The organism is Streptomyces sp. NPDC005141, assembly GCF_053599975.1.
On the sequence record NZ_JBSFYW010000019.1, the window covers coordinates 55383 to 111431 of the forward strand.

Here is a 56049-nt window from a genome sequence, read left to right on the forward strand (position 1 = left end):
GACAGCGCGCTGATCACCTGCTCGTCCGCGGGCTCCTGGAGCTCTTCGAGGCGCTCCAGATCGGCGGCGGAGACCAGGGCGACGAGGGGCTTCCCGTGCCGCGTCACGACGACGCGCTCACCGCCGTACACGACGCGATTGATCAGTTCGGCGAGCTCAGCCCTGGCTTGCGTCACCGGAATCTCGTAGGCCATGACGTCCAGCTTAGACCGGGCCCGGCGGCACCACGGGGTGCACAGGATCCAGCCGGCAGGCGGGACAGGGCACCCCTGGACCGCCTCCCGGTCCGGCGCGCCGCCGTTTCGCTCTCAGCATGGCCCTCTTCCACAGAGACGTACGTCCTGTACATTTTTTACATACGTCGAACCAGAGGAGGCGCTCGACATGACCAGCCCGTCCGCCCGCCATGTCCTGCCCGAGTTCACCGAACGCACCGGCACGGGACACCGGACGCAGGATCCCTACTCGAAGCTGCTCAGCGAGCGGATCGTGTTCCTCGGGACGCCGATCGACGACATCTCGGCGAACGATGTGACGGCCCAGTTCATGTACCTCGAACACCAGGCGCCCGAGCAGGACATCTCGCTCTACATCAACTCCCCGGGCGGCTCCTTCAGCGCGATGACCGCGATCTACGACACGATGCAGTTCGTGACCTGCGACGTCGAGACGGTCTGCCTCGGCCGGGCGGCGTCGGCCGCTGCCGTTCTGCTGGCCGGCGGAACTCCGGGCAAGCGGCTCGCCCTGCCGGGAGCCCGCGTCGTCATCCACCAGCCGTCGGTCCCGGAGCCGATCCAGGGGCAGGCGAGCGATCTGGCTCTTCAGGCCGACGAGTTGGCACGCACCCGCGAGACGCTGGAGGAGATGCTCGTACGGCACACGGGACAGAGCCCGGAACGGGTCGCGGCGGACATCCAGCGGGACAAGATCCTCGACGCGCCGGCGGCGCTGGCCTACGGGCTGATCGACCGGATCGTCCCGAGCCGCAAGGCCTCGCGCGAAGCCCCCGGCGCGAGGTGAGCGGCCGATGATCCCGGACCTCCCCCCGCTGCCCGCGCTGACCCGCGCCGAGGCCGAGCTGATCGACCGCTACCTCGACGTGGTCGACCTGCTCGGCCGGATCAACCCGGCCCGCCCCGGAGACACCTATCGCGGCCTGAGGGCGGCTCAGGCACTGGTCGGCAAGGCGACGGCCCTGCGGGACGCCCTCGCGCTGATGCACCAGCGGGGCGAGAGCGAGGTGCACGCCCCGACCCTGGCTCAGGCCCTGCGGGTTCTCGACGGAGAGCGGCGGGCGGCCCGGGTCACCGTGCCGCCCGAGTCGGGCAGTTGACGCACCCACACCCCGGAGCCGATCCACGCCGAGACTCCGCGCCGTCCGGCCCGGGACACAAACGGACCGGATGGTGTACCCCCTGATGGCGTAGCGAACGATCCTTTCTGCGACCCGTTCAAGTTGCGCAACACGCGGAGCAGAAAGGCGGGATGAGCCCTTCGTCGCAGGTGCGGGCATGGCCGGTGTCCCCAACACCCGCTCGAACGGAGGGGTGTCCACCCGAACGGGTGAGTGGTGAGTAAGCCCACAAAACACCGGTTCCGCTCGGTTTTCCCGACACTCATGAGTGAAGATCCCTCCGACGACAAGCCCCCGCCACAGCGGCGGGGCGGTCCGGGCGGACGCCGAGTCCTGCCGCCGCCCGGATGACCGGTCGACAGATGTGCATCGGCAGGAGTGGAGGACCCAGCACGACGGGCCGCCGGAGCAATCCGGGCGGTCCTTGGGGTGAAGCCGCAGCAGCGGCCGGGCAACTTCGCCAGCCCGAATCCGACAGGTCATCCTTCACAGGCGGCTGACGAAGGGTTGCGCATGACTGCGCTCAATCGTGTCCCGTCGCTGTGGACCCGGGCCGGTACGGCCTCGGCGCTCACCATCGCCGCCGTGGGCGGCAGCCTCGTGGTCCCTGGCGTCGCTCCGGACGCCCAGGCGGCCACACCTGCGACGAAGGCACTCCAGGTCGCGGCGTCCAAGCACGGCGCCCCGTACAAGTGGGGCGCCACGGGACCGCACCGCTTCGACTGCTCCGGGCTCACGCTCTACTCGTACAAGAAGGCAGGCAAGAAGCTGCCTCGTACGGCCGCGGCGCAGTACAACAAGACGCACCATGTCTCCGCCTCGCACCGCAAGGCCGGTGACCTCGTGTTCTTCCACTCGGGCCGGAACGTGTACCACGTCGGCATCTACGCCGGGAAGGGAAAGATCTGGCACTCCCCGAAGACCGGGGACGTGGTGAAGCTCCAGAAGATCTGGACGAGAAGCGTCTGGTACGGCAGGGTCAGCTGACTCTGTCCCAGGGGCGGCGGCCCACGCCGCCGCCCCTGGGGCCACCTGGCTCGCGAACGTGGGCGACCCGGCCCTGACCGGTCTCTGATTCCCCCTGACCGCCGGTCCGGCCCGCACGCCCGCCTCGTGACGAGACGTCCGGTTCAGCTCCGCAGCGGCTCCAGCACCAGGACGAGGCCCAGAACGGTGAGGGCGCCCCCGGTGACCCCCTCCACGGCGCGTGCGGCCCGCGGCCCGCGCAGCCACCGTCCGAGCCTGTCCACCAGCAGCGCGACCGCCGGGAACCACAGCAGGGCCAGAACGACCACGATGAGCGCCAGCAGCAGCGTCCGCGGCATCGCCGGGCTGCCCGCCGGAACGAACTGCGGCAGCAGGCTGAGGAAGGTGATGGGCGCCTTCGGATTCAGTGCGTTGGTGACGAAGCCCTGCCGCAGCGGGCGCGCACCCGCGAACGCCGCACCCGCCACCGCCTCTCCCGGACGCGGGCCCACCCCGTCGGACACCACCCCGCGCGGACGCCCCAGTGAGCGCAGCGTGCGCAGGCCCAGGTACAGCACATAGGCACCGCCGAGCAGCTGGAGCGTCCGGAACAGCGCCGGTACGGCGGTGAGGACCGCGGCGACCCCGGCGACGGCGAGCGCGGTGTGGAGCAGCAGCCCGCCCGCGATGCCGAGGGCGCAGGCGACTCCGGCCCGGCGCGAGACGAGGGCGTTGCGTACGACGACGGTGAAGTCCGCGCCCGGCATGGCGACCATGCCCGCGGCGACGCCCGTGAAGGCGACCAGCTGTGCGTCCATGCCCCCAGGTTGCCCGGCCCGGGCCTTCAGCAGGTATGTCGAATATCCTGGGCGGGCCTTAAGCAATCGTTTAGACCTGGCGGTCCTTTGCGTCCGGCGCGGTGCCGCCGGACCCGGGAGGGCTCCATGTACGACCCGACGCGGCTCGCGGCGCTGGTGGCGGTCGCCGAGGCGGGTTCGATCACCCGGGCCGCCGAACGCCTCGGGTACACCCCGCCGGCACTGTCCCAGCAGGTGGCGAAGCTGGAGCGGGAGGCGGGGGCGACGCTGCTGGTGCGCTCCCATCGGGGGACGCGGCTCACCGGGGCGGGTGAACTGCTGGTGGCACGGGCCCGCCGGGTCCTCGACGAGATGGAGCTGGCCCGGCACGAACTGGCCCGTCTGGCGGGACTGTCGGGCGGCACTCTGCGGCTCGGCACCTTCCAGACGGCGGGCATCCATCTGCTGCCGCCCGTACTCAGCGCCTTCCGCCGGGCCCACCCCGACGTGGAACTCGCGGTCGCCGACTACGAACCTCCGCACGGGATCGCGGCGGTGGCCGCCGGCGAGGTGGATCTGGCCCTCACACACACCTACCAGCCCGCCGCACCGGTCCCGCTGCCGTCGTCCGTGGGCATCGAGCCGGTCCTGGTCGAGGAGCTGGTGCTGGTGACCGCTCCCGGGCACATCCTCGCGGGCGGTTCGGCGCGGCTGCCGCTCGCCGAGCTCGCCGGGCAGCCGCTGATCAGCATGGCCCCGGACCACCCGCCCCGGCAGGGTGTGGAGGCCGCGCTCGCCCGGGCGGGGGCGACGCCGGCGGTGCTCGTCGAGACTCCGGGGTACGCGCTGGTGTGCGCGCTGGTCAGCGCCGGGCTCGGGATCGCGGTCGTGCCGGAGATGGTGGCGGCGACCGCGGCGACGCCGGTGGGGACACGCTCGCTGGAGCCGGGAGATCTGCGCCGAACGATCTCGGTCGTCCACCGGACGGATGTGACAGCCCCCGCGGCCGACGCGTTCCGTGCCCTGCTGCGCGGCGCGTTCGGGCGGGCCGGACAGCACCGGCCCGGCAGTCGGGCGGACGGCTAGGCCCTGTCCGGACGGCCGGCCTGAAAGGACTTGTCCGAACGGCCTGAACGGACTTGTCCGAACGGCCAGCCCGAAGAGCCTCTTCGAACGGCTTTTCCGAACGCAGGCGTCATGGCTCTTGGCCCCCGGCCGTCACAGGCTGGACCGGTGCCGGCCACGGGAGTTCGATGGAGACCGTCTTGCCGCCCTCCCGGGTCGGCCGGACGGTGAGTCTGCCGCCGCATTCGGCGGCCAGCCAGCGGATGATCACCATGCCGCGGCCGTTGTCCTGCTGAACGGCCGCGGGCAGCCGCTTCGGAAAGCGCGGATGGCTGTCGGTGACTCCGATGCGCAGGTGCTCCTCCCGGTCGAGACATACGTCGACCGTGAAGGTGGGCGACTGCCCGAGCGTGTGCTGGACGGCGTTGGTGGCCAGTTCGGACACGATCAGCCGTACTGTTTCGGCGACTTCGGAGTCGCACGGCAGGCCCCATTCGGCCAACACCTCGGCGACGAATTTACGGGCCGTGGAAACCGAGACGGGTTCGCTCCGCAGCGTGACGGATGCTTCCTGGTGATCTGCCATGGCGACGTCGTCCCTTTCCCACGGGACCGGAGCCCGACACCGAGCGGACGGTTCGAGTACGGTCCCGGACTGGTGCTTGCGCCAGACTGCCATTACCGGGCGGGTCACGGGTGCGATCCACCGAGTAATGCATATATCTGTCGCTCGATGCGGTGAACTCTGCGTCGGCAGAGCGTATTCGGGCGACTTGGAGGGGGTAAGGAGAACAGCCATGCAGCACGGTCCCGCGGTGCGCCGCCGCAAGCTCGGTGCCGAACTGCGCGCGCTGCGCGCGGGCTCAGGCCTCACGAGCGGTGAGGCGGCCCGCCTGCTCGGCTGGCACCAGTCGAAGGTGAGCCGCATCGAGACCGGCACCAGCGGGGTGAAACCGGCCGATGTGGAACGCCTGTTGGACGCGTACGGCGTCGAGGATCCAGAACTGCGCCAGCTCCTCGTCGTGTTGGCGGGGTCCGAGGGCAACGGCCGTCATCACTGGTGGCACGCGTATCGCGGGGTGCTCCCGCCCGCGTACCGCGACTTCATCAGCCTGGAGTCCGGGGCCAGCGGCATGCGCACCCTGGAGACCTCCGTCGTACCCGGGCTGCTGCAGACGCCGGACTACGCCCGCGCGGTGACGCGGGCCGCCGTGGACGGGCTGGAGGACAGCAAGCTCGACGCCCTGGTCGAGGTGCGTCTGGCCCGGCAGGACGTGCTGCGTTCGAACCCGCCGCTGAAGCTGTCCGCGGTCCTGGACGAAGCGGTGTTACGACGGGAGGTCGGCGGGCCCGACGTCATGGCACGCCAGCTGTGCCGGTTGCGGGAGGCCGCGGCCCTGCCTCAAGTACGGCTCCAGGTCCTGCCGTTCGCCGCCGGGGCCCACATCGGAGTCACCGGGCCTTTCGTTATTTTCTCATTTCCGAACACAACCGATCTGGATGTGGTTGTTCTCGACCACTTGACGAGTAGCCTCTATCTCGAGCGGAAAGAAGACCTCCAGGCCTACACCGAGGCCTTCAACGCCCTTCAGTTCCACGCCCTTTCGCCCGAGGACTCGTTGGACTACATCGCCGGGATAGCTGACGGCGCGTAAGGAGGCACCCTCATGTCTGCAATGCCTCGGTACGTACCCTCCAGTACTTCACTGCACGGCGTGCGATGGCTGCGCAGCAGCCGCAGCACGGGAATGAACAACTGCGTCGAGACGGCGCGGCCTGGCTCCGGGCTCTGGTCCGGAATGGTCGCGGTTCGCGATTCCAAGAACCCGGCCGGCCCCGCCCTGCTGTTCGCCCCTGGCGTCTGGGAGGGGTTCGTCACCGGTCTGAGCTGACCCGCACGGCACACCGGCTCACCGCTTCATGAATTCACCGGTTCCGGCTGATCACGTCCACCGCGTGCTCGATCTGCTTCTCGGTGAGGTCCGCGCGGGCCGTCAGCCGCAGCCGCGAAATACCGTCGGGCACCGACGGGGGACGGAAACAGCCGACGGCGAGGCCCGCCTCGCGGCAGTCGGCCGCCCATCGCACCGCTCGTTCGGGGGACGGTGCCCGCACGGAGACGACGGCGGCGTCCGGTCGAACCGCGGCGAGACCCTCAGCCGTCAGACGGGTGTGCAGGGCCGTGGCCACCTCTCGCGCCCGTGCCGCCCGCCCCGGTTCACGGCGCAGCAACCGGAGCGCCGCGAGGGCCGCGCCCGCCGCGGCCGGCGCCAGACCGGTGTCGAAGATGAAGGTGCGCGCCGCGTTGATCAGGTGGTCGATGACCGCCGCCGGGCCGAGGACGGCTCCGCCCTGGCTGCCGAGCGACTTGGAGAGCGTTACGGTCACGACGACGTCCGGGTCCCCCGCGAGCCCCGCCGCGTGCGCGGCGCCCCTGCCGCCGTCGCCCAGGACACCGAGTCCGTGCGCGTCGTCGACGACCAGCCCGGCGCCGTACTCCCGGCATGCGAGGGCGAGTTCGGCGAGTGGTGCCGCGTCGCCGTCCACCGAGAAGACCGTGTCGGAGACGGTGACGGCGGGTCCCTCGTGGGTGCCCAGCGCCTTGCGTACGCCGTCGGGGTCGGCGTGACCCACGACCTGTGTGGTGCCGCGGGCCAGCCGGCAGCCGTCGATCAGTGAGGCGTGGTTGCCCGCGTCCGAGACGACCAGCGAGCCGTGCGGCGCGAGCGCGGTGACGGCGGCGAGGTTGGCCGCGTATCCGGAGGAGAAGACGAGCGCGGATTCGAAGCCGCAGAAGTCGGCCAGCTCGCGTTCCAGCTCACCGTGCAGTTCGGTGGTGCCGGTGACGAGGCGGGAGCCCGTCGCGCCGCCGCCCCACGTGCGCGCGGCCCGGGCCGCGCCCTCGGTGACCTCCGGATGGCGGGCGAGCCCGAGGTAGTCGTTGCTCGCGAGATCGAGGAGCGGCGAGTCGGCGGGGCGCGGGCGCAACGTACGCACGAGTCCGGCCCGGCGGCGCGCCTCGGCCTGCTCGTCGATCCAGCCGAACGCCATGTGTCCTCCGGGGCTCGTGGCCAGTGCGGTGGCGGGTGTTTTGTAGGCAGTGCACAGACCCTAGCGGTCGCTCCGTCGGCCCAGGATGTGGCAATACCCACACGTCGAACCATCTCTGTTGTGCAAACTCTCCTTGGCCGAGAGCGGTCGCATGGTCCAGGATCGGACCTCATGGACCTGCTGAACACGCTGGTGGACAAGGGGCTTCGGCGCGAGCTGCCGACCCGCGACGAGGCGCTGGCCGTACTGGCCACCTCCGACGACGACGTACTCGACGTGGTGGCCGCGGCCGGCAAGGTACGCCGGCACTGGTTCGGCCGACGGGTGAAACTGAACTATCTCGTCAACCTCAAATCGGGCCTGTGCCCGGAGGACTGCTCGTACTGCTCGCAGCGCCTCGGCTCCAAGGCGGGCATTCTCAAATACACCTGGCTCAAGCCCGACGAGGCCTCCCGGGCCGCGGCGGCCGGGCTCGCCGGGGGCGCCAAGCGGGTCTGCCTGGTGGCCAGCGGGCGCGGTCCGACGGACCGTGACGTGGACCGGGTCTCCGACACCATCAAGGCGATCAAGGACCAGAACGAGAGCGTCGAGGTCTGTGCCTGCCTCGGTCTGCTCTCCGACGGCCAGGCCGAACGGTTGCGCGAGGCGGGCGCGGACGCCTACAACCACAACCTGAACACGTCCGAGGGGACGTACGGGGAGATCACGACCACCCACACGTACGCCGACCGGGTCGACACGGTCCAGAAGGCGCACGCGGCGGGGCTGTCCGCCTGCTCGGGTCTGATCGCGGGCATGGGCGAGTCGGACGAGGACCTCGTGGACGTCGTGTACGCGCTGCGCGAGCTCGACCCTGACTCCGTTCCGGTGAACTTCCTGATTCCCTTCGAGGGCACCCCGCTCGCCAAGGAGTGGAACCTCACCCCGCAGCGCTGTCTGCGCATCCTCGCCATGGTCCGGTTCGTCTGCCCGGACGTCGAGGTCCGTATCGCCGGCGGCCGCGAGGTCCATCTGCGCACTCTCCAGCCACTCGCCCTGAACCTCGCCAACTCGATCTTCCTCGGTGACTACCTCACCAGCGAGGGCCAGGCGGGCAAGGCCGACCTGGAGATGATCGCGGACGCGGGCTTCGAGGTGGAGAACGCCGGCGAGGTGACGCTGCCGGAGCACCGGGTGTCGGTGGCCGGCGGCTGCGGATCGCACGCGGAAGCCGGATGCGGATCGCACGACAGCGCCGGGTGCGGGTCGCAGGCGGAGGCCGGATGCGGGTCCCACGCGGACGGCGGGGTGTGCGGTTCCGCGGCTGCGGCTCCGGCGGCGGCCGTGGCGCCCGCCGAGGCCCGCACGGACCTCGTCTCCGTGCGCCGCCGCGGTGCGGGGACGGACCTCGCGCCCAATGCCTGAGCTGTCCGTACGGGAACTGCTCGACCTCGACCGGCGCCACGTCTGGCATCCGTACGGGCCGATGCCCGGCCGCCAGGAGCCGCTGGTCGTGGAGTCGGCGAGCGGGGTCCGGCTGCGCCTGGCCGGCGGTACCGGCGAGCTGATCGACGGCATGTCGTCCTGGTGGTCGGCGATCCACGGCTACAACCACCCGGTCCTGAACGACGCGGCTCGCGGCCAACTGGAGCGCATGAGCCACGTGATGTTCGGCGGGCTCACCCACGAGCCCGCCGTCCGGCTGGCGAAGCTGCTGGTCGACATCTCGCCCGAGGGGCTGGAGCACGTCTTCCTCGCCGACTCCGGCTCGGTCTCCGTCGAGGTCGCCGTCAAGATGTGCCTCCAGCACTGGCGCTCGCTCGGCCGCCCGGGCAAGCAGCGGCTGCTGACCTGGCGGGGCGGCTATCACGGGGACACCTGGCAGCCCATGTCGGTGTGCGACCCCGAGGGCGGGATGCACGAGCTGTGGCAGGGCGTGCTCCAGCGTCAGGTGTTCGCCGAGGCGCCGCCCGCCGCCTACGAGGAGTCTTACGCCGACCGGCTGCGCGAGCTGATCGGGCGGCACGCGGACGAGCTCGCCGCCGTCATCGTGGAGCCGGTGGTGCAGGGTGCGGGCGGGATGCGTTTCCACTCCCCCGCGTATCTGCGGGTGCTGCGCGAGGCGTGCGACGAGCACGACGTGCTGCTGGTCTTCGACGAGATCGCCACCGGCTTCGGCCGTACGGGTGAACTGTTCGCGGCGGACCACGCGGGCGTCACCCCGGACGTGATGTGTGTCGGCAAGGCGTTGACCGGCGGCTATCTGACGATGGCGGCGACGCTGTGCACCTCGCGGGTGGCCGACGGCATCTCGCGCGGTGAGGTCCCGGTGCTCGCGCACGGCCCGACCTTCATGGGCAATCCGCTCGCCGCGGCGGTGGCGTGCGCGTCCGTCGACCTGCTGCTCGGCCAGGACTGGCGGACCGAGGTCAAGCGGATCGAGACGGGTCTGCGGGACGGCCTCGCGGAGGCGGCGACCCTGCCGGGCGTCCGGGACGTACGGGTGCTCGGCGCGATCGGGGTCGTCCAGCTCGACCACGAGGTGGACATGAAGGCGGCGACGGCGGCCGCGGTGCGCGAGGGCGTGTGGCTGCGGCCGTTCCGCGACCTCGTCTACACGATGCCGCCGTACGTCACGGGCGACACGGATCTGGCACGGATTGCCCGCGCGGTGTGCGCGGTGGCGCGGGAGGGTTGAGATGCCGGTACTGGTGATCACGGGGACGGGCACGGAGGTCGGCAAGACGGTCGTCACGGCCGCTGTCGCCGCCACGGCTCTCGCGGCCGGGCGGTCCGTGGCCGTCCTGAAGCCCGCGCAGACCGGTGTAGGTCCGCACGAGCGCGGCGACGCCGACGAGGTGGCCCGGCTCGCGGGTGCCGTCACGACGCTCGAACTGGGCCGTTATCCGGAGCCGTTGGCGCCCGCGACGGCCGCCCGGCGGGCCGGCCTCGCGCCGGTGTCTCCGCAGGAGGCCGCGGAGGCCGCGGCCAAACTGGCCACCGAGCACGATCTGGTGCTGGTCGAGGGCGCGGGCGGTCTGCTCGTCCGGTTCGACGACGAGGACGGGACGCTGGCGGACGCGGCCCGGCTGCTCGACGCACCCGTACTGGTCGTCGCTTCCGCGGGACTGGGCACGCTCAACACCACGGAGCTGACGGCTCGTGAACTACGGCGCCGGGAGCTGGACTTCGCGGGCGTGGTGATCGGCAGCTGGCCGAACTCCCCCGATCTGGCGATGCGGTGCAATCTCGCGGACCTCCCCGCGGTGTCCGGAGCACCCCTGCTGGGCGCGGTACCGGCGGGCGCGGGGACCCATGCGCCCGCCGGCTTCCGTGCGGGGGCGCCGAGTTGGCTGGACCACCGGTTGGGCGGACGCTGGAACGCCGACGCCTTCGCCGCGTCGTACAGGATCTGACGGGCACCTCGCTCCCGGGACCCGGCGGGAGCGAGGAGCTTCGCCTCCGCACCCCGGCGTACCCGGCCATGGACACCAGGACGCCGCGCCCTCAGCCGTCCGCGCGGACATCGGCGTCGGTGCCCCTCGCCGCAACCCCTTCGTGCGGACGGGCGCCCGCACGCCCGGCGCGTGCGCCGGACCTCACGGGGGGAGAATCCCGGTAGGCCCCGTCCTCCCAGGAGGTCCGTCATGCCGTTCATGTCGCTCCGGCCGGCCCGCTCCGGCAAGGTCGCTCCGGAGGCCGTGCACCATCCGGTGTTCGCCCGCTGCTACGCCCGCGCCAGCGTCGGCGCCGAGACCCGGATGGGGATGGGCCGCGTGCGCGACCGGCTGCTCACCGGGCTGTCGGGGCGGGTCATCGAGATCGGCGCGGGCAACGGCCTGAACTTCGCGCACTATCCGGGCGCCGTCTCGGAAGTCGTCGCCATCGAACCCGAACGGCTGCTCCGGCAGTTGGCGGTGGAGGCGGCGCTGCGCTGCGAGGTACCGGTCGATGTGGCGCCGGGTGCCGCGGAGGCCCTGCCGGTCAAGAGCGAGGCGTACGACGCCGCCGTACTGTCCCTGGTGCTGTGCAGTGTGCGGGACGTGCCGAGGGCGCTCGCCGAGGTGCGGCGGGTGCTGCGCCCCGGCGGCACGGTGCGGTTCTTCGAGCACGGCAGGGGTGGGGGACGAGTGATGGCGTCCGCCCAGCGGGGCCTGGACCGCACGGTGTGGCCGCGGCTGAGCGGCGGCTGCCATCTGTCCCGCGACCCGATCGCCGCCCTGCGTGCGGCGGGCTTCGAACTGGGCCCCTACCGGCGGCTGCTGATGCCCGAGAAGGGGCCGCGCCTGCCCACGTCGTACTGCGTCCTGGGCACCGCCCGCCGACCGCTCGGCTAGGTGGTGACCTCCGGATCGTCCCGGGCGGCGTCACAGGCTCCAGCGGCGCAGTTCGTTCGTGATGTCGTGCACCGTGGCCTCGCCGCTCTTCACCAGGCGGGCCAGGTCCCGTACCTGTTCGGGCGAGGTGACGACCTTCAGGCCGCTGGCGACGAGATAGGCGTACGCGACGGCCGAGGCGAACATCGCGTTGGAGCGTTCGAGCGCCGGGACGTGCAGCAGGAGCTGGAGCAGCGCGGCGGCGCGGGCGTGCGGGCTGTCGTAGACGGGAATGCCGAAGATCTCCGCCTCGTGCCGGCTGACCGCGGCGACGAGGGCTCCCCAGTCGGTGACCTGGGGATCTCCGGGCGTTTTCCGTTCGGCGATGATGAGGAGCCAGGCAAGATCGACTCTGAGACTGCTCAAGGGATCAGCGACGACCTTCGCGGGTGCCTTCACGGTCCGCGCCGAATTCCTCGGCGAAGACGGACTCGTACTGCTTCATGAAATCCGCGGCGGCCTCCACGAAGGTGTGGCCCACTTCCCCGGTGTCCTGCCGGACGAGCTCCTCGATGTAGCGGTTCACGCTCATCCCCCGTTCCAGGGCTCGCTCCCGGGCGGCCCGTGCTGTGCCCTCGTCCACCCGGACGTTCAGCTGAGTCTTCGCCATCCTTCGAAGCTAGCGCGGAACCACTAGCACCCGCAAGAGGGGCCGCCCGGCCCCGGGGGTGGAGAACTCCGATGGAGCGTGCCCCTTACATCGATATCAGGGCCACACCCTGGGGCGGAGACCATCCGGCACTCAGGGGGGATACCGAGTGTGCCTCCGATCACACTACGCTCGGGCCGGACGAGGAGTCCTGACATCCATCACAGAGGAGGCGGTCTTGTCCACAGCTGCTGCCGAGCATCTTCCCGGCCGCGCGGAGGGGGACGGGATCGCCGCCCGCGCCCGTGGCCTGACCAAGGCGTACGGTTCCGGCGAGACCGCGGTCCTGGCCCTCGACTCGGTCGACGTGGACATCGCGCGCGGCCGGTTCACCGCCGTCATGGGCCCCTCGGGCTCCGGGAAGTCGACCCTCATGCACTGTCTGGCGGGCCTCGACACCGTCTCGGCCGGCCAGGTGTGGCTGGGCGACACCGAGATCACCGGCCTGAAGGACCGCGAACTGACCCGGCTGCGACGGGACCGGATCGGCTTCATGTTCCAGTCGTTCAACCTGATCCCCACACTGAACGCGGCGGAGAACATCACGCTGCCCATGGACATCGCGGGCCAGAAGCCCGACCAGCAGTGGCTGGACCAGGTCATCGACACCCTCGGGCTGCGCGACCGGCTGAAGCACCGGCCCGCCCAGTTGTCCGGGGGGCAGCAGCAGCGCGTCGCCTGCGCGCGGGCGCTCGCCTCCCGGCCCGAGCTGATCTTCGCGGACGAGCCGACCGGCAACCTGGACTCCCGCGCGGGTCTCGAAGTCCTCGGCTTCCTGCGCGAGGCCGTCGACGAGCTGGGCCAGACCGTCGTCATGGTCACGCACGATCCCGGCGCGGCCGCCCACTCAGACCTGGTGCTCTTCCTCGCGGACGGGCGCATCGTGGACGAGATGGAGCGCCCCACGGCGGAGGCCGTGCTGGAGCGGATGAAGCGTTTCGACACGATCCGGGTGACCTACGACGGCGGGCGCGGCGGGACCGGTGACCCCACGGTCGCCGGGGGCTCCGACGGCAGCGCCCGCGCCGGCGGCACGGGTGACACGTCTCCCGTCGCCGGCACGGGCGACACCGCACCCGGCAGCGCCGGCGAGGCCGCTCCCGACAGCGGCTCCGGCGACGTAACCCTCGACAAGGACTGAGGCGGTCGTGCTCAAGGCGACACTGCGAAGCTTTCTCGCGCACAAGGGCCGGCTGCTGCTCTCGGCACTGGCCATCGTGCTGTCCGTGGCCTTCGTCGCGGGCAGTCTCATCTTCTCGGACACGGTGACCCGCACGTTCGACCGGCTCTTCGCCTCCACCTCGGCCGATGTGACCGTGGAACCGAAGAACGACCTGAACTCGCAGCTTCCGACCGGCGCCACCGAGACGGTGCCGGCCTCGCTCGCGGACCGGATCGCCAAGGTCGACGGAGTCGCCGCCACCCACGTGGACGCGTCCGTGGAGAACGCCCCGGTCGTCGACAGCGAGAACAAGTCGGTCGGACCGACGACAGGCGCTCCCACCATCGTCACCAACTGGGAGATCACGGAACGCAGTCCGGTGAAGCTGACCTCCGGACACGAGCCGAAGGGCGACGGGGAGGCACTGCTCGACGCCGACACCGCCGACAAGAAGCACCTCGGCATCGGTGACACCCTGACGGTGCAGGCACAGCCCGGTTCGTTCCAGGTGCGGATCGTCGGGATCGCCACCTTCACCACCACCAACCCCGGTGCCGCGCTGATCTTCCTGGACACCCCGACCGCGCAGACCAAGCTGCTCGGCGGCCCCGACGTCGCCACGAGCATCTCCGTGGACGCGGCGCCGGGCGTCGGTGACGATCGGCTCAAGCAGCGCATCGCCACCGAACTCGACACCAAGAAGTACGACTTGAAGACCGCCGATGAGCAGGCGGAGTCGGCCGCCGCCCAGCTCGGCGGATTCCTCGACGTCATCAAGTACGTGATGCTCGGCTTCGCGGGCATCGCCGTGCTCGTCGGGATCTTCCTCATCGTCAACACCTTCTCCATGCTGATCGCCCAGCGCACCCGGGAACTCGGCCTGTTGCGCGCGCTCGGCGCCGACCGCCGTCAGGTGCGCCGGTCGGTGCTCACCGAGGCGCTGCTCCTCGGCCTGGTCGGTTCGACCCTCGGCCTCGCGGCGGGGATCGGGCTGGCGATCGGGCTGATCAAGCTGATGACCGCGTTCGGCATGAACCTCAAGTCCACCGAGATGGTGATCGGCTGGGGAACTCCCGTGGCGGCGTACGTCGTCGGGGTCGGCGTCACCTACATCGCGGCGTATCTCCCGGCCAGGCGCGCGGCGGGCGTCTCCCCCATGGCGGCCCTCGCGGACGCCGAGGTCGCGGGTGTGGGCAGGTCGTTGCGGGTACGGGCCGTGGTGGGCGGTGTCGTCGGGGCGGCCGGGGCCGCGGCTCTCGCGGGATGCGCGGCCTCGACGAAGACATCGACGTCCGCCTCCCTGCTGGGACTCGGTGTCGTCCTGACGCTGATCGCGACAGTGATCGCGGGACCCCTGCTCGTCCGTCCGGTGATCCGGGTACTGGGGGGTGCCTTCCCGGCCATCTTCGGCCCGGTGGGCCGGATGAGTCAGCGCAACGCGCTGCGCAATCCGCGGCGCACGGGCGCCACCGCGGCCGCGCTCATGGTGGGACTCGCCCTGGTCGGCGGTATGTCCGTGGCCAGCGCGTCCATGAGCAAGTCCTTCGACAAGCAGATCGACAACACGCTCGGCGCCGACTTCGTGCTCCAGAACGACAACTTCGTGCCGTTCTCCAAGGAGCTCACGGACAAGGTGCGCGCCACCGAGGGCGTGGGGCTCGTCGTCCGCCAGCGGTTCACACCGGTCGCGGTGCGGCTGCCGGACGGCAAGAGGATCGAGACGGCCGCCTCCGCCTACGACGCGCGGCTCGACGACGTCGCCCACATCACGTACGCGCAGGGCGACACCGCGGCGGCGCTGGGCGACGGTCGCATCGCCATGGACGCGAAGTTCGCGAAGGACCACGACGTGCGGATCGGCAGCACGATTCCCGTCGAGTTCCCCGCCGGCCGCAAGACCACCCTGACGGTGGGCGCACTCACCGACCAGGACGGCAGCGGTGGGTTCGGCATGCAGGGCGGGCTCGTCATCGGCTTCGGCACGATCGAGAAGTTCGTGCCCGGCGGGCAGGACTCCGCGCTCTACGTGAACGCGGCCCCGGGCACCGCCCCGGACCGGCTGCGCCCCCGCCTGGAGAAGACCCTCGAGCCCTATCCGCAGGTGCAGGTCCGCGACCAGGCCGACTACAAGAAGCTCATCCACGACCAGATCGCCGTGCTGCTCTACCTCGTGTACGCGCTGCTCGGGCTGGCGATCGTCATCGCGGTGCTCGGCGTGGTCAACACCCTCGCGCTGTCCGTCGTGGAGCGCACCCGCGAGATCGGACTGCTGCGCGCCATCGGGCTCGGGCGGCGCCAGCTGCGCCGGATGATCCGGCTGGAGTCGGTGGTGATCGCCGTGTTCGGTGCCGTCCTCGGACTGGCGCTGGGAATCATCTGGGGCGTCTGTGTCCAGCAGGTGCTCGCGCTGCAGGGCATGAAGGCGCTCGCGATCCCCTGGACGACGATCGTCGCGGTCGTGGTCGGTTCGGCCGTCGTCGGCATCGTCGCGGCGCTGCTTCCCGCGCTGCGCGCCTCGCGCATGAACGTGCTCGAGGCCATCGCGCACGAGTGACGGCTCGCCCCGGTCCGCAGGGACCGGGGCAAGTCCCCGCCAGGGAGGGAGAGTTCATGTCGCGCCCGTTCCGCTTCGGCGTCAGCCTGCTCACTCCGGCGCCCGCCGCCGAGTGGCGCGCCAAGTGCCGTCGCGCCGAGGAGCTCGGCTACGACGTGATCACCGTGGCGGACCACCTGGGGATGCCCGCCCCGTTCCCCTCGCTGGTCGCCGCCGCCGAGGCGACCGAGCGGCCGCGGCTGGGCACGTTCGTGCTCAACGCGGGCTTCTGGAACCCCGCGCTGCTGGCCCGCGAGGTGACCACCACGAACGCGCTGACGGGCGGCCGTCTCGAACTCGGCCTCGGCACCGGTTACGTACCGGCGGAGCACGAGTCGGCTGGTCTGCCCTGGGGCACCGCGGGCGAGCGCGTCGACCATCTCCGGCGCACGGTCGAGGAGTTGGAGCGGATCCTCGGCCCGGGGGAACCTCCCCACCCGCCACCGCGGCCCGGCGGGGAGGCCTCCGGGCCGCCGACCGCACCGGAGCCGCGGGTCCCGCTGCTGATCGGAGCCAACGGCGACCGGATGCTCCGTATCGCCGCGGAGTACGCCGACATCGCGGCGTTCACGGGCGCGCGCACCCGGCAGGACGGCACTCTGGAGCCGATCACGGCCACCGAACTCGACGAACGCGTCGCGCTCTACCGGGAGGCTGCCGCCGCGCGCGAGGAACCCGCCGAACTCAACCTGCTGATCCAGATCGTCACCGTCGCCGACGACCGCGCCGCCGCCGTCCGGCCGTGGCTTCCCCGGATCCCGCATCTGACCGAGCGGCAGGTCCTGGATCTGCCGATCGTCCTGGTGGGCACGGTCGAGCAGATCGTCGAGCAGGTGCGGGACCAGCGCGAGCGTTTCGGATTCTCGTATCTGACCGTGCTGGAGCCGAACCTCGAGGCCTTCGCTCCCGTGGTCCGTGAGCTGCGCGGCCGGTGACCGTCCGCATGATGGAATGCGGGGCCCGCGCCCGGCCCGCGTGATGGGATCGGTCCATGAGCGACTTGCGGATACGGGCCGGGCGGCCCGAGGACCTCGATGCCGTGCTCGCCTTCTGGAAGATGGCCGCCGAGGGCACGAGCATCAGTGACGACCGGAGCGGCGTGGAGCGGCTGATCGCCCGCGACCCCGAGGCCCTGCTGCTGGCGGAGCGCGACGGCGAGCTGGTCGGCACCGTGATCGCCGGCTTCGACGGCTGGCGCTGCCATCTGTACCGGCTGGCCGTCCATCCCGGACGGCGTCGCCTCGGCATCGGCTCCGCTCTGCTCGCCGCCGCGGAGGAGCGTTTCGTCCTGCTCGGAGGGCGGCGCGGCGACGCCATGGTGCTGCGCCGGAACGAGACCGCCCACCATGCCTGGCGTGCCGCCGGGTATGCGCCCGAGGAGAACTGGCGGCGCTGGGTGAAGCCGCTCACCGATTAGAGGCTCCGCCGTGCGGCGGAGGCCGCCAAGGAGGCTCCTTTGCCCGTCCTTTACCATTGGTGGACCATCGGTCCTCCAACGAAAGGTGTGAGCGTCCGCCCATGGGCGAGCCTCCCAGTACCCGGAGCCGTGATCCCCACGGCTGCCCCGGACATCGCGCGATCCCTCCGTCCCTGGCCGATCATGGAACGGAGGTGACCCGATGACGGAAGTGTTCCTGCTCCTGGTGGCGGTTCTGCTGTCGCTGGCCTGCGGCGGCTTCGTGGCGGCGGAGTTCTCGCTGACCACGGTCGAGCGCAGTGAGCTCGAGCGTGCCGTGGAACGCGGCGAGCGGGGCGCCTCTGGCGCCCTCAAGGCCGCACGGAACCTCACCTTCCAGCTGTCCGGCGCCCAGCTGGGCATCACCGTGACGAACCTGGTCGTCGGCATGCTCTCCGAGTCCTCGATCGCCAAGCTGATCGCCGGCCCCCTGGAGTCGATCGGCGTTCCGGCCTCCGCGTCGCGCTCGGTGGCCCTGGTCATCGGTACGGCGCTCTCGACGATCTTCCTGATGGTCGTCGGTGAACTGGTGCCCAAGAACTGGGCGATCTCCTCACCGCTGGCCGTGGCCAAGCGGGTGGCCACTCCGCAGCGCTGGTTCAGCGCCGCGTTCCGGCCGTTCATCGCGCATCTCAACAACACGGCGAACCACGTCGTACGCCGCTTCGGCCTCGAACCCGCCGAGGAGCTGGCCTCCGCCCGCGGTCCCCAGGAACTGGTGGCACTCGCCCGGCACTCCGCCAAGGAGGGCGCGCTGGAGGCGGACACCGCCGAGCTGTTCGTGCGCACCCTGAACCTCGCCGACCTGACCGCGGAGAACGTGATGACGCCCCGCGTCCAGGTCATCGCGCTGGAGGTCCAGGCGACCTGCGAGGACGTGGCGAACGCGACCCGGGCGACGGGTCTGTCCCGTTTCCCCGTCTACCACGGCAGTCTCGACGAGGTCGTCGGCGTCGCGCACATCAAGGACGTGCTGACCGTGGGTGCCGACAGCAGGACACAGACCGCCGTCTCGCAGATCATGCGTGAGCCGCTGCTCGTACCGGAATCACTGACCGTCGACCGGCTGCTGGACCGGCTCGTCGGCAAGCGCACGATGGCCGTCGTCATCGACGAGTACGGCGGTACGGCAGGCGTCGCCACATTGGAGGACATCGTCGAAGAGGTCGTCGGCGAGGTACGAGACGAGCACGACCCGCACGAAACACCCGACCTCGCCCCGGTCGGCACGGACGACGAGGGCAGGGCGCTGTACTCGGCGGACGGCTCCGCCCGCACCGACCAGCTCGCCCGCGTCGGACTGCGCGTGCCCGACGGGCCGTACGAGACGCTGGCCGGTTTCGTCGCGTCCGAGCTCGGCCGCATCCCCGCCGAGGGAGACACCGTCGAGGTCGCCGGCTGGCGGCTCGACGTGGTGGACGCCTCGGGACGGCGGGCCGCACGCGTGCTGCTGCACGCGCCGCACGACGCCGAGGAGGGCGCGCGATGACCGCCGTACAACTGCTGATCGGGCTCGCGACGCTCGTCGTGAACGCCTTCTTCGTGAGTGCCGAGTTCGCGCTGATCTCGGTGCGCCGCAGCCAGATCGAGCCGCACGCCGAGCGGGGCGACCGGCGGGCGCGGAGTGTGATCTGGGGCCTCGAACACGTCTCGGCGCTGCTCGCGACCGCACAGCTGGGCATCACGCTGTGCACCCTGGTGCTCGGCATCGTGGCCGAGCCCGCGATCGCGCACCTGCTGGAGCCGGTGTTCCACGCGATGGGCGTCCCCTCCGGTGCGGGCCACGCGGTCTCCTTCGTCATCGCGCTCGCCCTGGCGACGTATCTGCACATGCTGCTCGGCGAGATGGTTCCGAAGAACATCTCACTCGCCGAACCCGTGCGTACGGCGCTGGTGCTGGGGCCGCCGCTCGTCGCGCTCTCGCGCGCGCTGCGCCCGGTGATCTTCACGGTCAACGCCTTCGCCAACGGGCTGCTGAAGCTGTTGCGGGTCGAGACGAAGGACGAGGTCACGGCGACCTTCTCCGACGACGAACTGGCGCGCCTCGTCCAGGACTCCAGTGCCGCCGGGCTCATCGACCATCGCGCGCAGGAGCGGCTGCACGACGCGCTGGAGCTGGGGCGCCGCCCGGTGCACGACGTGGTGCTCCCGGTGGAACGCGTCGTCTACGCACACGTGGGCGTCACTCCGGAGGAACTGGAGCGGCTGTCGGCCGAGTCGGGCTTCTCCCGCTTCCCGGTCGTCGACGACGGTCGCCGCATCGTCGGCTATCTGCACGTCAAGGACGCGCTGGACGCCGTTCCGCGCGAGCTGCCGTTCCGTGTGGAGGACATGCGCCCCATCGCTCGCGTCCGGGAGAGCACCCCGCTGGACGACGTCCTGACGGCGATGCGCCGCAGCCGTACGCATCTCGCGGCGGTCATGGGCAGCGACGGACGGCTCACGGGTCTGGTGACGATGGAGGACGTCCTGCGGGAACTGTTCGGGCAGCCGGCGTAGGAACCCGTCGGCCGACGATCCCGGTCCGGGGCGTACCGGCCGGGGACGATCCGGGCCCTGGGCGATTCCGGCCGGGCGACCGCCGCCGGGTCGGGGGTCGCCCGGCCGGAGGTCGCCGGGCCGAGGTCGTCCAGGCGGGGTTGCCGGGCCGAGGTCGTAGAGGCGGAGGTCGCCCGAACCCGGTCGTCCCGGCGGAGGTCGCCCCGACGGGAGTGCGTTCGTCGCTGTCGCCAGACAAGGCTGCCCGAACGACCCGCGGGGCCGACCGGTCCATGAGCCCGACCGACCGATGAGTATGTGTTCGGGTTACCATCTTTTCCGCCATGCAGACGAATGCCACCTACACCAGCCTTGTCGCGGTCGGCGACTCCTTCACCGAGGGCATGTCGGACCTCTTGCCCGACGGCTCCTACCGAGGATGGGCCGACCTCCTCGCCGGCCGGATGGCCGCCCGGGCGCCCGGTTTCCGCTACGCCAACCTCGCGGTGCGCGGCAAACTGATCGGCCAGATCGTCGCCGAGCAGGTGGACGTGGCCGCCGCCATGCGGCCCGACGTGATCACGTTGGTCGGCGGCCTCAACGACACCCTGCGGCCCAAGGTCGACATGGGACGTGTCCGCGGTCTCCTGGAGGAGGCCGTGGAACGGCTCGCCCCCGCCTGCGAGCAGCTCGTCCTGATGCGCAGCCCCGGCCGCGACGGTCCGGTTCTCGAACGCTTCCGGCCCCGCATGGAGGAGCTCTTCACCATCGTCGACGATCTCGCGAAGCGGCACGACGCGCTGGTCGTCGACCTCTACGGAGCGCCCTCGCTCGCCGACCCGCGCCTGTGGGACGTGGACCGGCTGCACCTGTCCGCCGAGGGACACCACCGGGTCGCGGAGGCCGTGTGGCAGACCCTCGGGTACGAGGCGGAGGATCCGGAGTGGCGCACCCCGCCGGCGCACACGGCACCGCCCGGCTGGGGCGCCCGCCGCAGTGCCGACGCCCGCTTCGCCCGGCAGCATCTGCTGCCCTGGATCGGGCGACGGCTGACGGGGCGCTCGTCCGGCGACGGCCTTCCGGCGAAACGGCCGGAGCTGCTTCCCTTCGAGGGTCCGGTCACGGGCGCGCACGGCGGCTGAGTCCGTGATCCACCGAGGTGACTCCAGGAAGCCCGGGCCACGTCCGGGTGCCGGGGAGGCTGATCACGGTGGCCACCAGGGCTGAAGGGAGCGCCGATCCGGCGGCTTCCGCCGTGCCCCTCTCTCGAGCGACACGGCGGCCCATGCTCCGCATGAAGGGGACGCTACCGGTTGGCCCCTCGGCCGCCACAGGGCGCACAGGGGGCGCTTGACAGCGCGGGAGTGCCGCTGATGCGCTCACCCACGCCCCGGAACTACGGCCGGGCCCGGCGCTGCGCGCCGGACCCGGCCGACGGCCCCTCCAGCTTTGCGGAGCATGGAGAGGAGCCGTCTCGCCACCCTGGAGCGGATGGCAAGTAACAGGCCAGCCGGGAAATCCAGCCGGATTCAACATCCAAGCACTCATGCGTGGGCCTGAGAAGTACGCCCCTGAGCACCGCCGGAGGAACTCCCGCTGACGGCTCGCGGGCGTGGCCGGGGCAAAAGCGGGTGCGTACCTTTTGGCACCGTCACGCCATCGGTGGACGGATCAGGGCCGATGTGCCCCATCGGCGCCGTCACGGCGAGCCACCGGGAGGGTGGGAAACCAGCCATGTCGAGCGACGGCGCCTACTACTGATCAGGGATGTTCTGGGCCAGGTGCAGTACACGTCCCCGGAACCACCGTGGACGCTTGGCCCTGGGTCGCCTGATGCAGAGGTGAGGGTCGCCACGGGTGAGAAACAGCCAGCCGAAGCGGTGGCCCCCGGCGGTTGTCACGCGATGTCCCCGGCCGATCCGTCGGAGGGGAGTTCGGAGGGGGGTGGGGTGGCCGTGAGCGGGCCGTGCGCCATGACGATCGACGCCAGCGGATACGGGGGACCGTCCGTGCCGCGCAGGATCAGCAGGGGCATCCCGCGCTCGTCCTGCCGCCGGCCGAGGGACAGCCAGATGCGGTCGGCCCGGTCGACCTGCCCCATTCCGAGGTCGTAGATCCGTCCCCAGAGGTAGAAGGGGTCGGCGGCGGCGTCGCTCGCTTCCTGGAGGAGTTCGGGGACGCCGTGCGCGGTGAGGTGGACAGCCACTCCGTCCAGCGTTCCCGCGGCCACCTGCGCGTGCCCCGCCGTCCTGGTCCGGACGTTGCGGGGAGCCCCGATCGCGTCGAGCCAGTACTCCCAGTCGGCCAGGCAGGTGGCCTTGATGGCCACCGTGACACGCTCGCCGTCCGCGCTGATCTGCATGGCTTCCAGGCGCGCGAGGTGGTCGGCCTGCAGGGCCGCGGCGACGGAGACCGCGCGGGCGGAGGCGCTGCCCCATCCGACGACGCGCGTCCGCGCGGAGGCCGGCCGCACCCGTGGGACCTGGCCGTCGACGCGTCGGGGCACCGGCGCCGCCCCGTGCTCCACCATGGACCGTCCGGCGCCGCGGTCGGCGAGGTGCAGCACGATCGCGCCGCGCGCGGGCGGCACGAGCGGCGAGGACGCGGGGGCACGGTCGTGCCGCGGCTCGGGGTCCTCGGTGACGGGCGCGAGCCCCTTGCCGTCCGGCGAGGAGCCGGGGGCTCGCGCGCTCTCGGGGTGGGGCTCGGGCGTGGGCTCGGACGTGGGCGCGGGATCTGGATCGGGCGCGATGTCCTCGCCGCCGGGGATCAGCCCCTTGCGGTTCAGCGCGGTGGCGATCCTCATCGCGACCTCGCTCGGGTAGCCGCAGTCCTCGACGATCGTGTCGACGGTCGCGTGGTAGGCCTCCGGGCAGTTCTGCCATGTCTCGACCTGCGTCCGCAGCCGTTCGAGGACACCGGCACCGCCCACCTCGACCAGGCGTCCCTGCGCTTCCAGTTCGGCGACGAATTCCCGGGCAAATGTGCCGAGTTGCTCGGCGAGGTGCGCCTCGACGGCCGTACGGATCCCGGGCACGGTGGTCATGCCGCCACCCCCAGGTACTCGCTGCGCAGCTTGGCCAGAGCCCGGAACTGCAAGGTCTTCACGGCGCCCTCGGTCCGCTCCATCTGGCGCGCCGTCTCGAGCACCGAGAGCTCCATCAGGAAGCGACGGGTGAGGACTTCGCGTTGTGGCGGCCGCAACTGTTCCAGTGCCTGACGCAGCAACTCCTCGTCCAGACCGATCAGTACGGTGTCCTCGGTGCTGACGGTGAGGTCCTCGTCGAAGCCGAGCATGTCCTCGACGACGAACTCACGGCGCTGCGCGCTCTTGCAATGGTCGATGACCTTGTTCCGGGCGATGGTGATCAGCCAGCCGGCGAAGCCGACGCCGCGATAGGTAAAAGTGCCGCGTTTCATCCAGGCGTTGAGAAAAGTCTCTCCGGTGATGTCCTCGGCTACCTGCCGATTGCGTACACGGCGCTGTACGTAGGCCAGCACCGCGGGGTGGTGCAGAGCGTAGAGCTCCCCGAACGCGTCCCGGTCGCCCGCGAGCGCGCGAGCGATAAGGGCCGGTTCTCTCGTGTCGAACCGCGGTGTTGCGGCGTTAGCCTCGGCGATCAAGGCCTACTCCGTTCATGAGTGGATGAACTGTGGTGGGCAGGTGCTGCGACGGTCCGCTCCGGCCATGGCCGGCCTCGGGCGCCGGATGACCGGGTCGTCGTATCCAAAGGTTTCGAGGCGTCCCCCGCAGATGCCTCACAGCTCCGGAGCGTGGGCGAGCTGATGCCGAGGCGGTGCAAATAGGGTCCCCTCAAAGGGACTTGCATACGTGCGACTAACTCACAGTCATGCAACATATGCAACTTGCGTACACGTACGCAAGTTGCTTCGCCGGTATGACGACGGGACTTTTTGTTGGGAACTGGAGTGCGATCCGTCCCTCTTGGCCTGGCATGACGCCCAAACGGCCATTGACCTGCGAAGATGCACGCATGCAAGTCGCGTGCAAGTTGCATACATGCGCGCTACTCTCCGGGCATGCGGAGCATGGAAGAGTCCCCCCACGAGTCCCGCGGTGAGCGACAAGCTCTCGCAAGGAGGGTTGGCGAGTACCTCACGAGTGCCGCGACTGCGGCCGGGTACGACGTCCGCCCACGAGCCGGTGGCCGGGCTCAGCTGGCCATCGCGATTGGAGTGAGCCTCACGACGATCAGCAGAACACTGGAAGGCAAGACCCTCCCCCTCCCCTCGCAGCTGACGACATGGGCGTCAGTGCTTGGTCTCGACCAGCGGGAGATGTTGGTCAACAGCGGCATGCTTCCCCCGGAACACGGGCCTCAGCCGACGGTACGGAGGGTAGCCTCGGCATCACTCACCCCGGAGGAGGCCATGGACGCATGGGGAATCACTGATCTCAGAATCCGCACAATGCTCAGCGGGAACATCGTCCAAGCGATCGAGCTCCAGAAGGACCTCGATGCCGACGACAACCGGGGGGCTACTGCAAGGGGGTAAAGAGACGTGGCGTACAGACTGGCATTCGCGTCCACCGCCAGCTGCACAGCCGGCTGGACATTCGTGGGCGAAGGCGTCTGGCACCATACATGGGAATCAGCGGCAGTCGGGGTCGGCCTGTTGACCATGGGAGTAGCAGGGGTGCTGGCAGCCCTGCTCCGCCACACGGTCAACCAGGCCGACATCCGTACACGGCATGATCTCAGCGTCCTGGCGGAACACCGAAGACGCCTCGAGCTGGACATGCACAAGCGCGAGCTGGAGCTGTCCCAGCGCGAGAAGGCCATGGCCCGCAGGGCCACCATCACCGCCATCAGGCTCGGCAGCCATGCCAGAGCCCTCGACGAAGCGCGGAACGCGAACACGGCACTGCGCGCCAAGAACTCCCTGCTCATGCGGGAGATCGAGGAAGTCAACGACGAGCGCAACCAGCTGATCACGGCCGAGCTCACCCTCGCTCACGATCGGTTCACCTCAAAAACGTACGGGGGTCTGCGCGCCGTGGTCGGCAGCGAGCAGTCCCGCCCCGACCCCCACGCGCAGGCGGGCTACGGAAGCCGCCCCCCGCGTTCGGGGTCCTGAGCAAGGCTCTGCGAAAACGATCCGCCAAGTCATCTCTCTACCAAATACGATGAACAACTCTCTTTTACTCAAGGGAAGTTGAGCGTCACTCCGCCGGGACCACCGGCGGACGGCAGGAGCGACGACGTGATCTGTGGTGCCCGCCCGCGCGGCACCTCCGTCCCGTCCCCGCACCTCTCACGCACACCCCGGTCCGCCGGGGGGTGCCGCTCCGCCCCGACCTGCGCATTCAGGACGCGGCGTACGTAACAGGACCCGCGCTGGACAGCCGGTATGCTCCATGCACGTGACTGCCGCGCCTGCAAAGCCCCGTATCCCCAACGTTCTCGCCGGACGCTACGCCTCCGCCGAGCTCGCCACACTCTGGTCCCCCGAGCAGAAGGTGAAACTGGAGCGTCAGCTCTGGCTCGCCGTGCTGCGCGCCCAGAAGGACCTCGGGATCGAGGTGCCGGACGCCGCCATCACCGACTACGAGCGCGTCCTCGACCAAGTCGACCTCGCCTCCATCGCCGAACGCGAGAAGGTCACCCGGCACGACGTGAAGGCGCGGATCGAGGAGTTCAACGACCTCGCCGGGCACGAGCACGTGCACAAGGGCATGACGTCCCGCGACCTCACCGAGAACGTCGAGCAGCTGCAGATCCGCCTCTCGCTGGAACTGATGCGCGACCGCACGGTGGCGGTCCTCGCCCGGCTGGGCAAGCTCGCCGGCGAGTACGCCCAGCTGGTCATGGCGGGCCGCTCGCACAACGTCGCCGCACAGGCCACCACCCTGGGCAAGCGCTTCGCGACCGCCGCCGACGAGCTGCTCGTCGCGTACGGCCGCCTCGAGGAGCTGCTCGACCGCTACCCGCTGCGCGGCATCAAGGGCCCGGTCGGCACGGCACAGGACATGCTCGACCTGCTGGGCGGGGACGCGGCCAAGCTCGCGGACCTGGAGCAGCGGATCGCCGGGCACCTCGGCTTCTCGCAGGCCTTCACCTCCGTCGGCCAGGTATACCCGCGCTCCCTGGACTACGACGTCGTGACCGCCCTGGTGCAGCTGGCGGCCGCCCCGTCCTCGACGGCCAAGACGATCCGGCTGATGGCCGGGCACGAGCTGGTCACCGAGGGCTTCAAGCCCGGCCAGGTCGGTTCGTCCGCGATGCCGCACAAGATGAACACCCGCTCCTGCGAGCGCGTCAACGGTCTGATGGTCATCCTGCGCGGCTACGCGTCGATGACCGGCGAGCTGGCCGGCGACCAGTGGAACGAGGGCGACGTGTCGTGCTCGGTCGTGCGCCGTGTCGCACTGCCGGACGCGTTCTTCGCGCTGGACGGTCTCCTGGAGACCTTCCTGACCGTCCTCGACGAGTTCGGTGCCTTCCCGGCCGTCGTCGCCCGCGAGCTGGACCGCTACCTGCCGTTCCTCGCGACGACCAAGGTCCTGATGGGCGCGGTGCGCGCCGGTGTCGGCCGCGAGGTCGCCCACGAGGCGATCAAGGAGAACGCCGTCGCCTCCGCCCTCGCCATGCGTGAGCAGGGCGCCGAGCGCAACGAGCTGCTGGACAAGCTCGCCGCGGACGAGCGGATCCCGCTGGACCGCGCGCAGCTCGACGAGCTGATGGCCGACAAGCTGTCCTTCACGGGGGCCGCGGCCGACCAGGTGGCAGTCGTCGTCGGTCGCATCGAGGAGATCGTGAAGCAGCACCCGGAGGCCGCCGGCTACACGCCCGGGGCGATCCTCTGACCCGGCTCACTTCAGCGGACCTGGAGGCCGCCCGCGACCGGCTCGTGCCGGATGTCGTCGCGGACGGCCTCTCGGTGCTTTTCTGCGGCATCAATCCGGGCCTGATGACGGCGGCCACCGGCCATCACTTCGCCCGCCCGGGCAATCGGTTCTGGCCGGTGCTGCACCTGTCCGGGTTCACGCCCCGGCTCATGAAGCCCTCCGAGCAGGACGAGTTGCTCTCCTGCGGACTCGGCATCACCAACGTGGTGGCCCGGGCGACCGCGCGGGCCGACGAGCTGAGCGCCGATGAGTATCGCGAGGGCGGACGGCTGCTCGTCGCGAAGGTCGAGCGGCTGCGCCCGAAGTGGCTGGCGGTGGTGGGGGTGACCGCGTACCGATCGGCCTTCGACGACCGGAGGGCCCGCATCGGCCCTCAGGAGCGGACGATCGGCTCGAGCCGGGTGTGGGTCCTGCCCAACCCCAGCGGGCTCAACGCACAATGGACGGCGGCGACGATGGCCGAGGAGTTCGGCCGCCTGCGGGAGGCGGCGCGGACTCCGTGACTCATGGAGGGTCGATCTCCGTGACCACGGCCAGCAGCTGGAACGGCAGTTCGCTGTCCCACTGCGAGACACCGAGAGCAACCCAGCGGTCCTGCCCGCCCGGCTTCCACAGATGCACGTCGGGCACGTGCGAACTCAGGGCGCCCCAGGGCTCGGGCATGTCCTCGCCGTCCGTCGCCCGGTCGAAGACGCTCGACAGGCTCAGGACGTCCGGACGCCCCCAGCGGCGGGTGAGCAGCTCCGAGAGAGCGTCCCGGTCGGCTTCGTACTGCTCTTCCGTCTCCTCGCGTGCCGCGCCGTCGGTTTCCCAGAAGTCCTCGCTCGTCACTAACTCGGCTATGTGGTAACCGGGTCCACCGGTGCCCGCGTCCGACCGAACCGGCTCCGGCGGAAAGTCCTCGGAGCACAGCCGGTCGATCGTGGCGAGATGCTGCGCGATGGTCATGACGTCCAGTAAAGCGGCCGGCACTGACAATTGGTGAGGCGTCAGGAGGCCGTCGAGGTCAAGCGTCCCGGCGCCGGACGCTCCAGGCGCCCGCCCCCAGTGCCGCGACGGTCCACAGAGCGGTGACGGCCAGCCCGCTCCAGGGGCCGAGGGCACCGTCCGACGTCTCGTGCAGAACGGCCTGACCCGCCTTGTCCGGCAGGAAGTCCGCGATGCTCCCCGACGCTCCCCCGACGACGAAGGACACGATCAGGAGGAAGGGGATCAGGATGCTCAACGTGGCGACCCCACTACGCAGGACGGCTGCCAGGCCCGCCGCGAGCAGGGCCATCAGGGTCAGGTAGATCGCGCAGCCGACGACTCCGCGCAGCTCTTCCGCCCAGGTCAGCCCGTCCGCCCTGGACCCAAGTACGGACGTCCCCACGACCAGGCCCGCCACTCCGGTGACCAGACCGGTGATGAGAGCCGGTCCGCCGATCGCCACCGTCTTCGCCAGGAACCAGCGCCCCCGGTGGGGAACCGCCGCCAGCGAGACGCCCAGGGCGCCGCCCTGGTACTCGGCCGAGACCGCCTGCGCCCCGAAGGTGATCGCCGCGATCTGGCCGAAACTGACACCGAAGAAGGTCGAGAAGAGCGGGTCGAAGTCCCCCTCACCGGAGTCGTCGAGTCCGGCGAGCGCCGAGAACGCGACCGTGGCCGCGAGGACGGCGAGCAGGCCCCACACGAGCGAGCGCAGCGTTCGGATCTTGATCCATTCCGCGCGGAGAGCGGGTGCGAAGGACATGGTCAGGCCTCCTGAGGCTGCGTCGGGATGGCGGCGAACTCGGTCTCGGTGGCCGTCAGATCCAGATAAGCCTGCTCCAACGTGCCCTCCTCCGAGGAGAGTTCGAGGATCGGAAGGCAGGCGGCCGATGTGAGCCGCCCGATGTCCTCCATCCGCACGTCGAGGGCGGTCCAGCGGCCGCCCTCCCCCTCGACGGCCTCGACGCCGTGCTGTGCGAGCAGACTCCCCAACGCGTCGCCGTCCGTGCTGCGTACCCGGACGCGGGGCTGCACGCGTGCGTGGATGAAGTCACGCATGGGCATGTCGGCGAGGAGCCGGCCCCGGCCGAGGACGACGAGCTGGTCGGCGAAGGACGCGGTCTCGTTCATGAGATGGCTGGAGACGAGGACGGTGCGTCCTTCGCGGGCCAGCCGGCGCAGCAGTTCCCGGATCCAGAGATCCCCTCCGGGTCGAGCCCGTTCGACGGTTCGTCGAGGAGCACCACGGCCGGGTCGCCGAGGAGCGCGGCGGCGATGCCCAGACGCTGACGCATGCCCAGGGAGTACGTCTTCACCCGGCGCCGGGCCACCGAGGCGAGCCCGGCTTCCTCCAGCACCTCGTCCACCCGGCGTTCGGGGATGCGGTTGGTGGCGGCGAGCGCCCGCAGATGGTCCCGGGCGGTCCGCGAACCGTGCGCGGCACCGGCGTCGAGCAGGGCGCCCACCTCCCGGAGCGGCTCGTCGAGGGTGGCGTAGGCGCGGCCCCCGACGGTCGCGGTGCCGGACGTGGGGCGGTCGAGGCCCAGCACGAGTCGCATCGTGGTGGACTTCCCGGCGCCGTTGGGGCCGAGGAATCCGGTGACACGGCCCGGGAGAACGCTGAAGGTCAGATGGTCCACGGCGCGCCTGCTGCCGTACGCCTTGGTCAGGTCTTGGACGTCGATGCCGGTCATGGGCCCAGCGTGGCCGTCACCGACCGGTCCTCGCCTCCCCCACCGGTGGGGATCCTCTCCCCCGCCCGGGGGAGGTCCATTGTCAGTGCCGGCTGGAACGATGACGCAATGGCCCGCTTTCTGCGCCCGCTGCTGTGGGGGACGACGTACACGCGTTTGCTGCACCTGTGGGTGCCGATGCTGTTCACCAGCGTGTGGCTGTTCATCGACATGGCGAAGCCGTGGGTGCCCGCGCTGCTGGTGGTTCCACTGGGGCTGATTCCGGCCGTGCGGCGGGGCGAGGGCGTGCAGGCGCGGTTCATGCTGGCCCCGGATGAGCGAAGTGGCGAGGACCAGGTGTTCTCGGTCGCTCGTTCGGTCGCCTGGCGGGACAGGTGGCGGACCGTGCTCTGGCTGGAGGCGCGCATCCTGCTGGGATGGGCGGCCTGCGGCGTCACCGTCTGGATGCCCCTGCTCGCCGTCGATCTCGGCAGAGCGGCCACCGGGTACCGGCCGACCGACGACCCCGTGGTGATGCTCCTGGACCCGCACTGGAGCTGCGCGCTGCTCGTCCCGCTGCCCCTGCTCGCCCTGTACGGCGGGGTGGTCGGCCTCGGTGAACTGATCACGGCACTCGCGCGCCGGCTCCTCGGTCCTTCCCCCGCCGAGCGGCTGGCCGCCCTGGAGGAGCGCACCGAGCAGCTCCTGGAACGCAACCGCATCGCCCGTGAGCTCCACGATTCCATCGGCCACGCGCTCACGGTCGCGGTGGTGCAGGCCGGCGCCGCGCGGGCGGCCGCCGACCCGGCGTTCACCGACCGCGCCCTGATCGCCATCGAGGACACCGGCCGAGCCGCGCTGGAGGACCTGGAGCGGGTGCTGGGTGTACTGCGCGAGGCGGAGCGTCCCGCGAGCAGCCGCCCGACGCTGACCGACGCCGACCGGCTGCTGGAGTCGGCGCGCACGTCGGGAGCCAAGGTGGACGCCGAGGTGACGGGCCCGTTGGAGACCGTACCCGGTCCGGTGTCCAGGGAGGGCTACCGCATCCTCCAGGAGTCGCTCACCAATGTGCTGCGGCACGCCGGGAGCGTCCCGGTGCGGATCCGCATCGAGGTCGGCGACGGCACGCTGGCCCTGGAGGTCCGCAATCCCCTGCCGGCCGGCATCACGGGGCCCGGACGGGGCAGCGGCCTGCGCGGCATACGGGAGCGGGCCGCCCTGCTCGGCGGCCGCGCGCGGACGGGCCCGGACGAGGGTGACTGGCAGGTGCACGCAGAATTGCCGCTGCGCTGATCTAGGCTGGCCGGATGCCGGTCAGCGTTCTCCTCGTCGACGACGAACCCCTCGTCCGCGCGGGGTTGCGCGCCGTTCTGGAGGCCCAGCCCGACATCGAGGTCGTCGGGGAGGCGGCCGACGGTGCCGCGGTGATCCCGCTGGTCCGGCGGCTGCGGCCGGACGTGGTCGCCATGGATGTCCGGATGCCCCTGATGGACGGCATCGAGGCCACACGCGCGGTGCTGCGGACCGTCACCGATCCGCCGAGGATCCTCGTGGTCACGACGTTCGAGAACGACGAATACGTCTACGAGGCGCTGCGCGCGGGGGCCGATGGATTCCTGCTGAAACGGGCGCGGCCTGCCGAGATCGTGCACGCGGTGCGGCTGGTCGCTGAGGGTGAGTCCCTGCTGTTCCCCGCATCCGTACGGCAGTTGGCGGCCGAGTACGGGGCCGCCGGCGGGAATCCGGCGGCGCGGGCGGCCATGGATCGGGCAGCGCTGACCGAGCGCGAGGCGGACGTGCTGCGGCTGATGGCCCGGGGGATGTCGAACGCCGAGATCGCCGCACGGCTGGTGGTCGGGACGGAGACGGTCAAGTCGCACGTCAGCGCCGTACTGGCGAAGCTGGGTGCGCGGGACCGTACTCAGGCGGTCATCGCGGCCTACGAGTCGGGGTTCGTGGCACCGGGCTGACGGCGCCCGGGGGACCGGCCCGGCGGTGCCCCGAGAAGGGCAAAGGGTCCCCGGCCCTCGCCGGTGTCCCCCGCGCCGAGTACGATCCGGCCAACACGCGTACGAGCTGGGAGGACGGACGTTGGGGCAGTTGACCGGCGGGGATCCCTCTCTGCTGCGACGGATCAATTCCGCGGTGGTGTTGCACGCCTTGCGTGCCACGGACTGCGCGACCCTCACCGAGATCACCCGGGTGACCGGATTGTCGCGGCCGACGGTCGAGGGCGTCGTCGAGGGGCTGATCGAGAACGGGCTCGTCGTCGAGAAGGCGGCCGAGGAGGGTGCCACGCGGCGCCAGGGGCGTCCGGCGCGCAGGTTCCGGTTCCGGGCCGAGGCGGGGCATCTGCTGGGCCTGGAGATCGGCCCGCACCGTGTCGCGGCGCTTCTCGCCGACCTGGACGGGCGCGTGATGGGCGCGATGGCCAAGGACGTGGACGAGACGGCGTCCGCCGACGAGCGGCTGGAACGGCTGCGGGTGGCGGTCGCCGAACTGCTGCGCAGGGCCGGTGTCGCCCGCAGCTCCCTGCGGGCCGTGGGGGTGGGAAGCCCCGGCATCGTGGAGGCGGACGGCACGGTGCGCCTGGGCACGGCGCTGCCGGAGTGGACGGGTCTGCCCCTGGGCGAGCGGCTGAGCCGCTCCTTCAAGTGCCCGGTGCTCGTGGAGAACGACGCCAACGCGGCGGCGGTCGCCGAGCACTGGAAGGGGTCGGCGACCGAGTCCGACGACGTCGTGTTCGTCCTGGCGGGCCTGAGCCCGGGCGCCGGCTCGCTGATCGGCGGGCGGCTGCACCGGGGGTACGGCGGGGCGGCCGGCGAGATCGGCGCGCTGCACCTGCTGGGCCGTGACGTCACCCCCGAGACGCTGCTGTCGACCACGGACGAGCCATTGCACCCGCTCGACGAGCAGGCCGTCGCCAAGGTGTTCGCGCTGGCCAAGGGCGGCGACCAGCGGGCGCGTGCGGCGGTCGACCGCTTCATCCAGCGGCTGGTGCACGACGTGGCGGCGCTGGTCCTCGCCCTCGACCCGGAGCTGGTCGTCATCGGCGGCTGGGCGGCCGGCCTGGACGGCGTACTGGAGCCGCTGCGGCGGGAGTTGGCGCGCTACTGCCTGCGCCCGCCCAAGGTGGCCCTCTCCATGCTGGGCGAGGCGGCCGTGGCGACCGGGGCGCTGCGGCTGGCCCTCGACCATGTGGAGGAACAGCTGTTCGCGGTGGAGGGGACCGTGACGGCTCGCCGCTGAGGCGACGGCAGTGCGACCGACGGCGGGCCTGGCCATGGCAGCACGGCTGTGGCGACACGGCGATGACGGAAGAGCGGCGCGCCCCGGAGTGTTTCCGGGGCGCGGCGGGTGTGATCCGGGCGCGGCTCGAAGACCGCGACGGGTCCGGGCTGGGCGGCTCAGGAAGCGCGACGCTCGGGGTCGTGGTGGATCTCCACGCCGCCGGCGTCGCCGAATGTGAGCCGGCAGGTGTCCGCACGGTACGTGGCCACGGATACCGCGGCCGTGCGCCCCTCGGTGAAGAAACGGGTCGTGACGACGAGAACGGGCGCCCCGGGAAGGCGGTCGAGCTCCTTGGCGTCGTCCGCGCGGGCCGAACCGAGCTCGACGGCGCTGTCCTGGCTCTCCAGCTCCATCCGCTGAAGCTCCCGCAGCACCGCACGCGCGCGTGCGGCACCCGAGGGCGCGTCGATCGCCGACAGGTCCGGCACCGAGGACACCGGGACGTAGAGGAGTTCGGCCGCGACGGGCTGACCGTGTGTCACCCGGGAGCGGCGCACCACGTGCACCTGCTCGCCGGTGGCTGTCTCCAGGACGGCGGCCACGGACGCGGGCGGTGCCGCCAGGGTGCAGTCCGCGGGGTGCCAGGCGTCGCCGACCGCCCCGGGCCACACGTTCTGTTCGGTTCCCACGGCCACACCCACGCGCGGTGGGGCGACGGTGGTGCCCACGCCACGGCGGCGCTGCAGTCGGCCTTCCAGTTCGAGCTGTTCGAGCGCCTGGCGCAGGGTGGCCCGGGCGACACCGAAACGGGCCGCCAGATCACGTTCGTTGGGCAGGATCTCGCCCACGGTGAACTCGGAGTCCAGTGCCTCGCTGAGCACGGTCCTGAGATGCCAGTACTTCGGTTCCGGCACCGATTCCAACTGCGTGGTCCCCACCCTGTCCTCCGCAATCGCCGTGGCCCGGCGGCGTTTTAACGCCCTTGTTTATTAAAGGTTCCTGCACTATCCCTGCGACGATAGGGCCGCCCCCACCCTTGGTCAAGACCAATCCTCGATCCCTTACGGTTTGCACAGGTGCCCGGCCGCGGAGCGTTCACGGGGTGTTCTCACTGGGCGATGTTCGCGTCACAACGCCGAAAGCCCCCGTCTGTGAGACGGGGGCTTTCGCGGTGCTTCCGCCACTCCGGCGGAGCCCTTCGGGCGGAGTGCCGGGCGGGACTAGTCCGCGGAAAGGGCCACCAGCTTCTCCGGGTTGCGCACGATGTAGACGCACTGGATGCGACCGTCCGCGACGTCCAGCTGGATGATGCTGTCCGGCTTGCCGGCGGACAGCGCGAGCACCGCGAAACCGCCGTTGACCTCGAGGAAGCGGAACGACAGGGCGGGTACGCCCTTCCTGGTGACGCCGATGACGAAGCGGCCGACCTTGTCGGCGGAGTCGAGGACCCGCAGGGGCGCCTGGGCCAGGCCTCCGCTGTCGCCGATCAGTCGCGCGTCCGGCGCCAGCAGGGACATGAGTCCCGCCAGATCGCCCTCGCCCGCCGCGGCGAGGAACCGCTCGGTGAGGTCGCGGCGTTCGGCGGGATCGACCTCGTAGCGCGGCCGCCGTTCCTCGACGTGCTTGCGTGCCCGCCCGGCGAGCTGACGCACCGCCGGTTCGCCCCGGTCGAGAACGGCCGCGATGTCGGCGTACGGATAGCCGAACGCCTCCCTCAGGACGAACACCGCGCGCTCCAGCGGTGACAGGGACTCCAGGACGACGAGAACGGCGAGGGAGACGGAGTCGGCGAGGACCGCTCGTTCGGCGGTGTCCGGGACGCTGTCGCCGAAGTCGGTGACGTACGGCTCCGGGAGCCACGGTCCGACGTACGCCTCATGGCGCGACTGGAGCTGGCGCAGCCGGTCGATGGCGAGCCGGGTGGTGACGCGGACCAGATAGCCGCGCGGTTCCCGCACGTCCGACCGGTCGTCGGCCGACCAGCGCAGCCACGCTTCCTGGACGACGTCCTCCGCGTCGGCCACCCTTCCGAGCATGCGGTACGCCACGCCCATCAGTACGGGGCGATGTTGTTCGAAGACGTCGGTCGCGGTGTCGGTGGCCACCGCACCATCCCACCCGACACATTCCTCCGTGTCCAGGCGAAACCGCCGCTCCCGGAGCACAATGACCGCGGGCCGCCGGTGGCCCGCGGGTCGAAACTGGAGGAACGACGATGCGGTACGCGGTTCTGGGCACGGGCGACGTGGGGCGCACGCTGGCCGGAAAGCTGGTCGAGCTGGGGCACGAGGTGTCGCTGGGTTCGCGCACGAAGGACAACGCGGCGGCAGTCGAGTGGGCGGACAGCTCGGGTCCGGGGGCGTTGCACGGCACGTTCGCGGAGGCGGCGGCGTTCGGCGAGGTGATCGTGAACGCCGTGGGCGGGCGGGTGGCTCTCGGGGTGCTGCGGGCGGCCGGCGAGGAACACCTGGACGGCAAGGTGCTGCTCGACGTCTCCAACCCCATGGAGTTCGAGGAGGGCGAGCTGCGGCTCTCGCCCGTCGAGTCGGACAGTGTGGGCGAGCAGATCCAGCGCGCGTTCCCGCGGGCGCGCGTGGTGAAGAGCCTCAACACCGTCAACTGTCTTGTGATGGTGGACCCCGCCAGGGTGCCGGGCGAGCACCAGATCTTCGTCTCCGGCGACGACGCGAGCGCCAAGGAGCAGGTGACCGCGCTGCTGGGCGAGTTCGGCTGGCCCGCACACCGCGTGCTCGATCTCGGGGGCATCCGCACGGCGCGGGCCGTGGAGATGTACCTGCCGCTGTGGCTGCACCTGTTCCAGGGCGTCGGGCACCCGGACTTCAACGTGGAGGTGCGCAGGGCGCGCTAGCGCCGGACGCGAGGAGACGGGAGCGCGCCGGCGCGGGACTCGTAGGACAGCGGCGGGGCATGGGCATCCGGCTCTCGGTGGCCCGGCCCCGCGTCGTACGGTTCATGACGGCCCGGGGCTACCCGTCGGTAGTAATTGCTGACAAGCTGTCTACAAGATGGTTCGTCCCGGCGTCCCAGACGAGGAGCAGTCCCATGTCCGACACGGTCTCCGTCACTCTTCCCTCCTCGCGCGGCCCGAGGGCGGTCACCCTGTCCTACGCACGCGTGGGCGCTGGTGAGCCGCTGCTCCTGCTGCACGGGATCGGCCACCACCGGCAGGCCTGGGACCCGGTCATCCCGATCCTCGCGGCCGAGCGCGACGTCATCGCCGTCGACCTCCCCGGTTTCGGCGAATCCCCGGCGCTGCCCGAGGGGCTCACCCATGACCTGGCGACGGTGGTCCCCGTGCTGGGCGCGCTGTGCGAGGCGCTGGAGATCGAGCGGCCGCATGTCGCCGGCAACTCGCTGGGCGGGCTGCTGGCCCTGGCGCTGGGCCGCGAGAAGCTCGTACGGTCCGTCACCGCGCTGTCGCCCGCCGGTTTCTGGTCACCGGTGGAACGCCGTTACGCCTTCGGTGTGCTGCTCGCCATGCGACAGGCCGCCCGGCGCATGCCGCTGCCCGTCGTCGAACGGCTCTCCCGCTCGACGGCCGGGCGGACCGTGCTGACCAGCACCATCTACGCCCGGCCCGGCCGCCGTTCACCTGATGCCGTCGTCGCCGAGACACTCGCCCTGGCCCACGCCGAGGGTTTCACCGAGACCCTCCGGGCGGGCACGACCGTCCAGTTCACGGACGACATCCCGACGCTTCCCGTCACCGTGGCCTGGGGCACCCGTGACCGGCTGCTGGTGCGCCGCCAGGGCATCCGGGCCAAGCAGATCATTCCGCGGGCCCGGCTGGTGCGGCTGCCCGGCTGCGGCCACGTCCCGATGAACGACGACCCGGCGCTCGTGGCCCGTGTCATCCTCGACGGCAGCAGCTGAGCGGCGGCGCGCCGCCCCGGCGAAGCCCACGCCTGCGCCGCGCCGCCCGCCGCCCTCGGCGACCGCCTTCGAGCCCCGACCAGCGTCCCTCTCGGCCACAGCCCGCGAGCCGCGCCCCAGGACGAGACTCAACGCGCCTGACCCGAGGGCGACTCCGGCGCCCACGAGGGCACTTCCCGCAGCCTGCGGGACCCCGTAGGCACCCGTACCCACGAGCGGCGCGGTACAGGCGGCGGCGACGGGGATGAGGCCGGAGAAGAGCGTGGCGCGCTCCGCGCCGATGCGCTGCATGCCCATGTACCAGCAGACGAAGCCGACGACCGTGACCACCGCCGCCTGCCACAGCAGCGCGGTCGCCTCGGTGGCGTCCGGTATGCGCAGCCACGCTCCGCGGCCGGTGATCACCCCGGCCACCGCCGACTCGGCCGCGGCGATCCCGCACACGGTGGCCGACAGCAGCCGTGGCCCGAGGGGGCGCAGTACGGGGACGGCCAGCACGGCGAAGCCGACCTCGCCCGCCAGCGCGCCCACGGAGTACGCGATCCCGGTCCCGTCCGTACGGCCCCACCCCTGAACGGCGAAAGCGCCCAGGGCGACGAGCAACGCCCCGTGCAGGACACGGCGTTGTGGCCGACGGCCCTCCTGGAGAGGCACGAGAACCGCCACGAGGACCGGGGCGCAGCCCACGAAGACGCCCGGGACCGCCGGTTCGGCCGTGCGCTCGGCGGCGATCACAGCGAGGTTGAAGCCGACCATGCCGACGGCCGCGAGCAGCGCGAGGCGCCCCCACTGGCGGGCCGCCATCCGCCGCAGCGGGGCGGAGCCGCCCCGGCCGACCAGGGGCAGCAGAAGGACACAGGCGAGGCCGTAGCGCAGGAACTGGCCGCCCGCGTACGGATAGTGGCCGAGGACGCTGTTGGCGGTGAAGGAACCTCCGACGAGGACACAGGCGAGGGCGGCGAGCAGGGAGCCCCGAAGGGGGGTGGCGTTCATGACCGTGACGCTATGAAGGTATGTGGTCCGGTTTAAGGTCCACTTCCATGACGTCATCGGGGACCAATCGCGGCGGGCCGCCGAACCACGCTCCACCCGGCGCGGCACCCTGGTCGGCCACCTGGGAGCTGCTCCTGCCGGCCGCGGCGGCTCCGGCACGCGCGCGCGGCCGCACACTGCAGGCCGCGCTGCGCGAGGCGGTCCGCTCCGGGCGGCTCGCACCCGGCACCCGGCTGCCGTCCAGCCGTGAGCTGGCCGGTGATCTCGGCGTGTCGCGGGGACTGGTCACGGAGGCGTACGAGCAGTTGACGGCGGAAGGCTACCTGCGGAGCGACCGCGGTGCCGGTACCTGGGTCGGCGGCGCGGTCAGTGCGGTGGGTCCACGCGCGCGTGATCACGCGCCGCGGCCGGCCGGGGTGCGGGCCGACTTCGTCGCGGGAACCCCCGACCTGTCGCTCTTTCCGCGCGCCGCGTGGGCCGCGGCACACCGCGGAGTGCTGGCCGAACTGCCCCACCAGGCACTGGGATACCCGGATCCGCGCGGTCTGCCGAGGCTGCGGACCACCCTCGCGGAACTGCTCGTTCGCCGCCGGGGCGTGGTCGCGGACCCGGAGCGCGTGATGGTGGTCTCCGGGGTCGCGCAGGCGATGACGCTGCTCGGATTCATGCTCCACGCGCGCGGGGCGACCGGCGTGGGTGTCGAGAGTCCGGGCAGTCCGGAACACGGCTCCCTGTTCGGCTCGGCCGGCGTCGGCACCGTACCGCTGCCCCTGGACGGCGAAGGCCTCGCCATCGCTCCGCTCGAGGCGTCCGGCGTACGCGCCGTGGTGACGACGCCCGCCCACCAGTTCCCCACGGGCATCGCGTACTCGGCGCGGCGCCGCACGGAACTCCTCGACTGGGCCCGTTCCGTGGACGGGCTGGTCATCGAGGACGACTACGACGGTGACTTCCGCTACGACCGTGCCCCGGTGGGCGCCCTGCAGGGGCTCGACCCCGAGCATGTCGCGTACACGGGCTCGGTCAGCAAATCGCTCGCCCCGGGGCTGCGGCTCGGCTGGCTCCTCGTCCCCGCGGCCCACGTCGAAGAGGTCGTCGAGCGCAAACGCACCATGGACCTCGGCAACCCCGTCCTCGACCAGGCGCTCCTGGCCCGTTTCATCGAGCGGGGCGACTACGACCGGCAGTTGCGCCGCTGCCGGCGTGCCTACCGGGAGCGGCGTGATGCCCTGGTGGCGGCCCTGGAGGAGCACTTTCCCGGCGCGGAGGTGTCCGGGATCGCGGCGGGCCTGCACGTCGTCGCCACACTGCCCGACCGGTACGGACCGCAGGACCGCTTCCGGGAACGGGCCGCGGCGGCCGGAGCGGTGGTCCGGCTCTCGGCACACTACGGAGAGACGGCCGTGGACGGCGTACAACTGGTGCTGGGGTACGCGCATCTGCCGCCCGCGCGGATACGCGAGGGTGTGCGGCTGATGGCGGACGCCCTGCGGGGCGGGGGTGCTGATGAGGGGCCCGGGCCGACCTGAGTGAAGCCCATGACGACTCCGGAGAGGCCCCTGCCGGGTCCTGGCACCTGAGGTGGCATCAGGACGGAGACTTCCGGGGATCCATCAGTGACTGCAGCGGCCGCCACCGGCGCCCCGCGCCCTCCCCGCCGCAGGCCCGAACCGCGGCGCGTCGTCCGACTTCGCCCGCGAGGTCTCGGAATCGTGCGGCAATTCCCCGCCCTCCAGGGTCAGTTGTTCACCTACGGTTTCCGTGTGCGCTGCGGCGCACCAGTAGTTGTGGCACTGCACACTGGCCGAATCCGTTCCCGGAGGCGCATTCATGTCGCACCGTCCGCCCAGCTCCCTCCCAGGCCGCCGCAGCGTGCTGCGCGGCTCCCTCGCCGCGTCGGCGGCACTGGCTCTGCCCACCGCGCTCGGCTCGGCACCCGCGTTCGCCCTGTCCGGCCGGCCGAAGGCGGGCTGGGGCGTCCAGGCCGGCGACGTGACCGGCGACTCCGGTCTGATCTGGGTCAGGTCCGACCGCCCGGCCCGGATGATCGTCGAGACCTCGGCGACCGAGTCGTTCCGCAACCCGCGCAGATGGCGCGGTCCGCTGCTCGGCGCGGGCACGGACTTCACGGGGACCACCCGGCTGCGCGGACTGCCCTCCGGCGAACAGATCCACTACCGCGTCCTGCTCGCCGACCCGGACGACCCCCGGCGCACCGGAGAGCCGGTGAGCGGGACATTCCGCACGGCTCCGCACGGGCGGCGCGGCGGCGTGCGCTTCCTGTGGTCGGGTGACCTGGCGGGGCAGGGCTGGGGCATCAACCCGGACATCGGCGGCTACCGCATCTACGACGCGATGGCCCGGCTCGACCCGGACTTCTTCCTGTGCAGCGGCGACAACATCTACGCGGACGGCCCGATCGCCGCGACCGCCGCACTCCCCGACGGCAGCACATGGCGCAACATCACGACCGAGGAGAAGTCCAAGGTCGCCGAGTCGCTGGCGGAGTTCCGCGGCAACTTCCGCTACAACCTGCTCGACGGGAACCTCAAGCGGTTCAACGCCCAGGTGCCCTCCATCGTCCAGTGGGACGACCACGAGGTGCGCAACAACTGGTACCCGGGCGAGGTGATCGCGACCACGGACACGCGGTACACCGAGAAGAGCGTCGACGTACTGGCTGCCCGGGCCCGGCGCGCGTTCAGCGAATACTTCCCCATCTCGACCCTGCGGCCCGGCGCCCGGGAGGGTCGCGTGCACCGCGTCGTGCGGCACGGTCTGCTCCTGGACGTCTTCGTCCTCGACATGCGCACCTACCGCAACGCCAACTCGCCGGACAGGCAGACCACGGATCCGCAGGGCATCCTCGGCGCCGAACAGCTGGACTGGCTGAAACGCGAGCTGTCCCGCTCGCGTGCCGTGTGGAAGGTGATCGCCGCGGACATGCCGATCGGCCTCGTCGTGCCGGACACGACCGAAGGGAAGCCGAACATCGAGGCCGTGGCGCAGGGCGATCCGGGCGCGCCGCTCGGACGTGAGCTGCAGATCGCCGAGCTGCTGCGGTTCATCAAGCACCGGAGGATCACGGGCACCGTGTGGCTCACCGCCGATGTGCACCACACCTCGGCACAGCACTATCAGCCGTCGCGGGCCGCCTTCCCCGACTTCGAGCCGTTCTGGGAGTTCGTCTCCGGTCCGCTCAACGCCGGTGCCTTCCCGGCGAGCGCGCTGGACAACACGTTCGGTCCGGAGCGGGTGTTCGTGAAGGCGCCGGTCGCCTCGAACGTCTCGCCCGCCGGCGGCTATCAGTTCTTCGGCGAGGTCGACATCGACGGCGACAGTGGCGAGTTGACGGTTCGGCTCCGGGAACAGGACGGGTCCGTGCTGTTCACCCAGGTGCTCCGGCCTGGGCTCGTCGGGCAGTAGCCGGAAACGCCTCCGGCGTCGACGCGGAGGGCGGAGGCAGAGGGCGGAAGGCTGAGAGCGGCAGGCGGCAGGCTCGTATGTGGCCGGCGCGCGTAAGCGGAGGGCGGACGGCCGTCGCACGGCGCCCGGTCGGCCGTGCGGCGCGTCCGGCTCCCGTACCCTCGAACCGTGCGCCGCGCACCGGAGTCATCCCCCGGTGCGCGGCATCGCGTGCCCGCCGCCGAAGTCCGCCGAGGACAAGTCGTCGCAGGTCAGAGCCGATTGTCAGTGGCTGCCTCTACGGTTTTTCCATGACGCGATCTCTGCAGGCCGTGGCCTACACCCGACCCTCCGCGCTGGAGTCCGCGCCGGGTGGACGGCGCCTGGAACTTGAGACCTCGCGGGGCGCGACGCCCAGCGGGATCGAGGACCATCCGCGGTTCTTCGCGGGCTTTCTGAGGTCGCCTCAGGTGGCGGCCGCCGGGCTTCTGGCGGTGGCCGACGTCGCGGCGGCGCGCTACTACCAACGGCAGCTGCGCGCCTCCCTGGACCCGGTGGTCACGGGCAACGGCGACCGGCTGCGGTTCGAGTCCTTCTCCGGCTGCGGCGGGGTGTACGCGCGTCTGGACGTACTGACGGCGGGCCTCGACGGCGGCGAGATCGGGCACGGGACGACCAATGTCGACGTCAACAACCCCCTGCGCGAAGCCCTTTCACGTATCGGCACGGACGATCCGCTGCACCTTCGGGTCGGCCCCGACGAGATGGCCGTGACGACGGTGGGCGGGCCGGTGGTGGAGAAGAAGGTGCCGCTGCCCGACCGCTGGCTGCGGGGATTCGCCGAGGCCCAGGTGACAGCGGCCGGGTTCGATCTGCGGGCCGAGCTGCCCGCGGCGGAGGCCGTGCGGTTCCTGCGCTCGCTCCCGCGCGGCACCACACGCGGGGCGTCGGGCGGTGCGCGGTGGGTGGTGCCGGCGGGCCGGGGGCTGCGTCCGACGACCCGACCGGTGCCGGGGGCCGTATGTCTGCCCGGCCCCGAACGGCTGATCGCGCTGCAGCGGGTGCTGCGCCATGCGACGGCCCTGCGAGTGTACGGCCCACCGGTCACCGGCGACACCGTCGCGGCCGGCGCCTGGGAAGCCGTCCTGCCCGGCATGCGGCTCACGCTCACCCTGTCGCCGGACGCCTCCCGCGGCTTCTCCGGGGAGGGCGGGGTACTGGACGCCCTCTCCACCGACGAGGCCGCCGAGGACGCGGAGTTGATCGCGGTGCTGCTGACCTGGGAGCCGCGCGTCGACGTGGGTGACCTCGCCGCGGCCTCCGGTCTGCCGGCCGAGCGGGTGAGGGCCGCCCTGGTCCGGCTGGGCACCTCGGGGCGCGTGGGATACGACACCGCGGAGGCGGCGTACTACCATCGCGAACTGCCCTATGACGCGGGCCGGGTCGAGCGGCACAATCCGCGCCTGCGATCGGCCCGTGCCCTGGTCGCGGCGGGGGCGGTCGCCCTGGACGGTGCCATCGGCACGGTGACCGCCGACGACGGGCATGTGCACCGGGTCCGCGACGACAGGGGAGCGCTGAGCTGCTCCTGTCTGTGGTGGGCGAAGTACCGGGGCGGGCGCGGGCCCTGCAAGCATGCCCTCGCGGTGCGGATGGTGCGACGGGGCGCACGGGCCGAGCACGGGGCCGCTCCGGCTTCGGCTCCGGCTCCTGCTCCTGCTCCTGCTCCTGCTCCTGCTCCTGCTCCTGCTCCTGTAGACGGGCGACGCAAAGATGATCCGGAAGTTCCGGTCGACGGGGGCGATGTGTGATGAGCGGCGAAGCACTGTTGAAGGCGGTACGGGCGGGGCACACGGTCGAGGCCGCCGGTCTCCTGGACGGGATGACCGACAGCGAACGCCGTGCCTGTCTGCCCGGCTTGAAGGAACTGCGCAAGGAGTTGCGGACCGCGCCGTGGAACGCGGGATCCCGGGTGGCCCATCCCGCGCTGCACGCGGCGGGAGCCGCCTGCCACACCGGCGCCGCCGGTGCGGCGACCTGGATCGCCGCGGCCGACATGCGCTGGTCCCAGGCCTCCCCCGGTGTCCTCCTCCACGTGCTCGGCGACCGCGAGACCGACTGGCTCGCCGACCTGACGCACCGGCTCGCCGCTCGGCCGGCCACTTCCCGGATCCCGTTCGCCCTGCTGTCGGGGCTCGTGGGCCTGTCCGGCTGCGAGGTCCCGACGACCGACGCCTATGTGCAGGGCTGGTTCGAGCACATCGGTGCTTCGTGGCACGGCGGAGGCACCGTGGCACAGCGACTGCGCCAGGAGCCGCACCTGCCCCGGATGATCGCCGCGCTCTTCGAGTCACTGGACGTCACGGGGCAGATCGCCTGGCTCTTCGGTGACGGGCCGGGCAGCTGGTACAACGCCCTCGCCGAACTGGCCGAGGAAGGCACTCTCGACCGCGAGGTCCTGGTGGACGGCTGCGTGGCCCGGCTGCTGCGCGGCGGTGCCCCCGCCGACCAGCGGGTGTTCCTGCGCCTGCTGTCGTGCCTCGCCCCGACACGTGACGAGGAACGCGAGCGCTCGGCCGACTGGACGGCACTCGCCCGCGAGGCCGTGCCGGTCGTCGCCTGGCACGCGCAGTCGGTGCTCGCCTCTCTCGCCCTGGAGGGTGAGTTGACGCCCCGGCAGCTGGCCGAGATGTCCTCGGGCGTGCTCTTCCGTACGGAGAAGAAGCTGGTCCGGGCTCAGCTCGTCCTGCTGGGCAAGGTCCTCAAGCGTGATCCGTCCACGGCCGATGTCCTGCTGCCCGCGGTGGCGCAGGCCTTCGGGCACGAGGACACGGAGGTGCAGGAGCGTGCGCTGAAGCTGGTGGAGCGCCATGTCACCGCACTCGGCGACTCGAGTGACGCCCGGAATCGACTCGGTGGATTCGCCGCCGAGTTGAGCCCGGGGCTGCGGATCCGGGCACGGCGAAGCCTCGGCCTCGAGGTCCTCGACTCCGAATCGGCCATTCATGAAGAGGTGCTGCCACCCGTTCCGGAGCGGGCACGGCTGGCGGAGGCACCGGATTCGGCGGCCGAACTGGCCGAGGAAGTCAGCGCGTTACTGGCCTCCGATGGTGGCGTTGCCGCGTTCGAGCGCACCCTGGACGGCCTGGTCCGTCACGCCCACCGCGATCGGGGCGGTCTGGTGGAGGCCCTTGGACCCGTGGTCGCGCGCTGCTGGTGGAAGGATCTCGATCCGCGGTACTCGACCGCGGGCGGGCGCTTCCGAGAGGCGCCGCACGGTCTCGAAGTCGTCCTGGCATCCCTGTTCGAGCAGGTCGGCATGGACACGCTGCATGCGGCGGTGCAGCAGGGCACGACGAGCGGGAACTGCCGGCACAGCGCCCTGTCGCGCGCTGTGGACGCGCGCCTGTGGGAGGTGGCCCACCGGCTCCGCAGCGAGCCGATGCCGTTCCTGCTGGCCACTCCCACCTGGGCCACCGGATCGCTGGAGCCTGACGAGCTGGTGGCACGCCTCGCCGAGTACCGGCGGCTCGACGCCCGTCCGGGAACCGCCGACTTCGCCCAGGCGCTCCTGCGGGTACGGCGCGACGACCGTGCGACAGCGGAGGCAGCGGCGGCGCGGGCCCGAGCCCTCGGAAGTCCCGAGGGGTACCGGCTGGCCCAGTGGCTCGCCGCCGAAACGCCGGTGCTGCCCGTGAGCCGCCGACGGACGGCAGGCGTCCGCGTCCTGCTGGAACTCGGTGAACTCGAAGAGATACAGGGCTCGTTCCCCCCGGAGTTCCGGCTCCTGGGACGTCCCTTCACCGTGTTCAAGGACGGCTGGTACTGCCGGCACCGGGGCCTTGCCGACAGACAGCACTGGCCGGCGGTCGTACCGGGACGGCGGGAGCTGGTGGCGGCGCGTCTGCTGCGCGACATCAGCATGGTCGCGGTCGACGACAGTCGCGCGGACGCCGCGATTCTGCCGCTCCTCGCGGAGGCCGACGGCACGGCGGGCGAAGCACTCCACCTGTGCCTGGCGTACGGGCTCGGAGCGCGGCATCCCGAGGACCGGCTCGCCGCGGTGGACGCCCTGTTGATCCTGGCCGCGCGAGGGCAGCTCGATGCCGGGCGGCTCGGCGCGGATGCCGGGGAGCTGACGCGCCGGGGAGCGGTGAAGCCGTCCCGGCTGGCCGAGTCGATACGCACGGCGGCGGCCACGGGTGCGTACGCCACCGTCTGGTCGGTACTGCGCGATCTGCTGCCGGCCCTGCTCGCCGACCTCATGGCGGACGGGGCGAGCGCCGGCCCGGTACGGGGGCTGGGCGAGTTGCTGACCGTCGCCGCCGACTGCGCCGAGCGGTCCGGGGCGCGCGGTGATCTCGCACACCTCGCCGGGGCCGCCGGACGGCGTGGCTCGTCCAAGGTGGCCGTGCAGGCCCGCCGGCTACGGACGGCGCTGACACAGGAGGCCGCCGCCTGACGTAGGGCCTCCACATCTCCGGGCGCGGCGACCCGAGCCGCGCGGGCGTGACCAGGCGGGTGGACCGATCGCGCGCTGGAGGCAAAAGGCCCGTAAAAAGAACTGCAAAATGGACAGAACGACACTTAACCGATCAGTCACAAGCCGTTCGTGATCACGCAACACCATTCCTTCACAGTGGCTGTATGACTCCAGACATGTCTGATGTGACGCGTGCGAAGCACGGACGCCCCGTACACCACTGGCGGCGCGATGTCATCGAACTCGCCGCGCTGTTCACGGCCGTGGCGGTCGCGGACGGTGTGGCCAATCTGATCGGGCACGGGCCGGACGGCGCCGCGCTGCTGGTGACGTCCGCCGTGATCCTGGTCGCCACGGCCGGGTTCCACACATGGTGGGCACGGCGCCACGGTCACGCGCCGCCGACGAGCGATACCGGCGCCCCGCCGCTCGCGAACGAGCGAGCGGCCGGACCGTCCGGGGAAGAGGGAGGCACCTCCACGCCGGTGACCGCGGAGACGACCGTGCTGTGGCGGATGCGCACGACGGTCAAGGACGCCCCGGGTTCGCTGGCCGCGCTGTGCCTGGCGCTGGCGCAGCGCCAGGTCGACATCCTGAGCCTCCAGACGCACCCGCTGGCGGAGGGGACCGTCGACGAGTTCCTGCTGCGCGCCCCCGCGGAGCTGGCCACCGCCGAGATCACCCGGAACGTGGCGCAGGCGGGCGGCACGGAGACCTGGATCGAGCGGGCCGACGCCCACGATCTGGTGGACGCGCCGACCCGGGTGCTGGGCCTGGCCACCCGTACGGCGCTCGATGCGTCCGAACTGCCGCTCGCACTGCGGCAGTTGCTCGGCCGGTGCACCATCCGCTCGCTGCCCGCCAAGTCCCCCGTCTCCGGTCGGGCGGCGGAGGGGGCTCCCGTGGAGGGGGCACTCGAGGACACGGTGATGCGGCTGCGGGCGCCGGAAGGCGGGGTGATCACGGTGGAGCGGCCGTATCTGCCGTTCACACCGACCGAGTTCGCACGGGCCCGTGCCCTGGTCGAGCTGGACGCACGGCTCGGTCCGCGCATTCCGCGCGGACAGGACCTGCTGACGCTGCCCGAGGGCAACGCGATCACGGTACGGCGTGCCGACGTCTCCGACCTCGAGGCCGCCAAGGCGATGCACGAGCGCTGCTCTCCGCGCACGCTGAGCATGAGGTACCACGGCCCCGTCGGGGACGCGGACCGCTACCTCAGCCACCTGCTCAGCCCCAGTTTCGGACGCACCCTGGCCGTGCAGACCGCATCCGGCAGGATCGTCGGGCTCGGTCATCTCCTCTGGGACGGCGACGAGACGGAGGTGGCGCTGCTCGTCGAGGACGACTGGCAGCGGCGCGGAATCGGCGGCGAACTGATCGGCCGCCTGGTGACGATGGCCGTCGAGGCCGGCTGCGAGAGCGTGTACGCCGTCACGCAGGCGTCCAACACCGGCATGGTGGCCGCCATGCGCGGCCTCGGCCTCCCCCTCGACTACCAGATCGAGGAGGGCACCCTGGTCATCACCGCCCGCCTGGAGGCGACACCGGTGCCCGCAGGGCTGCCGTACTCCCATGTCCAGGCGCATGCGCAGCCCGGGACCGGCACGCGGGCCGGGCGGGACTAGCCCCGAGATCGGGCCCGCCGACCCGCCCGCTCCAGCCGCCGCCGACCCATCGGCCCGGCCGCCACCGGTCCATCGGCCCGCCGGAGGACGCCGGGCAGGGGTCGGCCGTCAACCGTCCCGCCCGGCGGGGACCGAACGCCGGGTGCTGGATGTGCGGCGGCGGTTGGCCGCTTCAGCCGCCACGGACTCACCGGCCCACAGGCCGCCAGACCGCCAGGCCGCTGCTCAGCCCGTCAGCCGCTCCACGGCCACCCGACGGGCGGTCCTCCTTCGGGCTGCGGGCGGCGCCCCTTCGGACGGCATCCGCGCCGGTGCGGCATCCGGTGGCTCACCGGTACGGTCCCTGCGGCGCGTGACCGGTGCCCTCGGCCACCCGGCGGAGGGCGGTCCACGGTCGGACGATGTCCCCCGGCCCACCGGGCACCCGGGGCAGCACCGGTCGGCCGCCTGCGACGCAGCCCGCGCGTGACCGGTGCCCTCCGCCATCCAGCGGAGGGCGGTCCACGGCCGGACGATGTCCCCCGGCCCACCGGGCACCCGGGGCAGCACCGGGCGGCCGCCTGCGACGCAGCCCGCTCCCCGACCCGGCCCCCGGCTCTTCCCCCGGCTCCTCTTCCCCCGGCTCCTCAGCTCTCGCTCGTGAACCCCAGTGCGCCGTCAAGGTCGGCCCACAGGTCGTCCACGTCTTCCAGGCCCACCGAGAGGCGCAGCAGGCGGTCGCTGACGCCCGCGTCGCGGCGGTCCTCCGTGGGGACTATGCGGTGGCTTATGGAGGCCGGGTGCTGGATGAGGCTGTCGACGCTGCCGAGGCTCACGGCGGGGGTGATCAGCCGGACTCCGGCGATGACGTCGTGCGGGTCGCCGTGGACCTCGAAGGCGATCATGGCGCCGCCGATGCGCGGATAGTGGACGCGGGCGACGCGCGGATCGGCGGCGAGCCGGCGGGCGAGTTCCGCGGCGTTCGAGGACGCGGCCCGCACCCGGACCGGCAGGGTCGACAGGCCGCGCAGCAGCAGATAGCCGGCCAGCGGATGCAGGACACCTCCCGTCGCGAACCGCACCTGGCGCAGCTTCCGGGCGAACTCCTCGTCGCACGCGACCACTCCGGCCATCACGTCCCCGTGTCCGCCCAGGTACTTGGTGGCGCTGTGCAGGATCAGGCGCGCGCCCTGTTCGGCGGGGCGTTGCAGCACGGGTGTGGCGAAGGTGTTGTCGGCGAGGAGGGGGACGGAACCGCAGGAGTGCGCCACGGCCCGGAGGTCGAGCTCGGCGAGTGTCGGGTTGGCCGGCGACTCGACCATCACGAGACCCGTGTCGGGACGCAGCGCGTCGGCGATGCCGGCCGGGTCGACCCAGGTGACCTCGCTGCCGAGCAGCCCGGCCGTGAGGAGGTGGTCGCTGCAGCCGTACAGGGGACGTACGGCGACGACGTGACGCAGCCCCATCGCGTTCCGTACGAGGAGGACGGCGCTCAGCGCGGCCATGCCGCTCGCGAAGGCGACCGCGCTCTCGGTGCCTTCGAGGCGCGCGAGGGCGGTCTCGAAGCGGGCGACGGTCGGATTCCCGAGGCGGGCGTAGACGGGCGGGCCCTCGGGTTCGGCACCGTCGGCCGCGAAGGCGTCGATCCGGGCGGCCTCGCCCCGGCTGTCGTACGAGGGGTAGGTGGTGGACAGGTCGATCGGGGCCGCGTGCAGTCCCAGAGCCGCCAGGTCCTCCCGGCCGGCGTGCACGGCTTCGGTGGCGAGTGCCCGGGCCGTGGGACCGGCGAAGACCTGGCCGTTGCCGTTCAGGTCGTCCTGCGCGTCGTACGCGCCGTGGGTGTCGTACACAACGGAGTCCATGCGCGGAAGCCTGAACACCGGGCGGGGTTCGGGCGCCACATCCCGTGTTACGTTCGCGCCATGGCCGATTCTGTCGTACTCGATCCGGTGGATCTTCATCTGTTGCGGCTCTTGCAGAACGACGCACGGACGACGTACCGCGACCTCGCGGCGCAGGTCGGGGTCGCGCCCTCGACCTGCCTGGACCGGGTGACCAGGCTGCGGCGGGCGGGGGTGATTCTCGGCCACCAGCTGCGGCTGGACCCGGCGAAGCTGGGACGGGGTCTCGAGGCGCTGCTGTCCGTGCAGGTCCGGCCGCACCGCCGGGAACTGGTGGGGCCCTTCGTGGACCGGATCAGGGTGCTGCCGGAGTCCCGTACCGTCTTCCACCTCACCGGCCCCGACGACTACCTCGTCCATGTGGCGGTCGCTGACATGGCGGATCTGCAGCGGCTGGTGCTCGACGAGTTCACCTCGCAGCGTGAAGTGGCGCGGGTCGAGACGCGGTTGATCTTCCAGCAGTGGGACTGCGGTCCCCTGCTGCCGCCCTCCGCGCCGGGCGCTTCGCCTCCGGCGAAATCCGGCTGATGCGGGGAAAGGCCCGGTAGACCGGGCTGACGTGGCGCCCGTCCCCGTATGAGGATGTGCGCATGCCACAGACGAAGAACCCGTTGCCCCGCGAGGTCGCCGACACCTATGTCGACGAGCTCATCGCCCTCGACCCGGTTCTCGGTACCTATCTCGGCGTGAAGGAGAGTCACGGCAGGCTCCCCGACACTTCGCCCGCCGGCCAGGAGGCCGTAGCCGAGCTGGCGCGGGTCACGCTCGCGCGGCTGGACGAGGCGCAGCGCCGGCCCGGCGCGGACCGTGACATCGAGCGCCGTTGTGCCCGGCTGCTGCGTGAGCGGCTCACCGCCGCACTCGCGGTCCACGACGCGGGTGAGGGCCTGCGGTCGGTCGGCAATCTGCACACGGCGGCGCACGGTGTGCGGGAGGTCTTCACCCTGACGCCGACGGAGACCGATGAGGACTGGGCCACGGTCGCCGAGCGGTTGCGCGCGGTACCGGCCGCGCTCGCGGGCTACCGCGAATCCCTGGCGCTCGGGCTGGACCGCAAGCTTTACGCGGGCCCGCGCCCGACCGCGACGTTCATCGAGCAGCTCACCGAATGGTCGGACACGGACGGGCAGGGCCGTGGCTGGTTCGAGGACTTCGTCTCGGCGGGCCCCGACTCCGCTCGTCAGGAGCTGGACACGGCGGCCCGTGCCGCCACGGAGGCCCTGGTCGCCCTGCGGGACTGGATGCGTGAGGTGTACGCGCCCACGATCGAGGGCGCGCCGAACACGGTGGGCCACGAGCGGTACGCCCGCTTGGCGCGCTACTTCAACGGTACGGATCTCGACCTCGACGAGGCGTACGCGTACGGCTGGGCCGAGTACCACCGTCTCCTCGCCGAGATGAGGACCGAGGCCGAGAAGATCCTGCCCGGCGCCGCGACTCCCTGGGTCGCGCTCGCCCACCTCGACGAGCACGGCCGGCACATCGAGGGCGTCGAGGAAGTCCGCACGTGGCTCCAGGAGCTGATGGACGAGGCGATCGCGGCCCTGGACGGCACGCACTTCGAACTCGCCGAGCCGGTACGGAAGGTGGAGTCCCGCATCGCCCCGCCCGGCGGCGCCGCGGCCCCCTACTACACCGCCCCCTCGCAGGACTTCTCCCGTCCGGGTCGCACCTGGCTGCCCACGATGGGGCAGACCCGCTTCCCCGTCTACGACCTCGTCTCGACCTGGTACCACGAGGGTGTGCCGGGCCATCACCTCCAGCTCGCGCAGTGGGTGTACGTCGTCGACGACCTGTCCCGCTACCAGGCCACCGTCGGCCAGGTCAGCGCCAACTGCGAGGGCTGGGCGCTGTACGCGGAGCGGCTGATGGACGAGCTGGGCTTCCTCTCGGACGCGGAGCAGCGGCTCGGCTACCTCGACGCGCAGATGATGCGGGCCGCCCGGGTCATCGTCGACATCGGCATGCACCTGGAGCTGGAGATCCCGGCCGACTCGCCGTTCCACCCGGGCGAGTGCTGGACCCCGGAGCTGGCGCAGGAGTTCTTCGGCTCGCACTCCAGCCGCCCGGCCGACTTCGTGGAGAGCGAGCTGACCCGCTATCTCACGATCCCCGGCCAGGCCATCGGGTACAAGCTCGGCGAGCGTGCCTGGCTGCTGGGCCGCGAGAACGCGAGGAAGCGCCACGGTGACGCCTTCGACGCCAAGGCCTGGCACATGGCGGCCCTGTCCCAGGGCTCCCTGGGCCTGGACGACCTGGTGGACGAGCTGTCCCGGCTCTGACGGCCCCACGCGGCGGCCGGGTCCGGCCGCCGCGCTCGCCGTCAGCGAGTCAGGGCGTCAGGGCGTCAGGGCGTCAGCCGACGCAGTTGTACGAGGCCCACCCATGTCTCGGGTCCCGGTTCCACACGGGCCGCGCGCACCCCGTACCGGCCAGGTTCGAGGGCAACCCTCACGTGGTCCGTGCGCTCGGAGGCGGTTCCCGGCCAGGCCGCGTCGAACAGGACGACGGGGCCTGGCACGTTCCACTGCACCTCGGGTTCCCACGCGGCCGCTGCCAGCGCCGCCGGGACGACGGCGAGCAGTTCGCGCTCGGATTCGGCGGCGCACCAGCGTACGAAGGCGCCGTGCTCGGGAAGGTAGGCGGTCGAGGCGGGTTCGTCGCCGAGGACCAGGGCCCTGGCGTCGCCGACGGGCAGGAGCCCGACGAACCCGTCGACGTCACATGCCCGGTCGTAGTCGCAGGACATGTCGTCGCCTTCGGCCCCCGCCCAGAACGGGAGCACCACTTCCGGGATCGCTATGAGCGGCCCGCCGCCCGACTCCACCCACTGGACCGCACCGGGGTCCGCGTATCTGGCCATGCGCAGAAGTTACACGGCTGGGATTCACCCCGGTAGCGCGTGCGCCCACAGAAAGCCGCCGTCGGACATCGGTGGGAGACGCGGGTGTCGAACCCGACGGGAGCAGGGCCCCTCCCGGAGTCAGCAGCCGCAGTCCTCCGCGTCCACGGGCGCCGTCAGCGGGTCCGCGGCACGGCGCTCACGACCCTCCCAGGTCTCGAACTCGAAGCCCTCGCGCGCCCAGTACTCGAAGCCGCCGAGCATCTCCTTGACCTGGAAGCCGAGTTCGGCGAGGGCGAGGGCCGAGCGGGTCGCGCCGTTGCAGCCGGGGCCCCAGCAATAGGTGACGACCGGCACCGACTTGTCCAGGAGCTGCTCGGCCTGCTCGGCGATGAGAGCGGTGGGCAGATGGACCGCGCCGGGAACGTGTCCCTGGTCCCACGACTCGGTGGAGCGGGAGTCGAGGACGACGAATCCGGGATCGCCATCGGCGGCGAGGGCGGAGGCCACGTCGGACACGTCCGCGTGGAACGCGAGGCTCGCGCCGAAGTAGGCGGCCGCAGCGGCCGGCGAGGCGGGCGCCACCCGCAGAACGGGGTTCACCGCCGTCACGGTCGCGGGCCCCGCGGAACCGGTCACCGTACCCTCCGTGGCGGTGGTCGGCGCGGAAACGGTCACCGTGCCGGTCGCGGTGGCGTCGGCATTCGCAGTCATGGTCTGGCCTTTCTCCCGAGCCCCGCCGAACCGGTGCCGCCTTCGCCACCCCGGTGCCTTGTCCGCACCGACCTCGCGGGACTTCCTGGCCAGAAATCTACGTCCGTCGATCTCCGTCCTGAAGTGACGATCCACGGCATCACGGTTGATCGGCCGGGGATTCACCTGGTATCCATCACGGATGACCGCGTATTCCCCGGACGCCACCGACTGGCGCATCCTCGATGTCCTCCAGCGCGAGGGCCGGTCCAGCTTCGCCGAGCTGGCCCGTGCCGTCTCCATGTCCGCGAGCGCGGTCACGGAACGGGTGCGCCGTCTGGAAGAGGCCGGCGTCATACAGGGGTACGCGGCCGTCGTCGACCCCGAGAGCCTGGGACTGCCGATCCTGGCGTTCGTACGGCTCAGGTACCCGAACGGCAACTACAAGCCGTTCCACGACCTCGTCGAGGTGACGCCCGAGATCCTGGAGGCGCATCACGTCACGGGCGACGACTGCTTCGTCATCAAGGTCGCGGCGCGCTCGATGAGCCACCTGGAGACGGTGTCGGGCAAGATCGGCACGCTGGGCTCGGTGACGACGAGCATCGTCTATTCCTCACCGCTGCCGCGCCGCCCGCTCGGCCACTGAGACCGCCCCCGCTACGCCTCCGCACCCCGCTGCCGTACGACGGACCCCGTCCTCCCCTTGACCACTTCCAGCTGGGCGTGGATGCGGCGCCGCAGGTCGCCGACGTGGCTGACGATGCCGACGCTGCGGTCGCGTTCCCGCAGCGAGTCGAGGACGTCGAGCACCTCGTCCAGGGTCTGGTCGTCGAGGCTGCCGAAGCCCTCGTCGATGAAGAGCGTGTCCAGGCGGACCCCGCCGGCCTCGTCGGTGACCACGTCGGCGAGACCGAGAGCCAGGGCGAGGGAGGCGAAGAAGGTCTCGCCCCCGGAGAGCGTCGCCGTGTCGCGCTCCCGGCCGGTCCAGGCGTCCACGACGTGCAGTCCGAGCCCGCTGCGTCCGCGGCCCGCCCGGTCGTCGGAGTGCACGAGGGTGTAGCGCCCCGAGGACATCCGCTGGAGGCGGACGGTCGCGGCGGCGGCGACCTGCTCCAGACGCGCGGCGAGGACGTACGACTCGAGGCGCATCCTGCGTTCGTTGTCCGCCGACGTGCCGGCGGCCAGACCGGCCAGCCGGGCCACGCGGTCGTACTCCTCGCGCAGCGGGGCGAGCCGGTGGACTCCCCTGGTCGCACGGGTGGAGAGCGCGTCCAGCTCCGCGCAGCGCCGCGCCGCCGCGTCCTGCGCCGAGGCGGCGTCCCGCAGGCGGCGGGCGGCGGACTCGGCCGTGCGCTCGGCGGCCCGCAGGTCGGCGGGCGGGCGCCGCGCCGCGGCCGTGGTGTCGGCCTCGGCCAGTACGGCCCGAACCGCGGACTCTTCCAACTGCCAGGCGTCGAGCTGCCGTTGCAGATCGCGGTGGGCCGCCGCGTCGAGCAGCGCGGCGGCCGCGGCCTGCGGGGTCTCGAACCCGGCACGGAAGGCCGCGTCGGCGAGTCGCGCGTCGGCTTCCTTCAGGTGCTGCGCGGTGTCCTCGGCCACCCGGACGCGGTCCGCGGCCTCGGTGAGCAGCGCGACCCGCCGCTCCAGCTGCGCGGCCCGCTCGGACACACTCCCGGCGGTGCCGCGCGCCTGCTCCAACTCCCCGGCCAGCGAAGTCTTTTCACGATCGAGGGCGTCTCTGAGCGAGGCCCGTGAGGCGACCCGGCGGGCAGCTTCCTGCTGGGCGGTCAGCCGCCGCTCATGTTCCCGCTCGGCCTGTTCACGGGCCTCGCGGGCCGCGTGCAGTCCGGAGGCCGCCGCATGGGCCCCGGCGTGCAGCCGCTCCAACTCCTCGGCCCGATCGGCGAGTTGACCGGTCGAGGTGTCCCCCGCCTCGGCGGTCGCGGCGGCCAGCGCCTCGCGGACGACGCCGAGACGACGCTCGGCCTCGGTGCGCTCCTCGTCGGCGCGCCGGTAGGCGGCGAGGGCCTTCTCCTCCGTGTCACGGTCGACGTGACCGGCGATCTTCCGGGCGGGCGCGGGGTGCTCGACTGCACCGCACACCGCGCAGGGCTCGCCGTCCACAAGACCGGCGGCGAGTTCGGCGGCGATGCCCTGGAGGCGCTGTTCCTTCAGTTCCAGCCAGTGGGCGTGCGCCGCTGTCGCGTGCTCGCGCGCGGTGAGGCTGCGCGCGTGGGCGTTCTCGGTGTCCTTGGCCAACTCGTCGCGCAGGCGGGCCGCGTCGAGCCGCTTGAGTGCCGGTTCGCGCTGGACGGCGAGCTGTTCTGCGCGGGCGGCGGCCTCTTGAGCGGCCTCGATCCGCGCCTCGACGCCCGCGCGGGTGTCCTCCCAGCCCGCCAGCCAGCTCTCGGCGTCCTGGAGGACGTCCTCGTCGGCGCGCTCCTGGCGGTCCAAGGAGGCTCGCTCCGTGCCGAGTTCGGTCAGGCGCCGCTCCGCCCGGCGCGCCGACTCCAGGCCGCCCAGTTCCTCGGTGGCCTTGCGCGCGGCGGCCGTGAGCCCGGGTGCTCCGGCGCCGGCGAACGTCTTCGGCAGGGCGGTGCGCGCGCGGGTCTCCGCGGCGGCCGCCCGCCGGTGCTCCGCTTCGGCGGATTCCCGCAGGCCCAGTGCGGGGGCCACCGCCTCGGCCTTGCGTCCGCGTTCCATCCGCGCCTGGGCGTCCCGGTGGGCGTCGGCGCGCCCTTCCATACGCGCGGCACGCTCCCGCGCCTCGGTGAACCGGCGCTGCAACCGGTCCACTTCGCGTACGTCGTCGACCTCGCGGTCGGCCGCGGCCTGCGCCGATTCGGCGGCGCCGCGGGCGCAGTGGGCGATGGTCAGCCCTTCGCGAGCGGTGCTGCGGGCCACCGCGGCCCAGGAGAGCACGGATTCGGCGAGGCCCGGATCGCCGGGCGCGAGGTCGGGCAGCGGCTCCTCGACGGTGGGCCCGGCCTCCTGGTGCATACGGTGCGCGTCGGCCAGCAACGCGGCGTCTCCGGCGCGCACTTCGGCCTCGGCCGCGCGACGCCGCTCGGCGAGGCGCTTCTCGACCTCGGCGAAGCGGTGGGTGTCGAAGAGCCGGCCGAGCAGCTTGCCGCGGGCCTCGGCGTCGGCCCGCAGGAAGCGCGCGAAGTCGCCCTGGGGAAGCAGCACGACCTGGCAGAACTGCTCGCGGCTCATTCCGAGCAGTTGGGTGACCTCTTCGCCGATCTCCTGGTGGGAGCGGCTGAGGTCCTTCCAGGAGGCCGCGGTCGCGTCGTACTCGCGCAGCCAGGTCTGGGCCTTGTCGACGGTCGTACCGGGCCGGTTGCCCTTCTTGGGGCGCTCCCAGGGCGGCTGCCGGGTGACTTCCAGCCGGCGTCCGGCGACGGTGAGTTCGAGGCGGATCTCGGTGCGGGTGGCGGGGGCGGCGTGGTCACTGCGCAGGCCGAGCCCCTGACCGCTCTGCCGGGCGCCGGGAACGGCTCCGTACAGCGCGTAGCAGACGGCGTCGAGGACGGATGTCTTGCCCGCGCCGGTCGG

General features: G+C 71.8%; 50 protein-coding genes, 2 pseudogenes and 1 riboswitch (2 of these 53 running past the window's edge). Of the genes and pseudogenes, 34 read left to right on the top strand and 18 right to left on the bottom strand.

The annotated features are described in order from the left end of the window. On the bottom strand, nucleotides 1-194 hold the 5' portion of the coding sequence (locus ACWD68_RS17390) for a type II toxin-antitoxin system Phd/YefM family antitoxin (RefSeq protein WP_266756051.1). It extends 85 nt beyond the left edge of the window; 194 of the gene's 279 nt are visible here — the first part of the coding sequence; the start codon lies at nucleotides 192-194; the stop codon falls past the left edge of the window. Nucleotides 195-384: 190 nt separating this feature from the next. On the opposite strand from ACWD68_RS17390, the gene ACWD68_RS17395 reads away from it, so the two are divergent. From ACWD68_RS17395 to ACWD68_RS17405, 3 genes are all read left to right on the top strand, one after another. Continuing rightward, entirely contained in the window at nucleotides 385-1020 is a 636-nt protein-coding gene (locus tag ACWD68_RS17395; RefSeq protein WP_451807279.1) for an ATP-dependent Clp protease proteolytic subunit, read from the top strand. 7 nt (nucleotides 1021-1027) lie between these two features. Further along, a complete protein-coding gene (locus tag ACWD68_RS17400) occupies nucleotides 1028-1333 on the top strand; it encodes a hypothetical protein (protein ID WP_451807280.1) in 306 nt (101 codons plus the stop codon). 367 nt (nucleotides 1334-1700) lie between these two features. Then, nucleotides 1701-1864: riboswitch (cyclic di-AMP (ydaO/yuaA leader) on the top strand. Between the two features lie 3 nt (nucleotides 1865-1867). Continuing rightward, nucleotides 1868-2341 carry a C40 family peptidase gene (locus tag ACWD68_RS17405; RefSeq protein WP_451807281.1) on the top strand — a complete coding sequence of 158 codons (474 nt, stop codon included), beginning with the start codon at nucleotides 1868-1870 and terminating at the stop codon, nucleotides 2339-2341. 143 nt (nucleotides 2342-2484) lie between these two features. Here ACWD68_RS17405 and ACWD68_RS17410 read toward each other — a convergent pair whose 3' ends face one another. Continuing rightward, nucleotides 2485-3138 carry a LysE family translocator gene (locus ACWD68_RS17410; protein ID WP_451807282.1) on the bottom strand — a complete coding sequence of 218 codons (654 nt, stop codon included), beginning with the start codon at nucleotides 3136-3138 and terminating at the stop codon, nucleotides 2485-2487. Between the two features lie 126 nt (nucleotides 3139-3264). Between ACWD68_RS17410 and ACWD68_RS17415 the strand changes: the two genes are divergently transcribed. Further along, nucleotides 3265-4203 (top strand): LysR family transcriptional regulator, encoded by a 939-nt coding sequence (locus ACWD68_RS17415; protein ID WP_451807283.1) that lies wholly within the window; start codon nucleotides 3265-3267, stop codon nucleotides 4201-4203. Between the two features lie 109 nt (nucleotides 4204-4312). Here ACWD68_RS17415 and ACWD68_RS17420 read toward each other — a convergent pair whose 3' ends face one another. Then, nucleotides 4313-4768 carry an ATP-binding protein gene (locus ACWD68_RS17420; protein ID WP_451807284.1) on the bottom strand — a complete coding sequence of 152 codons (456 nt, stop codon included), beginning with the start codon at nucleotides 4766-4768 and terminating at the stop codon, nucleotides 4313-4315. A gap of 211 nt (nucleotides 4769-4979) precedes the next feature. Here ACWD68_RS17420 and ACWD68_RS17425 point away from each other — a divergent pair, with 211 nt between their 5' ends. After that, the gene (locus tag ACWD68_RS17425; RefSeq protein ID WP_451807285.1) at nucleotides 4980-5837 is read left to right on the top strand and encodes a helix-turn-helix domain-containing protein; all 858 of its coding nucleotides are present in this window, start codon (nucleotides 4980-4982) and stop codon (nucleotides 5835-5837) included. Nucleotides 5838-5849: 12 nt separating this feature from the next. After that, nucleotides 5850-6074 carry a DUF397 domain-containing protein gene (locus ACWD68_RS17430; protein ID WP_451807286.1) on the top strand — a complete coding sequence of 75 codons (225 nt, stop codon included), beginning with the start codon at nucleotides 5850-5852 and terminating at the stop codon, nucleotides 6072-6074. 34 nt (nucleotides 6075-6108) lie between these two features. Here the strand turns inward: ACWD68_RS17430 and ACWD68_RS17435 are convergent, their stop codons facing one another. After that, on the bottom strand, nucleotides 6109-7233 hold the full coding sequence (locus tag ACWD68_RS17435) for an 8-amino-7-oxononanoate synthase (RefSeq protein WP_451807287.1): 1125 nt from the start codon (nucleotides 7231-7233) through the stop codon (nucleotides 6109-6111). A gap of 171 nt (nucleotides 7234-7404) precedes the next feature. Between ACWD68_RS17435 and bioB the strand changes: the two genes are divergently transcribed. From bioB to ACWD68_RS17455, 4 genes are all read left to right on the top strand, one after another. Beyond that, entirely contained in the window at nucleotides 7405-8637 is a 1233-nt protein-coding gene (gene bioB, locus ACWD68_RS17440) for a biotin synthase BioB (protein WP_451807288.1), read from the top strand. Then, nucleotides 8630-9910, top strand: a complete 1281-nt coding sequence (locus ACWD68_RS17445) for an adenosylmethionine--8-amino-7-oxononanoate transaminase (RefSeq protein ID WP_451807289.1) — start codon at nucleotides 8630-8632, stop codon at nucleotides 9908-9910. The genes bioB and ACWD68_RS17445 overlap by 8 nt, the downstream gene beginning before the upstream one ends. A gap of 1 nt (nucleotide 9911) precedes the next feature. After that, nucleotides 9912-10628: a dethiobiotin synthase gene (gene bioD, locus ACWD68_RS17450; RefSeq protein WP_451807290.1), complete on the top strand. Its 717-nt coding sequence runs from the start codon at nucleotides 9912-9914 to the stop codon at nucleotides 10626-10628. Between the two features lie 240 nt (nucleotides 10629-10868). Further along, on the top strand, nucleotides 10869-11549 hold the full coding sequence (locus ACWD68_RS17455; protein WP_451807367.1) for a class I SAM-dependent methyltransferase: 681 nt from the start codon (nucleotides 10869-10871) through the stop codon (nucleotides 11547-11549). 30 nt (nucleotides 11550-11579) lie between these two features. On the opposite strand, the gene ACWD68_RS17460 is transcribed toward ACWD68_RS17455, so the two are convergent. Together ACWD68_RS17460 and ACWD68_RS17465 are read right to left on the bottom strand one after the other, a co-directional pair. Next, nucleotides 11580-11954, bottom strand: a complete 375-nt coding sequence (locus ACWD68_RS17460) for a fic family toxin-antitoxin system, toxin component (RefSeq protein ID WP_451807291.1) — start codon at nucleotides 11952-11954, stop codon at nucleotides 11580-11582. A 4-nt stretch (nucleotides 11955-11958) separates the two neighbouring features. After that, nucleotides 11959-12198, bottom strand: a complete 240-nt coding sequence (locus ACWD68_RS17465) for a toxin-antitoxin system antitoxin component (protein WP_028800409.1) — start codon at nucleotides 12196-12198, stop codon at nucleotides 11959-11961. A 217-nt stretch (nucleotides 12199-12415) separates the two neighbouring features. On the opposite strand from ACWD68_RS17465, the gene ACWD68_RS17470 reads away from it, so the two are divergent. The 7 genes from ACWD68_RS17470 to ACWD68_RS17500 all read left to right on the top strand — a co-directional run bounded on the left by ACWD68_RS17470 (nucleotide 12416) and on the right by ACWD68_RS17500 (nucleotide 21068). Beyond that, on the top strand, nucleotides 12416-13378 hold the full coding sequence (locus ACWD68_RS17470; protein ID WP_451807292.1) for an ABC transporter ATP-binding protein: 963 nt from the start codon (nucleotides 12416-12418) through the stop codon (nucleotides 13376-13378). Between the two features lie 7 nt (nucleotides 13379-13385). Then, on the top strand, nucleotides 13386-15953 hold the full coding sequence (locus ACWD68_RS17475; protein ID WP_451807293.1) for an ABC transporter permease: 2568 nt from the start codon (nucleotides 13386-13388) through the stop codon (nucleotides 15951-15953). A gap of 56 nt (nucleotides 15954-16009) precedes the next feature. Beyond that, nucleotides 16010-16927, top strand: a complete 918-nt coding sequence (locus ACWD68_RS17480) for an LLM class F420-dependent oxidoreductase (protein ID WP_451807294.1) — start codon at nucleotides 16010-16012, stop codon at nucleotides 16925-16927. A 56-nt stretch (nucleotides 16928-16983) separates the two neighbouring features. After that, nucleotides 16984-17409 carry a GNAT family N-acetyltransferase gene (locus tag ACWD68_RS17485; protein ID WP_451807295.1) on the top strand — a complete coding sequence of 142 codons (426 nt, stop codon included), beginning with the start codon at nucleotides 16984-16986 and terminating at the stop codon, nucleotides 17407-17409. Nucleotides 17410-17611: 202 nt separating this feature from the next. Continuing rightward, on the top strand, nucleotides 17612-18937 hold the full coding sequence (locus ACWD68_RS17490) for a hemolysin family protein (protein ID WP_451807296.1): 1326 nt from the start codon (nucleotides 17612-17614) through the stop codon (nucleotides 18935-18937). Then, nucleotides 18934-19947, top strand: a complete 1014-nt coding sequence (locus ACWD68_RS17495; protein ID WP_451807297.1) for a hemolysin family protein — start codon at nucleotides 18934-18936, stop codon at nucleotides 19945-19947. Before ACWD68_RS17490 ends, ACWD68_RS17495 begins: the two co-directional genes overlap by 4 nt. Before the next feature lie 323 nt (nucleotides 19948-20270). Next, entirely contained in the window at nucleotides 20271-21068 is a 798-nt protein-coding gene (locus ACWD68_RS17500; protein ID WP_451807298.1) for an SGNH/GDSL hydrolase family protein, read from the top strand. Between the two features lie 755 nt (nucleotides 21069-21823). On the opposite strand, the gene ACWD68_RS17505 is transcribed toward ACWD68_RS17500, so the two are convergent. Both ACWD68_RS17505 and ACWD68_RS17510 read right to left on the bottom strand, forming a co-directional pair. Then, on the bottom strand, nucleotides 21824-22972 hold the full coding sequence (locus tag ACWD68_RS17505; RefSeq protein WP_451807299.1) for a BN159_2729 family protein: 1149 nt from the start codon (nucleotides 22970-22972) through the stop codon (nucleotides 21824-21826). Then, on the bottom strand, nucleotides 22969-23550 hold the full coding sequence (locus ACWD68_RS17510; RefSeq protein ID WP_451807300.1) for an RNA polymerase sigma factor: 582 nt from the start codon (nucleotides 23548-23550) through the stop codon (nucleotides 22969-22971). The genes ACWD68_RS17505 and ACWD68_RS17510 overlap by 4 nt, the downstream gene beginning before the upstream one ends. 417 nt (nucleotides 23551-23967) lie before the next feature. Between ACWD68_RS17510 and ACWD68_RS17515 the strand changes: the two genes are divergently transcribed. The 4 genes from ACWD68_RS17515 to mug all read left to right on the top strand — a co-directional run bounded on the left by ACWD68_RS17515 (nucleotide 23968) and on the right by mug (nucleotide 27300). Further along, a complete protein-coding gene (locus tag ACWD68_RS17515; RefSeq protein WP_451807301.1) occupies nucleotides 23968-24444 on the top strand; it encodes a transcriptional regulator in 477 nt (158 codons plus the stop codon). A gap of 126 nt (nucleotides 24445-24570) precedes the next feature. Further along, a complete protein-coding gene (locus ACWD68_RS17520) occupies nucleotides 24571-25026 on the top strand; it encodes a hypothetical protein (protein WP_451807302.1) in 456 nt (151 codons plus the stop codon). Between the two features lie 286 nt (nucleotides 25027-25312). Beyond that, complete coding sequence (purB, locus tag ACWD68_RS17525; RefSeq protein WP_451807303.1) at nucleotides 25313-26755, top strand: adenylosuccinate lyase; 1443 nt, start codon at nucleotides 25313-25315, stop codon at nucleotides 26753-26755. A 44-nt stretch (nucleotides 26756-26799) separates the two neighbouring features. Then, nucleotides 26800-27300 (top strand): G/U mismatch-specific DNA glycosylase, encoded by a 501-nt coding sequence (gene mug, locus ACWD68_RS17530; RefSeq protein ID WP_451807304.1) that lies wholly within the window; start codon nucleotides 26800-26802, stop codon nucleotides 27298-27300. Between the two features lies 1 nt (nucleotide 27301). Here the strand turns inward: mug and ACWD68_RS17535 are convergent, their stop codons facing one another. From ACWD68_RS17535 to ACWD68_RS17545, 3 genes and pseudogenes are all read right to left on the bottom strand, one after another. After that, on the bottom strand, nucleotides 27302-27745 hold the full coding sequence (locus tag ACWD68_RS17535; RefSeq protein WP_451807305.1) for a hypothetical protein: 444 nt from the start codon (nucleotides 27743-27745) through the stop codon (nucleotides 27302-27304). 58 nt (nucleotides 27746-27803) lie between these two features. After that, nucleotides 27804-28529 (bottom strand): ABC transporter permease subunit, encoded by a 726-nt coding sequence (locus ACWD68_RS17540; protein WP_451807306.1) that lies wholly within the window; start codon nucleotides 28527-28529, stop codon nucleotides 27804-27806. Nucleotides 28530-28531: 2 nt separating this feature from the next. Further along, nucleotides 28532-29460, bottom strand: a pseudogene (locus ACWD68_RS17545) (ATP-binding cassette domain-containing protein). A 108-nt stretch (nucleotides 29461-29568) separates the two neighbouring features. Here ACWD68_RS17545 and ACWD68_RS17550 point away from each other — a divergent pair. The 3 genes from ACWD68_RS17550 (at nucleotide 29569) to ACWD68_RS17560 (ending at nucleotide 32688) form a co-directional block, all read left to right on the top strand. After that, complete coding sequence (locus ACWD68_RS17550; RefSeq protein WP_451807307.1) at nucleotides 29569-30732, top strand: sensor histidine kinase; 1164 nt, start codon at nucleotides 29569-29571, stop codon at nucleotides 30730-30732. Between the two features lie 14 nt (nucleotides 30733-30746). Next, nucleotides 30747-31409, top strand: coding sequence for a response regulator transcription factor (locus tag ACWD68_RS17555; protein WP_451807308.1), 663 nt, complete (start codon nucleotides 30747-30749; stop codon nucleotides 31407-31409). A gap of 121 nt (nucleotides 31410-31530) precedes the next feature. Next, a complete protein-coding gene (locus ACWD68_RS17560) occupies nucleotides 31531-32688 on the top strand; it encodes an ROK family transcriptional regulator (RefSeq protein WP_451807309.1) in 1158 nt (385 codons plus the stop codon). A 158-nt stretch (nucleotides 32689-32846) separates the two neighbouring features. On the opposite strand, the gene ACWD68_RS17565 is transcribed toward ACWD68_RS17560, so the two are convergent. Continuing rightward, nucleotides 32847-33608, bottom strand: a complete 762-nt coding sequence (locus tag ACWD68_RS17565) for a GntR family transcriptional regulator (protein WP_451807310.1) — start codon at nucleotides 33606-33608, stop codon at nucleotides 32847-32849. 282 nt (nucleotides 33609-33890) lie between these two features. Further along, entirely contained in the window at nucleotides 33891-34775 is an 885-nt protein-coding gene (locus tag ACWD68_RS17570; RefSeq protein ID WP_451807311.1) for an RNA polymerase sigma-70 factor, read from the bottom strand. A 110-nt stretch (nucleotides 34776-34885) separates the two neighbouring features. On the opposite strand from ACWD68_RS17570, the gene ACWD68_RS17575 reads away from it, so the two are divergent. Next, a complete protein-coding gene (locus ACWD68_RS17575) occupies nucleotides 34886-35539 on the top strand; it encodes an NADPH-dependent F420 reductase (protein ID WP_451807312.1) in 654 nt (217 codons plus the stop codon). 194 nt (nucleotides 35540-35733) lie between these two features. Then, complete coding sequence (locus ACWD68_RS17580) at nucleotides 35734-36564, top strand: alpha/beta fold hydrolase (protein ID WP_451807313.1); 831 nt, start codon at nucleotides 35734-35736, stop codon at nucleotides 36562-36564. Between the two features lie 636 nt (nucleotides 36565-37200). On the opposite strand, the pseudogene ACWD68_RS17585 reads toward ACWD68_RS17580, so the two are convergent. Continuing rightward, nucleotides 37201-37614 (bottom strand): annotated as a pseudogene (locus tag ACWD68_RS17585) (EamA family transporter); the annotation flags it as partial. On the opposite strand from ACWD68_RS17585, the gene pdxR reads away from it, so the two are divergent. The 5 genes from pdxR (at nucleotide 37605) to ACWD68_RS17610 (ending at nucleotide 47073) form a co-directional block, all read left to right on the top strand. Next, a complete protein-coding gene (gene pdxR / locus ACWD68_RS17590; RefSeq protein WP_451807314.1) occupies nucleotides 37605-39086 on the top strand; it encodes a MocR-like pyridoxine biosynthesis transcription factor PdxR in 1482 nt (493 codons plus the stop codon). The pseudogene ACWD68_RS17585 and the gene pdxR overlap by 10 nt on opposite strands. Nucleotides 39087-39387: 301 nt before the next feature. Continuing rightward, on the top strand, nucleotides 39388-40983 hold the full coding sequence (locus tag ACWD68_RS17595) for an alkaline phosphatase D family protein (RefSeq protein ID WP_451807315.1): 1596 nt from the start codon (nucleotides 39388-39390) through the stop codon (nucleotides 40981-40983). Between the two features lie 290 nt (nucleotides 40984-41273). Further along, entirely contained in the window at nucleotides 41274-42773 is a 1500-nt protein-coding gene (locus tag ACWD68_RS17600) for an SWIM zinc finger family protein (RefSeq protein WP_451807316.1), read from the top strand. After that, the gene (locus ACWD68_RS17605; RefSeq protein ID WP_451807317.1) at nucleotides 42773-45424 is read left to right on the top strand and encodes a DUF7824 domain-containing protein; all 2652 of its coding nucleotides are present in this window, start codon (nucleotides 42773-42775) and stop codon (nucleotides 45422-45424) included. Before ACWD68_RS17600 ends, ACWD68_RS17605 begins: the two co-directional genes overlap by 1 nt. A 197-nt stretch (nucleotides 45425-45621) precedes the next feature. Next, nucleotides 45622-47073 carry an N-acetyltransferase family protein gene (locus ACWD68_RS17610; protein ID WP_451807318.1) on the top strand — a complete coding sequence of 484 codons (1452 nt, stop codon included), beginning with the start codon at nucleotides 45622-45624 and terminating at the stop codon, nucleotides 47071-47073. A gap of 626 nt (nucleotides 47074-47699) precedes the next feature. Here ACWD68_RS17610 and ACWD68_RS17615 read toward each other — a convergent pair. Then, nucleotides 47700-49013 carry a trans-sulfuration enzyme family protein gene (locus ACWD68_RS17615; protein WP_451807319.1) on the bottom strand — a complete coding sequence of 438 codons (1314 nt, stop codon included), beginning with the start codon at nucleotides 49011-49013 and terminating at the stop codon, nucleotides 47700-47702. Here ACWD68_RS17615 and ACWD68_RS17620 point away from each other — a divergent pair. Together ACWD68_RS17620 and ACWD68_RS17625 are read left to right on the top strand one after the other, a co-directional pair. Then, nucleotides 48975-49481, top strand: a complete 507-nt coding sequence (locus tag ACWD68_RS17620) for an Lrp/AsnC family transcriptional regulator (RefSeq protein WP_451807320.1) — start codon at nucleotides 48975-48977, stop codon at nucleotides 49479-49481. The genes ACWD68_RS17615 and ACWD68_RS17620 overlap by 39 nt on opposite strands. A gap of 62 nt (nucleotides 49482-49543) precedes the next feature. Continuing rightward, nucleotides 49544-51235: a DUF885 domain-containing protein gene (locus ACWD68_RS17625; protein ID WP_451807321.1), complete on the top strand. Its 1692-nt coding sequence runs from the start codon at nucleotides 49544-49546 to the stop codon at nucleotides 51233-51235. A 65-nt stretch (nucleotides 51236-51300) separates the two neighbouring features. Here ACWD68_RS17625 and ACWD68_RS17630 read toward each other — a convergent pair whose 3' ends face one another. Further along, nucleotides 51301-51816: an immunity 21 family protein gene (locus ACWD68_RS17630; protein WP_451807322.1), complete on the bottom strand. Its 516-nt coding sequence runs from the start codon at nucleotides 51814-51816 to the stop codon at nucleotides 51301-51303. Nucleotides 51817-51936: 120 nt separating this feature from the next. After that, the gene (locus tag ACWD68_RS17635) at nucleotides 51937-52509 is read right to left on the bottom strand and encodes a rhodanese-like domain-containing protein (protein WP_451807323.1); all 573 of its coding nucleotides are present in this window, start codon (nucleotides 52507-52509) and stop codon (nucleotides 51937-51939) included. Nucleotides 52510-52690: 181 nt separating this feature from the next. On the opposite strand from ACWD68_RS17635, the gene ACWD68_RS17640 reads away from it, so the two are divergent. Next, nucleotides 52691-53137, top strand: coding sequence for an Lrp/AsnC family transcriptional regulator (locus ACWD68_RS17640; protein ID WP_451807324.1), 447 nt, complete (start codon nucleotides 52691-52693; stop codon nucleotides 53135-53137). A gap of 11 nt (nucleotides 53138-53148) precedes the next feature. On the opposite strand, the gene ACWD68_RS17645 is transcribed toward ACWD68_RS17640, so the two are convergent. Continuing rightward, nucleotides 53149-56049, bottom strand: partial view of an AAA family ATPase gene (locus ACWD68_RS17645; RefSeq protein ID WP_451807325.1) — the 3' portion only. It continues 105 nt past the right edge of the window; only the last 2901 of its 3006 coding nucleotides appear in the window; the start codon falls outside the window, past its right edge; its stop codon occupies nucleotides 53149-53151.

Excerpts from the sequence above, each read along its gene's own strand:
- ACWD68_RS17395 (WP_451807279.1), top strand. The coding sequence starts at position 385 with ATGACCAGCCCGTCCGCCCGCCATGTCCTGCCCGAGTTCACCGAACGC.
- ACWD68_RS17400 (WP_451807280.1), top strand. The coding sequence starts at position 1,028 with ATGATCCCGGACCTCCCCCCGCTGCCCGCGCTGACCCGCGCCGAGGCC.
- ACWD68_RS17405 (WP_451807281.1), top strand. The coding sequence starts at position 1,868 with ATGACTGCGCTCAATCGTGTCCCGTCGCTGTGGACCCGGGCCGGTACG.
- ACWD68_RS17410 (WP_451807282.1), bottom strand. The coding sequence starts at position 3,138 with ATGGACGCACAGCTGGTCGCCTTCACGGGCGTCGCCGCGGGCATGGTC.
- ACWD68_RS17415 (WP_451807283.1), top strand. The coding sequence starts at position 3,265 with ATGTACGACCCGACGCGGCTCGCGGCGCTGGTGGCGGTCGCCGAGGCG.
- ACWD68_RS17420 (WP_451807284.1), bottom strand. The coding sequence starts at position 4,768 with ATGGCAGATCACCAGGAAGCATCCGTCACGCTGCGGAGCGAACCCGTC.
- ACWD68_RS17425 (WP_451807285.1), top strand. The coding sequence starts at position 4,980 with ATGCAGCACGGTCCCGCGGTGCGCCGCCGCAAGCTCGGTGCCGAACTG.
- ACWD68_RS17430 (WP_451807286.1), top strand. The coding sequence starts at position 5,850 with ATGTCTGCAATGCCTCGGTACGTACCCTCCAGTACTTCACTGCACGGC.
- ACWD68_RS17435 (WP_451807287.1), bottom strand. The coding sequence starts at position 7,233 with ATGGCGTTCGGCTGGATCGACGAGCAGGCCGAGGCGCGCCGCCGGGCC.
- bioB (WP_451807288.1), top strand. The coding sequence starts at position 7,405 with ATGGACCTGCTGAACACGCTGGTGGACAAGGGGCTTCGGCGCGAGCTG.
- ACWD68_RS17445 (WP_451807289.1), top strand. The coding sequence starts at position 8,630 with ATGCCTGAGCTGTCCGTACGGGAACTGCTCGACCTCGACCGGCGCCAC.
- bioD (WP_451807290.1), top strand. The coding sequence starts at position 9,912 with ATGCCGGTACTGGTGATCACGGGGACGGGCACGGAGGTCGGCAAGACG.
- ACWD68_RS17455 (WP_451807367.1), top strand. The coding sequence starts at position 10,869 with ATGTCGCTCCGGCCGGCCCGCTCCGGCAAGGTCGCTCCGGAGGCCGTG.
- ACWD68_RS17465 (WP_028800409.1), bottom strand. The coding sequence starts at position 12,198 with ATGGCGAAGACTCAGCTGAACGTCCGGGTGGACGAGGGCACAGCACGG.
- ACWD68_RS17480 (WP_451807294.1), top strand. The coding sequence starts at position 16,010 with ATGTCGCGCCCGTTCCGCTTCGGCGTCAGCCTGCTCACTCCGGCGCCC.
- ACWD68_RS17485 (WP_451807295.1), top strand. The coding sequence starts at position 16,984 with ATGAGCGACTTGCGGATACGGGCCGGGCGGCCCGAGGACCTCGATGCC.
- ACWD68_RS17490 (WP_451807296.1), top strand. The coding sequence starts at position 17,612 with ATGACGGAAGTGTTCCTGCTCCTGGTGGCGGTTCTGCTGTCGCTGGCC.
- ACWD68_RS17495 (WP_451807297.1), top strand. The coding sequence starts at position 18,934 with ATGACCGCCGTACAACTGCTGATCGGGCTCGCGACGCTCGTCGTGAAC.
- ACWD68_RS17500 (WP_451807298.1), top strand. The coding sequence starts at position 20,271 with ATGCAGACGAATGCCACCTACACCAGCCTTGTCGCGGTCGGCGACTCC.
- ACWD68_RS17505 (WP_451807299.1), bottom strand. The coding sequence starts at position 22,972 with ATGACCACCGTGCCCGGGATCCGTACGGCCGTCGAGGCGCACCTCGCC.
- ACWD68_RS17515 (WP_451807301.1), top strand. The coding sequence starts at position 23,968 with ATGCGGAGCATGGAAGAGTCCCCCCACGAGTCCCGCGGTGAGCGACAA.
- ACWD68_RS17520 (WP_451807302.1), top strand. The coding sequence starts at position 24,571 with ATGGGAGTAGCAGGGGTGCTGGCAGCCCTGCTCCGCCACACGGTCAAC.
- ACWD68_RS17535 (WP_451807305.1), bottom strand. The coding sequence starts at position 27,745 with ATGACCATCGCGCAGCATCTCGCCACGATCGACCGGCTGTGCTCCGAG.
- ACWD68_RS17540 (WP_451807306.1), bottom strand. The coding sequence starts at position 28,529 with ATGTCCTTCGCACCCGCTCTCCGCGCGGAATGGATCAAGATCCGAACG.
- ACWD68_RS17550 (WP_451807307.1), top strand. The coding sequence starts at position 29,569 with ATGGCCCGCTTTCTGCGCCCGCTGCTGTGGGGGACGACGTACACGCGT.
- ACWD68_RS17555 (WP_451807308.1), top strand. The coding sequence starts at position 30,747 with ATGCCGGTCAGCGTTCTCCTCGTCGACGACGAACCCCTCGTCCGCGCG.
- ACWD68_RS17575 (WP_451807312.1), top strand. The coding sequence starts at position 34,886 with ATGCGGTACGCGGTTCTGGGCACGGGCGACGTGGGGCGCACGCTGGCC.
- ACWD68_RS17580 (WP_451807313.1), top strand. The coding sequence starts at position 35,734 with ATGTCCGACACGGTCTCCGTCACTCTTCCCTCCTCGCGCGGCCCGAGG.
- pdxR (WP_451807314.1), top strand. The coding sequence starts at position 37,605 with ATGACGTCATCGGGGACCAATCGCGGCGGGCCGCCGAACCACGCTCCA.
- ACWD68_RS17595 (WP_451807315.1), top strand. The coding sequence starts at position 39,388 with ATGTCGCACCGTCCGCCCAGCTCCCTCCCAGGCCGCCGCAGCGTGCTG.
- ACWD68_RS17600 (WP_451807316.1), top strand. The coding sequence starts at position 41,274 with ATGACGCGATCTCTGCAGGCCGTGGCCTACACCCGACCCTCCGCGCTG.
- ACWD68_RS17605 (WP_451807317.1), top strand. The coding sequence starts at position 42,773 with ATGAGCGGCGAAGCACTGTTGAAGGCGGTACGGGCGGGGCACACGGTC.
- ACWD68_RS17610 (WP_451807318.1), top strand. The coding sequence starts at position 45,622 with ATGTCTGATGTGACGCGTGCGAAGCACGGACGCCCCGTACACCACTGG.
- ACWD68_RS17620 (WP_451807320.1), top strand. The coding sequence starts at position 48,975 with ATGGCCGATTCTGTCGTACTCGATCCGGTGGATCTTCATCTGTTGCGG.
- ACWD68_RS17615 (WP_451807319.1), bottom strand. The coding sequence starts at position 49,013 with ATGAAGATCCACCGGATCGAGTACGACAGAATCGGCCATGGCGCGAAC.
- ACWD68_RS17625 (WP_451807321.1), top strand. The coding sequence starts at position 49,544 with ATGCCACAGACGAAGAACCCGTTGCCCCGCGAGGTCGCCGACACCTAT.
- ACWD68_RS17630 (WP_451807322.1), bottom strand. The coding sequence starts at position 51,816 with ATGGCCAGATACGCGGACCCCGGTGCGGTCCAGTGGGTGGAGTCGGGC.
- ACWD68_RS17635 (WP_451807323.1), bottom strand. The coding sequence starts at position 52,509 with ATGACTGCGAATGCCGACGCCACCGCGACCGGCACGGTGACCGTTTCC.
- ACWD68_RS17640 (WP_451807324.1), top strand. The coding sequence starts at position 52,691 with ATGACCGCGTATTCCCCGGACGCCACCGACTGGCGCATCCTCGATGTC.